The organism is Streptomyces sp. NPDC007205 (genome assembly GCF_040634095.1).
GTDB lineage: Bacteria > Actinomycetota > Actinomycetes > Streptomycetales > Streptomycetaceae > Streptomyces.
In genome coordinates this window covers 1-41,776 of the sequence record NZ_JBEYEW010000044.1, presented here as the reverse complement: position 1 = coordinate 41,776, position 41,776 = coordinate 1, and the positions used below count along the sequence as shown (strand labels likewise).

Genomic DNA, 41,776 nt, shown 5'->3' with positions numbered 1-41,776 from the left:
GCGATGGTGGCGGTCCAGGCCACCGAGGAGGAGGTATTGGGGCTGCTGCGGGACGACCGGGTGGCGATCGCGGCGGTCAACGGGCCCCGGGCTGTCGTCGTGTCGGGTGATGAGGATGCCGTCCTCGCGGTCGCCGAGCAGCTGGAGTTGCTGGGCCGCAAGACACGCCGCCTGAGCGTCTCGCACGCGTTCCACTCACCCCGGATGGACGGGATGCTGACGCAGTTCCGCCAGATCGCCGCCCAACTGACCTACCACACCCCCCGGATCCCCGTCGTCTCGAACGTCACCGGTGAACTCGCCGACGCCGCCCGGCTAGGCTCCGCCGACTACTGGGCTCGGCACGTCCGCGAGGCGGTCCGCTTCGCCGACGGCGTCCGGACCCTCGCCCGCGAAGGCGTGACGAACTTCGTCGAGCTCGGCCCCGACGGCGTACTGACCGCGCTCGTCGAGGACACACTCGACGGTGAGCAGGGCGAACACCTCGCGCTGCCTCTGCTGCGACGCGACCGGCCGGAGACCGGCACACTCGTAGCGGGTCTCGCGCAGCTGTACGCGACAGGCGTCCCGGTGGACTGGCCCGCCTTCTTCGCGGGCAGCGGAGCCCGTAGCGTCGATCTCCCCACCTACGCCTTCCGGCAGGAGCGTTATTGGCTCGATGCCGGTATCGGTGACGACGAGGCCGCGGGAGCGGGTGCGAGCCCGACCGGTCATCCGTTGCTGGGTGCCGCGCTGGACCTCGCCGGGGCCGATGAGGCGCTGTTCACGAGCAGGATCTCGGTGCGGAACCAGCCATCGCTCGTGGCCCACACCGTCTTCGGCAGTCCGGTGCTGTCCGCCGGCGCCTTCGTGGAGCTGGTGGCGCGTGCGGGCGAGGAGGTGGGGGCGTCCGGCGTGGACGAACTCCTGCTCCGTACGCCGCTCGTGCTGCCGGTCGAGGCGGCTGTACGGCTCCAGGTCAGGGTGGGCGCTCCGCAGCCGGAAGGCCCGGAAGGCCCGGAAGGCCCGGAAGGCGCCGGGCGGCGGGCGATCGCTGTGTACGCCCGACCCGATACGGCCGATGCCTCCTGGACCCTGCATGCCGAAGGGCACCTCGCAGCCGGTGACGGCGGCACCCATGCACTGGACCCGGCGGTGCTGGACTCCGCACTCCTGGACCACCCGTTCACGGCGGGCGCAGGGACCGTGCTCGTACCCGCCGAGTGGCGCGGTGTACGGATTCACTCCGCCGTTACGGAGTCGGCTCGGGCGCGCCTGACCGAGACAGGAGAGAACACCGTCGCCGTCCAACTGATCGGCGAGCAGGGGGAGTTGCTCGCAACGGTGGACTCGGTCCGCTACCGGGAGATTGCCGAGGAGGAGTTCGCGGACGCCTCGGGGGTGTACGGCGACGCGTTGTTCCGCGTCGAATGGACACCGGTCACCGCCACCGTTCCGCAATCCGGCGACGCGCTCCACTGGGCCCTGCTCGGAGCCGGCACCGGTACCGGCCCGGACACCGCCCACGACCTGGTACGTCACGAGGACGTGGCCGCGGTCGGCAAGGCCGTCGACGCCGGAGTGCCGCTCGACACCGTACTGACGTACTGGTCATCGGGTGCGGCCGAGAGCGGTACGGCGCTCCACGCGGCGACCGATCGTGTGCTGGCACTCGTCCAGGACTGGCTCGCCGACGAACGGCTCGGCGACACGCCGCTCGTCGTGGTCACCACCAGTGGCGCGGCGGTGGGCGCGCAGGACTCCGTCGACCTGGAGGCGGCGACGGTCCGCGGGCTGCTGCGCTCCGTCCAGGCGGAGCACCCGGCCAGGCTGATCCTCGTCGACATCGAGCCGGTCGGGACAGAGCCGGCCGACGGCGAGCCGGTCGGCACCGAGCCGCGCCACACCCCGCTCGCCACCCTTGCCGCGGCCCTCGCATCGGGCGAGCCCGAAACAGCGGTCCGCGGCGGACGGCTGCTGGCGCCGCGCCTCGGCCGGGTCCCGCGCGAGGGCGGACGCGCCCGGACCTTCGACCCCGAGGGCACCGTGCTGATCACCGGCGGCACCGGTGCGCTGGGCGGCCTGTTCGCCCGGCACCTGGCATCCCGCTACGGCGTGCGGCATCTGCTGCTCGTCGGCCGCAGAGGGCAGGAGGCCGACGGCGCCGAGGAGCTGGCGGCCGAGCTGGCCGCGCTCGGCGCCGATGTCACCTTCGCCGCGTGCGACGTCGCGGACCGCGAAGCGCTCGCGGCAGTCCTGGGCGCGATACCGGCCGAGCATCCGCTCACCGCGGTCGTCCACGCCGCGGGCACCTTGGACAACGGCGTCGTCCCGGCGCCGGACTCCGCCCGGCTCGGCTCCGTACTGCGTCCGAAGGCGGACGGGGCCTGGCATCTGCACGAACTCACCCGGGACATGGACCTGGCGGCCTTCGTGCTCTTCTCCGATGCGGCGGGGACCCTCGGCGGTGCGGGCCGGGCGAGCTACGCGGCGGCGAACGCCCGCCTCGACGCGCTGGCCGGCCACCGGGCGGCGCTCGGGCTGCCCGCCACCTCGCTGGCCTGGGGCCTGTGGGATCTCCCGGAGGGAGCAGGCGGCATCAACGCCGGCCTCGACGAGGCCAGTCGGGCGCGACTGGTCCGGGACGGCTTCCGGCCGCTGACGCCGCGCGTGGGGACGGCACTGTTCGACGCGGCACTCTCCGTGTCCGGGAGCGGCGCCCTCACCGACGCCGTCCTGCTCGCCGCGCCCGTGAACCTGTCGGCGATGCGCGCCCACAGCTCCGTACCCTCGCTGTTCCGGACGCTTGCCGGGGTCCCGGCGCACGCTGCCACCCACGCCGGCGCCGGGGCAGAGCCGTTGGCACGACGTCTCGCCGGACTCGACGACGAGGAACGGCACCGGCTCGTGCTCGACCTGGTGCGTGCGCAGGTGGCCGACACACTCAGGCGTGCAGATCCGGCCTCCGTGGGGGCCGAACGGCCCTTCCAGGACATGGGCTTCGACTCGCTCACCGCCGTCGACCTGCGCAACAGGCTGAAGGCCGAGACCGGGCTGCCGCTGCCCGCGACACTGATCTTCGACCACCCGTCGCCGGCCGCGCTCACGCGGTTCATCCTCGCGCAGGCGGCGGCCGACGAGCAGCCCGGCGCCACCTCGGTCCTGGCCGGACTGGACGGACTGGAGGCCGCGATCGCGTCGGCCGACCCCGACGGCCTGGACCGGACCGTGATCACCGAACGTCTGCGGGTGCTGCTGGCCAGGCTGGACTCCCACCGGACGGCGGACGAGCAGGCGCCCGACGCGGCGAGCAGGCTCGCCGACGCATCGGCCGACGAAATCTTCGACTTCATCGACAGCGAGCTGGGCCGCGGCACGAACTGACCGTCCCCGCACGCCGCTTCGACCCAGCGGTCCGTCCCTGTCCCTTCAGCTCCACCAACCCCTCAGCCATCCAAGGAGAAGCGGGTTCCCCATGCCGAACGAAGAGAAGCTGGTCGAGTACCTCAAGTGGGTGACCGCGGATCTCCAGAAGACGCGCCAACGGGTCGCCGAACTGGAGGCGGGACAGGACGAGCCCGTGGCGATCGTCGGCATGGCCTGCCGGTTCCCGGGTGTCACCTCGCCGGACGAGCTGTGGCAGCTCGTCATCGACGAGGGCGACGCGATCACGGACTTCCCCACCGACCGCGGCTGGGACCTGGACAGCCTCTACGACCCCGATCCGACCCGGCCCGGGAAGATCTACATCCGCCAGGGCGGCTTCCTCGACGGCGCGACCCGGTTCGACGCCGCCTTCTTCGGAATCTCGCCGCGCGAGGCCCTGGCCATGGACCCGCAGCAGCGGGTGCTGCTGGAGACCGCTTGGGAGGCCATCGAGCAGGCGGGCATCGACCCCACGACCCTCAAGGGGTCCAGGACCGGTGTCTTCGCGGGTCTTGTCGAACAGAGCTATCTGGACCTGGACAGCCCCGAGGAGTTCGAGGGCTACCAGATGACCAGCAAGCTCAGCTCGATGGCGTCGGGCCGCATCTCGTACACCCTGGGCCTGGAGGGCCCTTCGGTGTCGGTCGACACGGCCTGCTCGTCGTCGCTGGTCGCCCTGCATCTCGCGGTGCAGTCGCTGCGGTCGGGCGAGTCGACGCTGGCGCTCGCGGGCGCCTCGTACATCTCCGCGCACCCGGGTGGATACATCGACGGCTCCCGGCAGCGGGGACTCGCCGAGGACGGCCGGTGCAAGCCGTTTTCCGCCGCCGCCGACGGCATCGGCTGGTCCGAGGGCGTCGGCCTCCTCGTGGTCGAGAAGCTCGCGGACGCACGGCGCAACGGCCACCGGGTCCTCGCCGTCGTACGGGGGAGCGCCGTCAACCAGGACGGCGCGTCGAACGGCCTGACCGCGCCCAACGGTCCCTCGCAGGAGCGGGTGATCCGCCAGGCGCTGGCCAACGCCAAGCTGACGGCGGCCGATGTGGACGCGGTCGAGGCGCACGGCACAGGCACCCGGCTCGGCGACCCCATCGAGGCCCAGGCGCTGCTGGCCACCTACGGCAGGGCGAGGCCCGAAGGGCGACCGCTGCTCGTCGGCTCCTTCAAGTCCAACATCGGCCACGCACAAGCGGCTTCGGGCGTCGGCGGGCTGATCAAAATGATTCAGTCCATGCGCCACGGCGTGCTGCCGAGGATGCTGCACCTCGACGAACCCACGCCCTTCGTGGACTGGTCGGCGGGTGACGTCGAACTGCTCGGCGAGGCCCGGCCGTGGCCCGAGACGGGTGCGCCGCGCAGGGGCGCGGTCTCGGCGTTCGGAGCGAGCGGCACCAACGCGCACGTCATCCTGGAACAGGCGCCCGAGGACGAGCCCGAGCCGACGCCGGCCGTGGACCCGCCCGCCGCCGACCTGCCGGCCGTGCCATGGGTGCTGTCCGCCAAGACCCCCGACGCGCTGCGGGCGCAGGCCCGCAGGCTGCACACCTTCGCCACCCGTGACACCGGCCCCGGCACGCTGGACGTGGCGCTGTCGCTCGCCACCACCCGTACGGCGATGGACCAGCGAGCCCTGGTGGTCGGCCGCGACCGGGAACAACTGCTGACCGGTCTGGACGCCTTGGCGAACGGGACCGAGGCGGACAACGTCGTCACCGGCACCGCCGGCGAACGCGGCAAGACGGTGTTCGTCTTCCCCGGACAGGGCAGCCAGTGGCCCGAGATGGCCCGCGAGCTGCTCGATGCCTCCGACGTGTTCGCGGCACGGATCGCGGAGTGCGCCAAGGCGCTGGAGCCGTACGTCGACTGGTCGTTGGACGACGTGCTGCGCGGAGCCGAGGGCGCGGCGTCGCTGGAGCGGCTCGACGTCGTGCAGCCCACGCTGTTCGCGGTCATGGTGTCACTGGCCGAGCTGTGGCGTGCGCACGGCGTGGAGCCCGCGGCCGTCGTCGGGCACTCGCAGGGCGAGGTCGCCGCCGCGTGTGTCGCGGGAGCGCTGTCCCTTGACGACGCCGCCCGGGTGGTCGCCCTGCGCAGCCTCATCGCCCTCAAGCTCCAGGGCACCGGCGGCATGGGTGCCGTCGGGCTGCCGCGCGAGGACGTCGCCGCACGCCTGGAGCAGTGGGACGGCAGGCTGTCGATCGCGGTGGAGAACGGCCCCAGTTCGGTGCTGGTCGCCGGGGACCGCGACGCCCTCGACGAGCTCGTCGCCCAGTGCAAGGCGGACGGGGCGCGGACCAAGCGGTTCCCCACGGACTTCGCCTCGCACTCGGCGCAGGTGGAGGCCGTACGGGAGGAGCTGCTGGAGGCGCTCGCGCCGGTACGGCCGCAGCAGGGCACCGTTCCGTTCTTCTCGACGGTGACCTGCGACTGGGTGGACACCGACCGTCTGGACGCCGCGTACTGGTACTCGAACCTGCGCGGGACGGTCGAGTTCGCCCGTTCGGCCCTGGCCCTGGCCGAGCAGGGGTACGGGGCCTTCGTCGAGGTCAGCCCCCACCCGGTGCTGACCTCGCACCTTCAGGAGAACCTCGGCGACGAACCGGTCGTCACCGGCACTCTCCGGCGCGACGAGGGCGGCATCGACCGCTTCCTCGCCTCCCTGGGCGACTATCAGGTGCGCGGCGGGGAGGTCGACTGGCCGCGGCTGTTCGCGGGCACCGGCGCTCGTCGCGTGGAGCTGCCGACGTACGCCTTCCAGCACGAACGGTATTGGTACGAGTCCGGCTCCGACACGCTCGACGCCACCGGTCTCGGGATGAGCGCGACCGGCCATCCGCTGCTCGGCGCCGCGGTTGCCCTGGCCGGAACCGAGCAGACGCTGTTCACCTGCCGGCTCTCGCTGCACACGCATCCCTGGCTGGCCGACCACACCGTCGCGGGCACGGTCGTCCTGCCGTCGTCCGCCCTGGTGGAACTCGCCTTGCGCGCAGGTGACGAACTCGGCTGCACGGCCGTCGACGAACTGCGCGCCGGCACACCGCTCGTGCTGCCCGCGCACGGCGGCGTGCAGCTCCAGGTAGTGGTGGGCGCCGCGGACGAGGACGGCGTGCGGCATGTCACCGTGCACGCCCGTCCCGAGGACGGCGACGTCCAGTGGGCCGAGATCGCCCGGGCGCGGCTGAGCGTCCGCGGCGGAGGCGCTCCGTCCACCACAGCACAGTGGCCGCCCGCGGGGGCCAAGGCGATCGACCTGGAGGGGGCGTACGACGGGCTCGCCGCGGCGGGCCTGGCTTACGGCCCGCAGTTCCGGGCGCTGACCGCGCTCTGGCGTGCCGACGACTCCGTCGTGCACGCGGAGCTGGCGCTCCCGGAGCAGTCCGTCGGCGACGCCGCCCGGTTCGGTGTGCACCCTGCCCTGCTCGACGCGCTGACGCACGCCGCGCAGCTCGCGGACGCAGCGGCCGACGCCGCGGCACGGCCGCCGGCGTCCACTGCCGTCGGCTGGGGAGACGTCCAGCTGTACGCCACCGGCGCCACCGCGCTGCGCGCGCGGCTGACCCGTGCAGCCGACGGCAGCCTGTCCGCTCTGCTCACCGACCTGAGCGGGCAGCCGGTCGCCGCCGTCGGCTCACTCACGCTCGGACCCATGGCGGCCGGCCGGCTCGAGCGCGCCGGAGCCCGCGACAACGACGCGCTCTTCCACACCGACTGGACCCCGATCGCGCTCGCGCACCCCGACGAGCCGCTCCGTTTCGCCGAGTTGGGCGACACCGAGATCTCCCCGGCGCGGACGGGAGACGTCGACGCCGTCCTCGTACGCCTGAGGTCGCGGGACGCGGACGACCCCGTTCGCGCCGCCCACGCGGCCACCCACCGGGTGCTGTCCCTCATCCAGGCGTGGCTCGCCGATGACTCCCTCTCCGACACACCGCTGCTCGTACTGACCCGGGGAGCGGTGGCCGCCGCACCCGGTGAAGGGGTACGCGATCTGGGCGCGGCGGCCGTGTGGGGCCAGATCCGCTCGGCACAGTCGGAGAACCCGGGCCGGTTCGTGCTGGTGGACACCGCGGACGCCGACGGCGAACCCTCGCCGGAGACTCTTTCGGCGGTCGTCACCTCCGGTGAGTCCCAACTCGCCCTGCGGGCGGGCAAGGTGCTGCTCCCGCGGCTGCGCCGAGTGCCGGTGACTCCCACGGGATCGCCCTCCGGGTCCTGGAACCCCAGCGGAACCGTGCTCATCACCGGCGGCACCGGCACCCTGGGCGGCCTGTTCGCCCGTCATCTCGTCGTCGAGCACGGCGTGACCCGGCTGCTGCTCACCAGCCGCCGGGGCCCCGGCGCGCCGGGCGCCGCCGAGCTCGCGGCCGAGCTCACCGAACTCGGCGCCGAGGTCGACGTCTCCGCCTGCGACGCCGCCGACCGGGACGCGCTCGCCCGCGTACTGGCCGCGATTCCGCAGGACCGTCCGCTGACCGGCGTGGTGCATGCCGCCGGCACCCTGGACGACGGGCTGATCACCGCGATGACCCCGGAGCGCCTGGACGGCGTGCTGCGGCCGAAGGTCGACGCGGCGTGGCATCTGCACGAACTCACCCGCGACCTCGACCTGTCCGCGTTCGTACTGTTCTCGTCCCTCGCGGGCGTCATCGGCGGGGCCGGCCAGTCCAGTTACGCCGCAGCGAACACCTTCCTCGACGGCCTCGCCGAGTACCGGGCCCGTCTCGGCCTGCCCGCCACCTCGGTTGCCTGGGGCCTGTGGGCGCAGACCGGCACCACGGGTGACCTGTCGGCGGCCGACCTGGAACGCATCGCGCGCGCCGGCTATCCGCCCATCGCCTCCGAACGGGGCCCGGCGATGCTGGACCTCGCGCTGGGCCTCGAACGCGCCACCGCCGTGGCCACCCCGCTGAACATCGAGGCGCTGCGCGAACAGCCGCGGCAGGTGCCCGCGGTGCTCGGGTCCCTGGTGCGCGTACCCACGCGTCCCGCCGCCCGGAACAGCGATGTCCCCGTCGGCTCTCTGGCGCGCGACCTCAGCGGCCTGCCGGAGGAGGAGCAGCGAGGCCGGGTGCTCCATCTCGTGCGGGCCGAAGCAGGGGCGGTGCTCGGCCATGCCGCACCGGACAGCATCGGTGAGCACCAGCCCTTCACCGAGCTGGGCTTCGACTCACTGACCGCCGTCGAACTGCGCAACCGGCTCGGCTCGCTGACCGGGCTGCGCCTGCCGACCACGCTCGTTTTCGACCACCCCACCCTTGCCGGACTCACCGAGTACCTGTGGGGCGAACTGGTGGGGCAGACGGGCGCGGACGACGGATCGGCCGACCGTTCCGCGGTCGACTTCGCCGCGGAGATACGCCTCCCCGACGACATCCGCCCCGCTACTGAGGTACACCGCGTCGCCGAGAACCCCAAGGAGGTGTTCCTGACCGGCGCCACCGGGTTCCTGGGCGCGTACCTCCTGCGCGATCTGATGCGTACGACGGACGCGACCGTGCACTGCCTGGTGCGGGGCGCCGACGAGACGGTGGCGCTGGAGCGGCTGCGGGCGAACCTGCAGTGGTACGGAATCTGGGACCAGGTCGACAACGAGCGGCTGTCGGTCGTGGTCGGCGATCTCGGCCTGCCGGGCCTGGGGCTCGCTCCTGAGCGCTTCGACGAGCTGGCCCGGGCGGTCGACGCGGTCTATCACCCGGGGGCCATGGTCAACTGGGTCCAGCCGTATGCGACGGTCAAGGCGGCCAACGTGTCGGGCACCGAGGAGATCCTCCGGTTGGCCGCCCGCCACCGCACGGTCCCCGTCCACTACGTGTCCACCCTTGGCGTGTACGTCGGCCGGGACACCAGCGGTGCCGGCATCAAGGTCTCCGACCCGAGCGGCCCCGGCGAGACCCTGCCGACCGGCTACACCCAGAGCAAGTGGGTGGCGGAACAGATCATCGAGTTGGCCAGGGAGCGGGGCCTGCCGGTCTCCGTCTACCGGGTCGACCTGATCGCCGGGGACCACGAGAGCGGAGCCTGCCAGACCCGCGACTTCGTGTGGCTCAGCCTGAAGGGGCTGCTCCAGGCCGCGGCGGTGCCGGGTGACATCCCGGTGCGGTTCCGTCTGATGCCGGTCGACTATGCGAGCGCCGCGATTCTGCACATCTCCCGGCAAGCCGGGAGGGACGGCCGGACGTTCCACGTGTGCAGCCACACCGGACTGACCCTGGGCACCATGGTGGAGGAGTTGCGCGCGCACGGGTACACGCTCGATGAACTCGACTGGGACAGCTGGCGTGCACGCGTGACCGCCGACCCGGACAACGCGATGGTCCCGCTCTTCGACGCGTTCGAGGTGATGGCCGCCGCTCCGGACGCCTTCTACCCGCCGATCGACGACCGCGAGACGGTCGAGGCACTGGCGGGCAGCGGCATCCGCTGCCCGGAAGCGACCCGCGAACTGTTCGGCAAGCACGTCGAGTTCTTCGCCGAGAGGGGGTACTTCCCGGCGAAGTAGGAGCCGGGGAGCCGGGAGCTCGGAGGCGGGGTGATGTGTCAGGGAGTCGGGATCGCGGCCTGAGGTGGTGAGCCCCGACCGGTACACCGGCGCGACCGTGACCGTGACCGTGACCGTGCGGCAGGACGGTCCGGCGAGTGCTTGTCTCAGCCCGGTCGCCCGGTCGCCCCACGACCATGCGCAGGCGGTGACGTCACACGCGACCGTCTCGCATGCCGTGGCCGCCTTCGTACTGACGTGGTGGCTGCGGCGTGGCGAGGCCGCGCTGTGGTCGCTCCTGCGACGGGCCGTCGCGTTCATCCCCGGGCTCGCCGCCTGGTGGCAGGTGATCGGAGGGGCGCGGCGCATTCCTGGCGCACCCTTCGTCCGGCCGCCCGCCGCGGAGCCCTGGCGACCGAGGGCGGTGCTCCTGCGGTACGCCGTCCACCGGCGCGGGCCGCCTGCGGGGACGTGGTACGCGATCCGCCCCCGACGCAGCCGTCTCTCAGTACGGAGATCAATCCACTCATGTCCCCGAACCGCATCACCCTGCGCCGTGCCGGTGCCCTCACCGCCCTGACCGCCGCCGGACTTCTCGCTGCCGCGGGCGTCGCGTCCGCGCACGTCACCGTTCATCCCGACAGCTACGCCAAGGGAGCCACGGACGGTGTCCTGACCTTCCGAGTGCCGAGTGGCCTTCGGCCAGCTGTCCGACGACACCGACCAGCTGACCTTCAAGGCCCTCCAGAGCTACTCCGACGGCAAGGTCGTCCGGTGGATCGAGGAGGCCCAGGGCAACGACGAGCCGGAGAACCCCGCGCCGGTCCTCAAGCTGACCGCCAAGGGCGCCGCGGAAGGCGGTGCCACGTCGGCGGCCCCGTCCGCACCCGCGAAGGGCGCCGCGAGCTCCGCCTCCAGCGCGTCCGACGACTCGACCGCACGGGACCTCGGCATCGCCGGTCTGGTGGTAGGCGTACTGGGCCTGGCCGCGGCGGTGTTCGCCGTCGTGCGCACGCGTTCCACCGGGGGCGGGGACGCGTGGCACGGGTGTCGGCCATGTGGCGCACGTCATAACTCGATGTTGGAACTCGGCCTTCGATCCGTCCGACTCCTAGAGCGGTACGGCTGGACTGCTTGCCGCCGTACGACGGTTCGACGCGACCAGGAAAGGTCGAGCATGGCCGAGTCCCGACACCCGTCCCGCAGCGCGGACATGGGTCCCCGCACATGGATGCCCCCGCCCGCGCTCTGCGGCTTCCTGTTGCTGCTGGCGCTCGTCTTCACGGTGTCGTACGCCGTGGGATCAGCCGTCGGCCCTGTGGCGCCGGGCATACACGGCACCGGAGCCGACGGCGGCAGCGGCAGCGGCGGCGGCAGCGGGGGCGCTGGTGGCGGTGACACGGGTGGCATGCCCGGCATGCACGGGGGCGGTGAGTGATGGGAGTCGAACCGCCGGCACAACTCCTGGTCACCGACCTGACGGTCGGCGGCATGACGTGCGCGGCCTGCGTGCGACGGGTGGAGAGGAAGCTCGCCAAGCTCGACGGGGTCACCGCGACCGTCAATCTCGCCACCGGACTCGCCCGGGTCAGTCATCCGGCGGACATCCTTCCGGAGGACCTCGTCACGGCCGTCGAACAGGCAGGGTACGAGGCCGCGTTCCCCGAGCCCCCCGCGCCGGAGGGGCGTGACGAGACGGCCGGCGACGAGGACGGTTCCGAGGCCGCCACCCGGCAGGAACGCGAGCGGCTCCTTGTCACCGCGCTGCTGGCCGTCCCCGTCCTGGTGCTGTCGATGGTGCCGTCCCTGCAGTTCCGCGACTGGCAGTGGCTGTGCTTCATGCTGGCGGCACCGGTGGCGGTATGGAGTGCCTGGCCGTTTCATGTGCGGGCGGTGCGGGGGCTGCGGCACTCCACGGCCACCATGGACACCCTCGTCTCGCTGGGCGTGGTGGCCTCCTTCGCCTGGTCGGTGTACGCGCTGTTCCTCGGGGGAGCGGGCGACCCCGGCATGCGGATGCCGTTCAGTCTGCTGCCGTCCGCGTCGGACGGGTCGGCGCATGTCTACCTGGAGGCCGCGGTCGGTGTGCCGCTGTTCGTGCTGACCGGGCGGTTCCTGGAGGCGCGGGCCAGGCGGGGGACCGGGGCCGCCCTGCGGTCGCTGGCGGAGCTCGCCGCCAAGGAGGTGTCCGTTCGCGACGAACACGGCGAGCGTTCCGTCCCCATCGAGCAGTTGCGGGTGGGGCAGATCTTCGCCGTGCGTCCGGGCGAGCGGGTCGCCACCGACGGCCGGGTGGTGGAGGGCAGTTCCGCCGTGGACCTGTCCCTGGTCACCGGTGAGAGCGAGCCCGTAGAGGTGGGGCCCGACTCGGCCCTGGTCGGCGGAGCCGTGAACGCCGGCGGGTTGCTGCTCGTCCGTGCCACCGCGGTCGGGGCGGACACACAGCTGGCCCGCATCAGCCGACTGGTGACGGAGGCCCAGGCGGGCAAGGCGCGGGCACAGCGGCTGGCCGACGCGGTGGCCGGTGTGTTCGTGCCCGTCGTGCTGACCATCGCCGTCACGGTGCTCGGGTTCTGGCTCGGCGCCGGAGCCGACCCCCAGGCGGCGATCACCGCGTGCGTGGCCGTACTGGTCGTGGCCTGCCCCTGCGCGCTCGGCCTGGCCACGCCGACCGCCCTGATGGCCGCCACCGGCCGCGGGGCTCAGCTGGGCGTGCTGGTCAGCGGCCCACAGACGCTGGAGACACTCCAGCACATCGACACGGTCGTCCTGGACAAGACCGGCACTCTGACCAGTGGCCGCATGACCGTCGCCCGGGTCACGGCCGCCCCGGGCGGACTCGGGCAGGAAGCCGTGCTCCGCCTGGCCGGTGCCGTGGAACAGGGCTCGGAGCATCCCCTCGGCCGGGCCATCGCCGCATACGCACGGCGCTCGGCGGCCGAGGAGCCGCTGCCCGCCGTCAGCGACTTCGTGGCCACGCCGGGCCGGGGAGTACACGGTCGCGTGGACGGCTGCACGGTGGAAGTGCTGGCGCCCGACGACGGGTTGCCGGCCGCGCTGGCGGACGCCCTCGCCGCGGCGGAGACCGCCGCGCACACCCCGGTCCTCGTGCGGGTGGACGGGGCGGCCGAGGCGCTGATCGCGGTCGGCGACGTCGTGCGCCCCGGCAGTTACCGGGCCGTGGACCGGCTGCGCAGGCTCGGGATCCACCCCGTACTCGCCACCGGCGACCGGGAGGCACCCGCCCGGGCCGTGGCCGACGGGCTCGGCATCGACGAGGTCCACGCCCGCTGCACGCCCGAGGACAAGGCAACGCTGGTACGGCAGTTGCAGGAGGAGGGCCGCCGCGTCGCGGTCGTCGGCGACGGAGTGAACGACGCCGCAGCGCTCGCCGGCGCCGATCTGGGCATCGCCATGGGCAGCGGTACGGACGTGGCCATCGGCGCGGCCGACCTCACTCTCGTACGCGGGGACATCGAAGCCCTGGGAGACGCCGTCCTGCTCGCCCGGCGCACGCTCGGCACGATCCGGGCCAACCTGGTCTGGGCCTTCGGCTACAACGTCGTCACCGTGCCGCTCGCCATGGTCGGCCTGCTCAACCCCATGGTGGCCGCGGCCGCCATGTCGGCCAGCTCCGTACTGGTCGTGGGTAACAGCCTGCGCCTGCGCGCCTGGCAGCCGGCGCCCGCCCCGGCGCGCGAGCGACGCCAGAGGAGGGCCGGTCACCGGTGAACCGACGACTCGTCCGCCTGGCGGCCCGGCTCGGTGATCGTCGTCGGCTGACCGACACCCTCCTTGCCGTCCTTGTGCCCGTCGCCGCGTCCAGCCTGGCCCTCGCGTGCCTGACCACCTGGGTCGGTACGGGCAGTGCGGGCAGCCCGGCCCGCATACGCGTCACCGAAGGGCGCGTCCTTCTCCCGGTCACCGGTTCCTCCGAGACGGCGGCGTTCTTCCGCATCACCAATGAGGGCGGCTCGGCCGACCGTCTGGTGCGGGTCACCTCGCCCGACGCTCCCCGCGGAGTAAGTCTGGCCCGCCATCACATGGGGAGCGGAGCGACGGCCTACCGGACCTCGATCGAGTCGGTCGAGATACAGGCGGGGAAGAGCGTCGCCCTGTCGCCCTACGGGGTGGACCTCACGGTGACGGCCCCGACCGGCGAATGGCGACCGGGTGACCTCGTGTCCTTCACCCTCACGTTCAGCCGCAGCGGACAGGTGAAGCTCCCCGCGGTCGTCGTCCGACCTGGAACGGTCGCCTTCTAGCAGCGTCCGTCCTGGAACCCTCGCGATACAGAAGTCGTCTGCGATGCCCGCCGAGTTCCCGTCTTCTGAGTGTGGCGTGTGTCACCCTTCTCTGGTTGAGTCCGGGGGCAGGTCTTTCTGCGTACCCCCTGACGACGATCGGACCACGGGTGCGAAGATGGGCGCGTCATGACTGTCGGAGGGTGGTGCCGCACACTGCGGGCCGGTGTGTTCGCCGCCGCCTGCGTGCTGCTCGCTGCCCTCGGCCACGTGCTCATGTCCGCTGCCTCGGTGCCCTGGTGGGCCATGGCGGCGGGCGGCGCCGGGACAGGTGCGGCCGGTTGGTGCCTCGCCGGCCGTGAGCGTGGAACCGCGCTGATCGTGACTGTCGTGGTCGCGGCTCAGGCGGTGCTCCACGAGACCTTCTCCTTCGCCCAGTCCGCCGCATCCGGCCACACCGCTGCCTCGCACAGCATGGGCTCGATGGACATGGGCTCCATGCACGTGGCCGGGATGCACATGGCCGGCACGGGCCACATGGGGGCGGAATCCATGACCCACATGGGGGACGGCATGCACGGTTCCCACAGCATGGGCGGCACGGCCGGGTTCGGGATGTACGCCGCTCACCTGCTCGCCGCGGTCCTGTGCGGCCTGTGGCTGGCGTACGGCGAGCGCGCGGTCTTCCGCATCCTCCGGGCCGCGGCCACCCGCCTGGTGGCACCCCTGCGGATGCTGCTCGCCCTGCCCGTGCCGCCACGCAGGCCGTCCGTGCGAAGGCGCCGGCACACCGGTCATCGCGTCCTGGCACGACTCCTTCTCTGTTACGCCATCATCTCCCGAGGGCCGCCCGCACGGACCGCTGTCGTCTGAGACAGCTGGATCCACCGGGGCTCTCCCTTCTTTTCTCTCCGCAGGTCTCCTGAGCCTTCCTCGGAAGCCTCTGCGAGCCGTGCCGTGAGCGGTTCCTGAGGAACCGGCGCGCACCGGCCGCGCCCACACGAGCCTGCGCGGGCCCCGGGCACCGCCGTACCAACCCCTACGGCTGCACCCCACTCACCGGAGAGCCGTGGCCTCACCATGGCCGGGCCCCGGATGACTTGAGAAGGACTCCTCGTGATCACTTCTGCCCTGCCTGCTTCCCGAACGCAGAGGGTCTCGGCGGACGCGTCGGCGACCGCCTGGGCGCTGGCCGCCCGGAGCGGTGACCCGGACGCGGCCGAACGCTTCGTGCGGGCCTTGCACTCCGACGTGCTGCGCTACGTCGCGTACCTGGGGGCGGACCCCCAGAACATCGACGATCTGACACAGGACACGTTCGTGCGGGCGCTCGACAGCCTGCACCGGTTCGAGGGGCGCGCCTCGGCCCGTACCTGGCTGCTGTCCATCGCCCGCTGCGCGGTCATCGACAGCTTCCGCCGTGCGGCCGTCCGCCCTCGGACGGCGGACACCCACGACTGGCAGTCGGTCGTGGAATGGGCCCAGCCGCACGGTCTGCCGGGCTTCGACGACGGCATCGCGCTTCTCGACCTGCTGGAGGCGCTCCCCGACGAACGCCGTGAGGCATTCGTTCTCACCCAGGTGGTGGGGCTGTCCTATGAGGAGGCCGCCCGGCTCTGCGGCTGCCCTCTCGGCACGGTGCGGTCCCGCGTGGCCCGCGCACGGATGACCCTCATGCGGTTGCTCGACGAGGCCGACAGACCCGGCGCGGAGACCGGCGCGGGGGAGCCCGCTCGTCGGACGACCGCTCCGGCCGCCACGGCGGCCTGAGAGGGACGGTTCCGGCGTCACCCGCGGACGGGCGTGCGAGGTGGCGCCGGCGCTCGACGCCCGCGGGCCTGTCATTTCGTGTCCGCGACCACCGGCGTCCGTACGGCAACCCTGCCCGCGTAGCGGAACCAGAGGTTGTAGTCGACCGTCGCCCCGGGGGCCAGAGGCGGCGGATCCAGGATGACCACGCCGAGACCTCCCGGGGCCATCCGTAGACGGCCGCCGGCCGGGACCGGGACGGACCGCACCCGGTCGGCCCGTCCCGGCCCGGTTGAGCGGATCATGCTGATCCCCGCATCCGGGGAGTCGGCGTACAACAGCGTGTCGCCGACGGCACCGGTGTTCCGGATCTCGAAGTACGCGACGGCGGTGGCGGCTCCGGTCGGGGCGACGAGTCGCGCGTCCACGACGGCGATTTTCGGCGGGGGGCCACCGGCTGCCCCGGCAGCCGTGTAGGCGACCAGCAGAGCCAGTGCTCCGCCGCACGCGGCCAGGGGAGCAAGAACCGGACCGGCGGCTCTTCGGACGAGAGTGGCGAAGCATGTCGTGTTCCAGGTCACACAGAAGTAGTCGGAAGCCGGTGGCCTTGAGTTCCCGGCCCGATTCCCGTGAAGGCGGGAACTCGGTGGGGCAGCCGCACGACTACTGGGTCGTGGGACAGATCAGGCGACGGTCACGTCGCGCCGAGCAGCGGCTCTCCTGGCACTCGGACGATCCGGTCGCGCTGGACGTGCGGCTGGTTGACGTCCGTTGCCGGGTGGACGCGACGACCGAGATTCGGGGCGTACCACTCCACGCACGCGCGGGCGAATGCGTCGCACTGAACGGCCTGGCAGCGTCGGCCGGTACGGCGCTGCTGCGCGCGGTGGTGGGGCTCCACCAGGTGAGCCGCGGTCGGATCACCGTGGGAGGGCGGGACAACCGGAACCCCGCGGAACGTGCGTGGCGCAACAGGGCATGTGCATGGGTTCCGCGCGTGACCGACACGGCCGGCCCAGCGGTGCGCGCCGCCATGACGCCGGCGCGCACCGCAGGACCGGCGGCGGCTCTGTCGTACGCCGCGGACAGGTCGGGAGCCGGTGGACTGTTGGACGGTCCGCCGAGCGCTCTCACGCGCCAGTGGCTGCATCTCACCCGCGCGATCAGTTGCGTGACAGCGGGAGCAGGCGAGGCCGTCCGGCGCGAAGTGTCCACCCAGCCGGCCCCTGGATCGACGGGGTGAGCGGAAGCATCAATTCCCCTGAACGCATGGCAATTGACCGAAAGTCGCGGGAACTCACTCGGTCACCTGTCCGACTACTGATGCGACGGCGCGGCACAGCGCGCGGTCGCGGCAGTAGCCAGGAGGGCCTCATGACACCCGAGATAGAGAACGCGTTCGCGGCGATCAGAAGCGACCATGGTGCGGAATCCCTCGGCCGGGTGGAGCGGATGCTGGAACCCGGAGGGGGAGGGGCGCGGCACCCGCTCCAGAAGGGAGCCAAGTGGATCCTGCCGGGCCTGTCTCCCACCCCGTGGCACGATCCCCGCGCGCACCCGGAACTGATCTCTGTCGTCGAGGCACTGGAATCCGCTCATCCGGTCATCAAGGACGAACTGAAATCGGCCTGGGAAGTGCGTCGGGAGGCGTTTTCCGACTACGACCACTATCTGACCCGGCAGGAGAACTGGCAGGCTCTCTACCTTTACCGCAACGGGGCAATGGTCGAGGAAGCGGCCGCGACCGTACCCACCGCCTACAAGGTGCTCAAAGAGTCCGCCGTCGACACCGAGAAGATCTGCCCGCTCCTGGAAAGTCACTTCTCCACTCTGCTGCCCGGGGCGTCCATAGCCCCGCATTGCGACCTGTGGAACTTCAGCATCAACCTGCATCTCGCCGTGGACATCCCCGCCGGGTGCAGTCTCACCGTCGCCGGTGCGACCCGCACCTGGCAGGAAGGCCACTGTCTGCTCTTCGACTACTCCTTCGAGCATGCGGCGCGCAACGACGGTGATCGTCCACGCACCTGCCTCCTTGTGGACCTCTGGCACCCGGAAACAACCATTCCGGAACGGCGGGCGCTGGAAGCGCTCATCTCGGAAATCAGGCGACTGATGGGGGAGAACTGACCGCCTGAAACTCCTGGAAAGAAAACCGGCAGTTATGCGCTGTCGGTTTTCAGTGCTGCCGAAAATCTCATATCCAGCCCTGGGGAATCCCGCAGGGTGGCCATTCTCAAGTCCTCTTCGGGGGTGCTATCGTGACCGAAAATGATCGACGGATTCGATATTCGTTGCTTTTTCCTTTCTGCTGGTGAGGGGGACCGGACAATGTCGGCACGGCTGCCCCTTCTCGTCCTGGCGTTGGCTCAACTGGTCATCGCCCTCGACTACAACATCGTGTACGTCGCGCTTCCCGACATAGGTGCCGGCCTCGGTTTCTCGGACCATGACCTGCAGTGGGTGGTGAGTGCCTACGTCGTGACGACGGGCGGCTTCCTGCTGCTGGGCGGCCGGGCCGTGGACCTGCTCGGCCGGCGCCGGATGTTCGTCGCCGCGGCACTGATCTACGCGGGTTCCTCGCTGGTGGGAGGGCTCACGGAGGCGCCGGGAGCACTGGTGGCCATGCGGGCGCTCCAGGGCATCGGCGGATCCCTGCTGTTCCCGGCCACCCTGTCCCTGATCAACACGATCTACGCCGAAGGACCGGAGCGGAACCGGGCGTTGGCGGTGTGGGGCGCTGCGGGGGCCGGCGGCCTCTGCTTCGGCTCCCTCCTCGGCGGTGTCCTGGTGGACGCGCTCGGCTGGCCGTCGGTGTTCTTCGTCAACGTTCCCGTGGCGGGAGCCATGGCCTGGGCGGGCCGGGTACTGTTCCCGGCGGACGTCCCGCCCCCGGGTGCGCGGAGATTCGACCTGACGGGCGCCCTGGCCGGGACCGCGGGCATCACCCTCCTGGTGTTCCTGTTGGTGCACGCACCGGCGGCCGGCTGGAGCAGCCCGTCCGCCTTCGCGAGCGCGGTGCTGTCGTTGGCTCTGCTCACGCTCTTCGCCGTCGTCGAGACGCGTTCGCGCAACCCGCTGGTGCCGAGCCGGCTGTTCAGGAACCGCGGGCTCGTCGCGGCGATGGCGGTGACCGCTGTGTACAGCGCCACGTTCAGTTCCCTGCCGTACTTCCTGACCCTGTACTTCCAAACGGTGCGCGGCTACAGCGCGTTCACGACCGGCCTCGCCTTCCTCGTCCCGGCGCTGGTGGTCGCCGCCGGTACTCAGGCCGGGGAACGGGCCGTCGCGGCCGTCGGCGTACGCCGCATGCTGGTCGGCGGCATGGCACTCGGCGCGGTGGGCGCCGCTGCTCTCGGCCTTGCGCTCACCCGGCACGGTTCGTACCCGATGCTGTTGCCGGGCATCGTGCTGCTGGGCCTGGGCCAGGGTGCCGCCTGGACCGGCATGTGGATCACCGCTGCCGCCGGTGTCGCTCCCGATGACCAGGGCGTGGCCTCGGGGCTCGCCTCGACCAGCCTCCAAGTCGGCGGCGCGGTGGGCCTCGCGGTGCTGGTGGCGCTGGCCGGTGCTGCCGGGCAGCACCCGGCAGACGGCACCTCGCTGACTGGCATAAGGACCGCCGTGTTCGCGATAGCGGCCGGAATCGCCTGCGCCGTGCCGCTGACCCTCGCCGTACGCAGAACGACCACCGGTCCATAGACCACCACTGTCGTCCCCGTCCCCTCCGGGTGCCCCCGGAACTCCCACACTTGGAGAACAGCCGTGCCCAGTAACGCTCCCAGTCCACCCGCCGCCGTCCTGTGCGGACTGGCCGGATGGGTGCCGCCCCGCGTGGTCACCAACGAGGAGCTGGCCGACCGGCTCGACACCGACGACGCCTGGATACGCACCCGCACCGGAATCCTGCGCCGCCACGTCATCGAGCCCGGCCAGGCGACCTCGGACCTGGCCGTCGAGGCCGGGCGCAGGGCCCTGCGCAGTGCCGGAGTCGATTCCGTCGACGCGGTGATCGTCACCACGACCACACCGGACCGGCCCTGTCCGGCCACGGCGCCCGCGGTGGCCGCCCGGCTCGGCCTCGTCGGAGCGGCCGCCTTCGACGTCGGTGCGGTGTGCACGGGCTTCGTGTACGGCCTCGCCACCGCCGCCGGGCTGATCACCTCCGGCGTGGCCGGACGGGTCCTGCTCATCGGCGCGGACACCTACTCCACGATCGTGGATCCGCTGGACCGGGCCAACGCCATCATCTTCGGTGACGGCGCCGGCGCCGTCGTCCTGCGCGCCGGACGCGTCGACGAACCCGGGGCCGTCGGCCGGTTCGACCTTGGCAGTGACGGCACGCACGAGGATCTCATCACGGTCGCCGCGGGCGGCTCCCGCCAGCGCGCCGGCGGAGACGAAGTACCGCCCCGCGACCGGCACTTCGCCATGCGCGGCAACGAGGTCTACCGCCACGCGGTGACCCGGATGGCCGAGTCCGCGCGCACCGTCCTGCGTACGGCCGGCTGGAAGATCGACGATATCGACCGCTTCGTCCCGCACCAGGCCAACCTGCGCATCCTCCACGCGGTCGCCGACGACCTGGGCCTGCCGCCGGAGCGCTGCGTGGCCAACGTCGACTCGGTCGGCAACACCGGCGCGGCGTCCATCCCACTCGCTCTCGCCGACGCGGTCGCCGATCAGGTGGTCCGCCCTGGCGACCGGCTCCTGCTCACCGCCTTCGGCGGCGGACTCACCTGGGGCTCCTGCCTGCTGACCTGGCCCGAACTGCCGCTGCCCGCCCACCCGTACGACCGAGGAGAAGAAACCGCCCCATGAGCGCCACCTACGACCGGCTGGTCGAGATCCTGACGAAACTGCACGACGCCCCGGCCGAGCGCTTCACCCCCGAGGCCACCTTCGCCGACCTCCACGTCGACTCGCTGACGATGGTCGACCTCAGCATCCGCATCGAACGCGACCTCGGCGTGACCGTGCACGACAGCGAGCTGCGACCCACCCTCACCCTCGGCGGCACCGCGGCACTGATCGACGCCAAGCGGGCCGGCTGACCCCCTCACAGAGGACGACACTCATGAAAATCACCGAACAGCTCGGCTCGGCCCTCGGCGCCACGGTCGAGGACTTCGACCACGCCGGCGCCTCTGACACGGACATCGAGACGCTCAAGCAGACCGTCTACACGAAGAAGATCGCCGTCCTGAAGGGACAGAACCTCTCCCCCCAGCAGTTCCTGGACCTCGGCAGGCGCCTCGGGCGTCCGGAGACGTACTACGAGCCGATGTACCACCACCCCGGACTCCGGGAGATCTTCGTCTCCTCCAACGTCCCGGAGAACGGCAAGCAGATAGGTGTGCCGAAGACCGGCACGTTCTGGCACGCCGACTACCAGTTCATGCCCGACCCCTTCGGCATCACCCTGATCTACCCACAGGTCATTCCGCAGAAGAACCGCGGCACCTACTTCATCGACATGGGCAGGGCCTACGAGAAGCTGCCCGAGGAACTCAGGAAGCAGGTCGCCGGCACCTGCTGCCGGCACTCGGTCCGCAAGTACTTCAAGATCCGCCCGCAGGACGTCTACCGCCCGCTCTCCGAGATCATCGAGGAGGTCGAGCGCAAGACCCCGGCCGTCCGCCAGCCCACCACGTTCACCCACCCCCTCACCGGCGAGACGGTCCTGTACATCAGCGAGGGCTTCACCGTCGGCATCGAGGACGCGGACGGCACACCGCTCGACGACGACCTGCTGCAGCGCCTCTTCGAGGCCACGGGCCAGCTCGACGACACCTTCGAGCACGACAACATCCACCTCCAGAGCTTCGAGCAGGGCGACCTGTTGATCTGGGACAACCGCAGCCTCATCCACCGCGCCCGGCACAGCGCCACGCCCGAGCCGACGGTCTCCTACCGCGTCACCGTCCACGACGAGCGCAAGCTGCACGACGGGATACCAGCGGCATGACCACAGCTTCCGTCGAGCGCTCGTACGCCACCGACACCGACTTGCTGGAGCGCGTCCTGGCGCCGTACAAGGCGCACTGCAAGTACCTGAGGTCAGCCGTCGTCACCGCCGGATCCGAACGCGCCGCCACACGCTGTGAGTTCGCCATCCCCGAGTCCTGCTACATCGACGACACCGGCCATCTGAACTCGGTCGAGGTCAACATCGCCTACAACCAGATGATGTACTACCTCGTCGCCAAGTCCGTGCAGGAAGGACTCCTGGCCGGGTTCGAGAACTGGACCCTGGACGACTTCTGGCGCCATCAGCTCCCGGACATCCTCATCGCCCGCTTCACGGGCAACTTCCGGCGTCCCGTCAACCCACGTGCGTTCTCGGGCGAGATGGAGTTCCTGTCCGTCACCCGGCGCGCGCCCGCCGGCGGCAAGCCGTTCCTCCATGCCGAGACGTCCTACCGCTACTGGGACGCCGACGGCGGCCGGTGCGGCGGCGAGGCGACTCTCGCATTCGTCAACGTGCCCTGAACCAACGAAGGGATCGCCCATGGAGACGCTCGTCCAGACCGTCCGCTTCCACGCCGAACGCCGGCCCGACACCCCGGCCGTGCTGTGCGAGGGCCGCAGCCTGTCGTACGGCGACCTGCACCGCGAGAGCAACCGCATCGCCCACGCCATCCGGGCCGCAGGACTCACCGAGGGCGACCGCGTGGCGTACCTGGGCAAGGAGTCCGAGCACTACTACGAGATCCTGTTCGGCTGTGCCAAGAGCGGCACCGTCCTGGTCCCGGTCAACTGGCGGCTCACCGCGCCCGAGGTGAGCCATGTCCTCCAGGATTCCGGCACCAGACTCCTGTTCCTGGAGCCGGAGTTCGCGCCGATCGTGGAGCGGATGCCGAGCGCACCGCCCGAGCGGGTCGTCGCCCTCGGCCCCGACTTCGCGGCGTGGACGGCTGAGCACCCGGACACCGACACGAAGGTCGAAGCCGGCGCCGACACCCCCGTCGCCCAGCTCTACACCAGCGGTACCACCGGCCTGCCCAAGGGCGTCGTCCTCGCCCACCGCAGCTTCTTCGCCATCCGCGAGGCCCTGCAGAGCGAGGGGCTGGACTGGATCGACTGGCGGGACGGTGACATCGCCCTCGTCGGCATACCCGGCTTCCACATCGGCGGTCTGTGGTGGGCCACCCAGAACCTCAACGCGGGGACGACCATCGTGGCCATGCGTGCCTTCGCCGCCCGCCATGCCGTCGACCTGATCCGCGATCTCGGCATCACCACGGCCTGCGTGGTACCGGCGATGCTCCGCATGATGCTCACCGAACCAGGTGTCAGCGCCAAGGACTTCACCACACTCCGCAAGACCGTCTACGGCGGCTCCCCGATCTCCGAGAGCCTGCTGGAGGAGAGCCTCGCCGTACTGGACTGCGACTTCGCGCAGATCTACGGGCTCACCGAGACCGGCAACACCGCCGTGTGCCTGCCGCCGGCCGACCATGTCCCCGGCGGATCACGCATGCAGGCCGCCGGCCACCCCTATCCGGGCGTCCGCGCCAAGGTGATCGACGACGACGGCAACGAACTGCCGCCAGGTGAGATCGGCGAGGTCTGCCTGCACACCCCGGCCCGGATGGTGGAGTACTGGGGTCTGCCCGACAAGACCGCGGAGACCCTGGTCGACGGCTGGATCCACACCGGCGACGCCGGGTACCTCGACCCGGACGGCTACATCTTCATCCGCGACCGGATCAAGGACGCCATCCTCGTCGCGGGCGAGAACGTGTACCCGGCCGAGATCGAGAACGTGCTGGAGCACCACCCGGGCGTGGCCGAGGCGGTCGTCGTCGGAGCCCCCGACGAGCGCTGGGGCGAACGGGTCCACGCCTTCGTCGTCCCCGCCCCGGGGCCGCAGCCGAGCCCACGGGACCTGCACACCTTCCTCGTTCCGCGTCTCGCCGCCTTCAAGCTCCCGTCGCGCTACGAGTTCATCGACCGGATACCGCGCAACCCCAGCGGCAAGATCCTCCGCCGCGAACTGCGCGACCGCTTCTGGGGCGGCTCCGCCCGCAAGGTCAACTGACGCCGTCGACACCGTCGTAGAGAGAGCCCATGCCTGAACCCCTCACCCCTGAGAGCTTCCGCGCCGACCTCTCGGAGTTCCTGTACCTGCAGCCCGACGAAGTCGATCTGGCAGAGAGCCCGCTGGACGCGGGACTGGACTCGCTGCGCATCGTCACCCTGCTCGAACGGTGGCAGGCGGCCGGTGCGGACGTCAGCTTCGTGGACCTCGCCGAGTGCACGTCCTTCGCGCAGTGGTGGCAGCTGCTGGCCGGACGCCAGGGAGGTGCGGCACATGCCGACACCTGAGCCCACGCATCGACACCCGCTGTTGGCGGCCCAGGAAGGTATCTGGACCGGCCAGCAGCTCGACCCGGAAAGCCCCGCCTACAACACGGCCGAGTACGTGTGCGTGGACGGCCCGGTGGACCAGGGTGTCTTCGACGCCGCGCTCCACCACGTCGTCGCCGAGACCGAAGCCCTCAACGTCACCTTCGCAGTGGATGGGCAAAGGCGCCCCTGGCAGGTTGAGGCTCCGGTCCGCGACTGGCAGTTGCATACCGCCGACCTCACCGGGGAAGCAGACCCGCACTCCGCCGCCCTCGCGTGGATGGCCACCGACATGGCCCGCCCCGTGGACCTGGCCTGCGACCCGGTGTTCGGACACGCTCTGCTGAAGACCGGGCGCGACCAGTACCTCTGGTACCACCGTGTGCACCACATCGCCCTCGACGGCTTCGGACTTTCCCTGGTCGCCCGCCGCGTGGCCCAGGTCTACACGGCCCTCATGGCGGGCCAGCCCGTACCCGGGAGCGGCTTCGGCACGTTGGAGTCCGTGCGTGCCGAGGAACGTGCTTACCGGGAGGGCGCCCGTCACGCCAAGGACCGCGCCTACTGGACCGGCCGGTACGCCGACCGCCCCCCGGTGGCCACGCCTGCGGGTCGCTCGGCCCTGCCCGCCCGCACCTTCCATCGCCGCGTCACCGATCTCGACGCGACCCGGGCCGACTCCCTCCGCACGGTCGCCCGTGAGCTTTCGGTGACCTGGTCCGAGGTGCTGCTCGCGGCGACCGTCGTCCATCTGCACCGGGTCACCGGAGCGCCGGAGATCGTCCTGAGCCTGCCGGCCATGGGCCGTCTCGGCTCCGTGTCGCTGCGCGTGCCGGCGATGGTGCGCAACATCCTGCCGCTGCGGGTCGCCGTCTCCGCCGACGACAGCCTGCGCGACCTCGCGGCCCGCGTCTCGCGCGAACTGCGCGCCGGTCTGCCGCACCAGCGCTACCGCTACGAACAACTGCGGCGCGACCTGAAGCTGGTCGGCGGACAGCGCAGGCTCTCTGGGCCCGGCGTCAACATCATGCCGTTCGCGTACGATCTGCGGTTCGCCGGACACCGCAGCACCGTCCACAACGTCTCCGCCGGTCCCGTCGACGACCTGGCGGTCAACGTCTACGACCGCTCCGACGGCACCGGTCTGCGGATCGCGGTGGACGCCAATCCCGACCTGTACGAGGAGGCAGAGGTCCTCTCGTTCCAGGAGGGGCTGCTCGCGGTGCTCGACGAGGCGGTGGCCGCCCCTGACCGGCCCCTGCACCCGGCGTCCATACCGGTCCTGGACGGCGGGCCGCTGCCCCGTCCGTCCCGGCCGGTGCTGAGCCTGATCGCCGAGCATGCCGAGCGCCGGGGCGGAGCCGTCGCCGTGGAGCACGCCGGAGACAGCGTCACCTATGCTCGGCTGTACGGCACGGCACACGACGTGGCCCGCCGTCTGACAGCCCGTGGCATCGGGCGGGGCGACCTGGTGGCCGTGGCGCTGCCCCGGGGGATCGACGCCGCCACCGCCATCCTCGGCGTGCTGCTGTCGGGCGCGGCCTACTGCCCCCTCGACCCGGCCGCCCCCGCCGACCGGACGGCACAGCTGCTGAGCGAGGCCGTACCCGCCCTGGTACTGACGACGGCCACCCGTGCGAACACCTTTGCGGGCATGGTGCCCGTACTCACCTTCGGTGAGACGGATTCGGCTCTCGGCCCAGCTCCCAAGCCGCCGTCACCCCAGGACCCCGCCTACGTCATCCACACCTCCGGCTCCACCGGCCGCCCCAAGGGCGTCGAGATCAGCCACGGCGCCCTGGCGAACTTCGTGGCGGGTGCCACGTACCGCTACGGTCTGCGCCGCGAGGACCGGGTCCTGCAGTTCGCGCCGCTCCACTTCGACGCCAGCGTGGAGGAAATCCTCCTCACACTGTGCGCCGGCGGCACCCTCGTCGTCCGCACCGACGACATGACCGAGTCGATACCACGGTTCCTGGACGAGTGCGCACGCCTGCGGGTCAGCGTGCTGGACCTGCCCACCGCGTACTGGCACGAACTCGCCTACGCACTCTCGACGGGCACGACCGCCCTGCCCGCAGGAGTTCGGGCTGTGGTCATCGGCGGCGAGGCTGCGCTCCCCGAACGGGTGGAGCGCTGGCGCAAGGCCGTGGGCACGTCGGTCCACCTGTTCAACACCTACGGCCCGACCGAGGCGACCGTGGTCGCCACCGTCACCGACCTGCACGACCCCGCGCTCGCCCCCGGCGACGTTCCGATCGGGCTGCCGCTGCCGGGTACCAAGGCTGCCGTCGTCGGCGGGGAGCTGTACCTCCTGGGCGACAACCTGGCCCTCGGCTACCGAGGGGCAGGCACACCGGACGCTGCCCGGTTCGCCCCTCTCGCCGCGCTCCCCGGCAGTCCCCGCGCCTACCGCACGGGAGACCTGGTGCACATCGGCGAGGACGGGCAACTGCGGTTCCACGGCCGGGCGGACGAGGAGTTCAAGATCAGCGGTCATCGTGTGCACCCTGCCGAGGTGGAGAGCGCCCTGCTGACCCATCCACGGATCCGGGAGGCGGCGGTCGTCGGACAGACATTGCCGGACGGCACCCGACGCCTCGCGGCCCACCTGGTCGCGGAACCTCCGGCTCCCTCCCGCTCCGAGGTCAGGGACTACCTGCGGGCGAGGCTGCCCGCGGCGATGATCCCCTCCGCCGTCGAACTCCACGACCGCCTGCCCCGCACCGGATCCGGCAAGATCGACCGATCCGCGCTGAGCACGCCGTCCGCGCCCCAGGCCCCCACCGCCGGCAGCCCCCTGAAGCGGACCGTCATCGGCATCTGGCAGCAGATCCTGGGCACGGACGACATCACCGCTGGAGACGACGTCTTCGACCTGGGCGCCCAGTCCCTGCAAGCCATCCAGGCCGCGAACCGGCTGGGTGTGGAACTCGGCCGAGACGTACGAGTCGCCTGGCTCTTCCAGTACCCCACCCCTGCCGAACTCGCTCGCTTCCTCGACGACCGGCCGCCCCCCGCCACCGGCCTCCCGTCGGCCTTTCACACCGACACCGTCCTCGACCCGGACATCCGGCCCGGTACCGGCCACCGTCCGGACACGCTCCGGCGCGTCCTGCTGACCGGCGCCACCGGCTTCGTCGGGGCGCACCTCCTGGCAGAACTCCTGGCCACCACCGACGGCGACATCGTCTGCACCGTCCGCGCGCGCACCAGCGGTGAAGCCGTGAACCGCATCCACCAGGCCCTGGAGCACCACCGCCTCACGCTCCCCGAAGCCGCGAAGAACCGCATCACGGCTGTCCCCGCCGACCTCGCCCGCCCCGACCTCGGTCTCACACCCGACCTCCTCGGCGAACTGGCCGAGAACTGCGACGCGATCTTCCACAATGCCGCGACGGTCAGCATCATGCGCGAGTACGGCACCCTGCGCGCCGTCAACACCGAGTCCACCCGGCACCTGCTGCGGCTGGCCGCTGCACGGTCGATCCCGCTGCACTACGTCTCCACGCTGTCCGTGGCCCCGCCGGCGAGCCTGAGCTCCGAGGTGCCGGAGGCGTTCCTGCCGCCCCACGCCGGTCTGCGCTACGGCTATCAGCAGTCGAAATGGGCCTCCGAACGACTGCTTGAACAAGCGGCCGAGCGTGGTCTGCCGGTCACCGTGCACCGTCTGGGCCGAGTGGTAGGACGGGCCGGGACCGGATACGTCAACACACGCGACTTCCTGTGGAGCGTGCTACGGGCGGGAATCCCCGCCGGGATCCTCCCGCAGTTGTTCGAGGACGAGATCTGGACACCGGTCGACCACGTCGCCAAGTCCGTCGTGCACCTCGCCCTCACCGCCACCGGTCCCGTCTTCAACCACGCGGTTGGACCGAGGGTACGGCTGAGCGACCTTTATGACTGGGTCGAGCAGTACGGATACGCCGTGCGACGTCTGCCGCTGACCGAATGGCGTGATCAGCTGCCGCGCTCGGCCGGCGTGGCCGCCACCACGCTCGCCTTCTTCGATTCGAACGAGACCACCGGGAGCGATGCCCCCGACCTGCGCCTCGGAGACGTCCACGCCGACAACGTCCGCCAAGGACTGCGCGGCAGCAGCGTCACGCACCCGCCCATCAGCCAAGACCTGGTCTTCCGGTACCTCGACCACTGTGTGGCTGCCGGGGAACTTCCCGCACCGGCCGCAAAGGAACCCCACCCGGTGCACTCCACAAAGTAGTTGGACCTGGCCGGGAACTCACGGCCACCGCGCCACGACTACTGCTACGGAACACCACCGCCTGTAAGCAAGGAGCCAGCATGTCCATCAAACGGCCGGTCGCCACAGCCCTGGCCGCGGCCCTGTGTCTGGTCACGGCGGCATGCGCCAACTCCTCCACGGACCGGAAATCGAGCGGCAAGCAGGCCGATGTCGCCGCCTCGAAGGCCGGATATCCCGTGACCATCGAGAACTGCGGCCGGAGTGAGACCTTCAAGCAGACCCCCAGCCGAGTGGTCGTCATGAACGGCGCCTCGGTCGCCGAGGTCTCGACCCTGCTCGCCCTCGGCCTCGGCGACAAGATCGTCGCCAACGAGCAGAGCTACGGTTCGAGCGAGGTCCCCGGCCGGGCCAAGGCCATCAAGTCCCTGCCCACCAGGAACATCAAGCTCAACGACGCCTACGACATCCCCCGCGAGGCCATGCTCGGGCTGCGCCCGGACCTGGTGCTGTCCACGACGTCGTACGGCTTCGACGAGAAGAACGGCTTCGCCACCCGCGACCAGCTGCAGCAGGTGGCAGCCAACACCTACGTCTCCCCGCAGGGCTGCGACCAGGACACCTCCAAGATGACCGTCGCAGACAGCTACACGCTGCTGCGCGACATGGGGAAGATCTTCAACGTCAGCGCTCGGGCGGAAAAGCTGATCGCCGCCTCCCAGAAGCACATCGACGAGGTGGCCGCCAAGGTCAAGGGCAAGAAGGCCCCCAAGGTGATGGTGCTCTTCTCCAACATGTCCATGGGAGGCAACGCCTTCAGCTCGGTCGTCGCCCACGGCATCTACAACGACATCCTCACCAGGGCCGGCGGCGCCAACGCCTTCGAGTCGGCCTCCAAGACCTCCTTCGCCGACCTGAGCAAGGAGAAAGTGGCCGCCACCGATGTCGACGCGCTCGTCGTCATCGGCTACAACGACCCCAACCCGGCGGCCTACGCCAAGAAACTGCTGAAGGAGTTCCCCCAGTGGCCGGCCGCCAAGAACAACAAGTACGTCGTCCTGTCCGACTCGATGTACCTCGGCCCGAGCAACGACCTGGCCGTGCAGAAGATCGCGCGGATGCTGCACCCGGACGCGTTCTGAGCCGGCCGACCCGACTGAGGGTCGGCCTGGCCTTCACCCTCCTGCCCGTCGCGCTGGTGGTCACCATGATCGTGGCGATCAGCATCGGAGCGGTCAACGTTCCCGTCGCCGACGTGTGGGGGACCGTCTGGCACCACGTCACAGGGCAGGGCGCGACCGGCGACCTCGCCACGGATCAGATCGTCTGGAACTTCCGCACCCCCCGGGTCGTCCTCGCCGCCCTGGTCGGCGCGGGCCTGGCCGTCTCCGGAGCAGTGCTGCAGACGGTGGTGTCCAACCCGCTCGCCGACCCCATCGTCCTCGGCTTCTCCTACGGCGCCACGCTCGGCGCGGTGCTGGTCATCACCCTGGGCGGCGGCGTGGCCCTCGCCGGGCTCGGGGTGTCGGCGGCGGCATTCCTCGGCGCGGTGGCGGCGGGCGCACTTGTCTTCGCGCTCGGGCAACGGCGGGGCCGTATTGCACCCACTCGATTGGTGCTGGCCGGGGTCGCGGTCGGCTACGTCTTCCTCTCGGCGACGAGTTACGTGCAGTTGCAGGCGACACCGACCGAGCTGCGCACGGTGATGTTCTGGATGCTCGGCAGCGTGGCCGGCGCCCAGTGGGACCAACTCCCCGCGGTCACCGTGGTCGTCCTGGCCGGCACCGCCCTCCTCACACTCTTCGGCCGGCGGCTCGACGTTCTGCTGGCCGGTGACGAGTCCGCCACGGCGCTCGGCGTCGACGTCAACCGCCTGCGCGCCGTGCTGCTGGTGCTCAGCGCACTCCTGACCGGAACGGTCATCGCCGTCGCCGGCAGCATCGGCTTCGTCGGCCTGATGATCCCGCACCTGGTCCGTCTCACCCTCGGCGCCGACCACCGCCGCCTGCTGCCCCTCACCGCCTTGCTGGGCGCCCTCTACCTGGTCCTCGTCGACCTGCTCTCCCGCACCCTCAACCGCCCCAACGAACTACCGCTGGGCATCCTCACCGCCCTGCTCGGCGCACCCTTCTTCCTGTGGCTGCTGCGCCGCAACAAGGGCCTGGACTAACGCATGAAACTCACCGTCGACCAGCTCCACATCACCCTGGACCGCCGGCCGATCCTGCACGCCGTGAGCCTGGAGGCCGGAAAAGGCGACATCGTCGGCCTCGTCGGCCCCAACGGCAGCGGAAAATCAACCCTGTTGCGCGCCGTCTACCGCTCGCTGCGCCCGGCGGGCGGCGTGGTCAGGGTCGGTGACGACAGCGTGTGGGCCCTGTCCGCCCGTACCGCGGCCCGCCGCACAGCCGCCGTCCTCCAGGACGCCACAGGCAACACCACCGGCCTGACGGTCACCGAGATCGTCGCCCTCGGCCGCGCCCCGCACCACGGGCTTCTCGGGCGCGACGGCGCCGAGGACCACCGCGCCGTGGAGGACGCCATCGACCGGTGCGGCGTACGTCCCTACGCGGACCGGGACTACGCCTCCCTGTCCGGAGGTGAACGTCAACGAGTCCTCCTGGCAAGGGCTTTGGCACAGGACCCACAGCTCCTCGTGCTCGATGAGCTGACCAACCACCTCGACATCCGCGCCAGGTTCGAGCTGCTGGACCTGATCCGCGCCACCGGTGTCACCACGCTGGCGGTCCTGCACGACCTCGACCTGGCGGCCCGGCTCTGCGACCACCTGGTCGTCCTGTGCGAGGGAGCAGTGGTCGCGGCGGGACCGGTCCTGGAGGTGCTCACCCCGCAGACCCTGGCCGACGTCTTCGGCGTGCGGGCGTCCGCGGAACGACACACTGACGGCGTCGTCCGCATCACCTACGCGGCCCAGCCGCTCACCGGCGTGGAGGGCAGGGAGGAGGACGCGAAGCCACACGTGCCGGAATCCGGTACGAGGCTTCTGAGCCCTCCGCCGGACAAGGAACCCCTGCGCTGATGACGATGTCGCCGTCGTCGACGTAACGGTCCCCAAGGGTCCCGAACGGTCCCGAGCGCGTACGTCGATCGTGCCGTCGATCTTCGTGAGCTTGTCGACCAGCCGGGCTGGGGAAGTTGCCGGATGCGGCTGCCCATTCCCTCGATCGGAGGCCGGTGTCGATGGCTTCGGGTTCGGCCGGCTACAGGGTTCGGGCGGCCAGGGTTCGGGCGGGATGGCGGGGGCCGAGGAAGACGGCGACGCCGTGGCCGCCGGGTGCCGGGTGGGTGGCCTGGGTCCAGCTGCACGTCCGTTGGGGGCGTCCTCGGTCACCGACGCCAGCAGGCCGGCGCCGATGCCGGTGCCCCGGGCGCTGAGCCGGATCGCTTGTGGATGGCAACGGTCAACCGGAAAGGGGGTGGGCGTGGCCCAACCGGTGGCGAAACCGACGACGTCCCCTCCGTCGAAGGCGAGTGCGGCGGTGAACCCCGGACGCCGGACGTCCGAGCCGAGCCGTGCAACGAACGCGTCCGCCCTCTCCTCGTCCTCGTTCCAGGGCGGTGCGCGGAACGTGTCGGCGTAGACGGAGCGCAGGGCTGCGCTGTGCGGCAGGAGAGCGTCGTATGTGACAGGGGCCGGCTCCGCCCCGGCCCGTACGAGGAGGTCGCCGACGGCGGCGATCATCGCGCCGTTGTCCGTGCCACAGCCTCGGCGGCGGTACCCGCAGTGCGATGCCGGCTGCCCTGCAGCGCTCCTCGGCCAGTGACCGTCCCGCGAGTTCGCGGTGACTCCGCCGACGACGACCAGCGTGCCGACCTCGTGCTCCCCGCAGGCGGCCACGGCTTTGCGGGTCAGGACGTCGGCGACCGCCTCCTGCAGCGAGCGGCCCCGTCGTGGACGGGCAGTTCGCGCCCGGCGTGGGTTTCGGCCCAGCGGGCCGCCGCCGTCTTCAGCCCCGAGAAGGAGAAGTCGTACGACCCCGGAAGCGGGCGCGGGAAGGGGACAGCGCGTGGATCGCCCTCGCGTGCGGCACGGTCGATGGCCGGACCGCCGGGATACGGCAGGCCGAAGACCCGCGCGACCTTGTCGAAGCACTCCCCGGCGGCGTCGTCGAGGATGTCGCCGAGGTGGGCGATCCGGTCGCGGGCCAGGTCGCGCACGAGGAGCAGCGAGGTGTGGCCGCCGGAGACGATCAGCACCATGCAGGGGTCGGGCAGCGGGCCGTGCTCCAGGGTGTCGGCGGTGACGTGACCGGCCAGGTGGTGCACGCCGTAGAGCGGGACGCCCAGCGCGTAGGCGATGCCCTTTGCCCCCGCGAGGCCCACTTGTAGCGCGCCGGACAGGCCCGGGCCCGTGGTCACGGCGACCGCCCCGACGTCCGAGAGCCGCAGCCCGGCCTGGTCCAGTGCCCGACGCACCACCGGGCGCAGGGCTTGCACGTGGGCACGGGACGCGATCTCGGGCACCATTCCGCCGAAGCGGGCGTGCTCGTCCAGCTGGCGCGGCCTCCCGATGAGGACGGTACGACCGCAGAGATCGCAGTGATCACTGCCGACGACTGGGCGCGAACACAGCAGTCCGGCGATCCGATCAATATCGTGCCCGTCGAATGCCGCCGGGCACCGGACGCCTTGCGACCGGGTGCGGCGCCGGGGCTGCCGGACGAGGCGCACGAGCACGACGGACAGCTCACCAAGAAGCACATCCGGGCCGTCACCGTCGAACGTGAGCCGGTACGTGCCGCACGCATCCTCCGCAGCGCAGAGCGCCTCGCCGTACCCGGACTTCGGGTCGTCGCCGGTGCCGCTCCTGCTGCGTTGGCCGAACTCCCCAGGCCCGAAGCCGTGTTCGTCGGCGGCGGGCTCACCGCCCCGGCCTCCTCGACGCCTGCTGGCCAGCCTGATCGCAAGATGCCGTTCTTGCTGCTAGTGTGCAGCTGCATGTGATTCGCAATAACGTCGGAGGATGTTGGACATGGCGCTTTACACGCTCCCGGAACTTCCGTACGACTACTCGGCGCTCGCCCCGGTCATCAGTCCGGAGATCATCGAGCTGCACCACGACAAGCACCACGCGGCGTACGTGAAGGGTGCGAACGACACCCTGGAGCAGCTGGCCGAGGCGCGGGACAAGGAGTCGTGGGGCTCGATCAACGGCCTGGAGAAGAACCTGGCCTTCCATCTGTCCGGCCACATCCTGCACAGCATCTACTGGCAGAACATGAGCGGCCCGAAGGACGGCGGCGGCGAGCCCCTCGCCCAGGACGGCGTCGGTGACCTGGCCGACGCGATCACCGAGTCCTTCGGCTCCTTCGCCGGCTTCAAGGCCCAGCTGACCAAGGCCGCCGCCACCACGCAGGGGTCCGGCTGGGGCGTGCTCGCCTACGAGCCGCTGAGCGGCCGCCTGATCGTGGAGCAGGTCTACGACCACCAGGGCAACGTCGGCCAGGGCTCGACCCCGGTCCTGGTCTTCGACGCCTGGGAGCACGCCTTCTACCTGCAGTACAAGAACCAGAAGGTGGACTTCATCGAGGCGATGTGGGCCGTCGTCAACTGGCAGGACGTGGCGAAGCGCTACGCCGCAGCCAAGGAGCGCGGCGACAGCCTGCTCCTCAAGCCGTGACGCCGTAGCCACGCAGATGTCCTGCTCGTGATCGTCTTCTCACCCTTCACCGGCAGGCAGCACAAAGGAAGGCTCCCGCGAGGCAGATCCTCGCGGGAGCCTTTCGGCTGTCATGCCGGGGCGGGAGACTCCCGCGGGCCCAACTTGCCGTCAGATCCTCCGCGTTCGGCCCCATACTCGGCGGCAGCAGGGATCTGCAGGCCAAGACCTTGGGCAAGCTGGAGGTCTTCATCCGGGAACGCCCGCCGCGAGCAACGGCCTCACGGCCTGGGCATTGACGACCCGGCTGATGGACCGGCTGAGACAGGCGAAGACGGAGGCGCAGGCCAGGTTTCCCCAGCTGCCCTCGGGCCGCGTCTGTGTGTGTCCGAGTCCGTGGGCAAGGAATCCGAGCGTCGGGTGGCCTGCCGGGGCCTTCGAACCCGCCCCCTGTACCGTCAACCAGTCTCTGTGGTGCGAGCGTTCCAGCGCTCCTCGACCCTGGCCAGGCGCCAGTAGCCGATGGCCACGGCCCAGACGACCACGAACAGGCCGGCGATGACGTAGCCGACGTTGTCCAGGTTCAAGCCCGCGATCCAGCCGGTGACGTCGTCGCTCAGACCGAGCTTGTCGTGCAGGACGCCGACCAGTTCGATGGTGCCGACGAAGAAGGCCACGGCGATGGACAGGCCGGTGATGGTGAGGTTGTAGAAGACCTTGCGGACGGGGTTGGAAAACGCCCACTGGTAGGCGAAGTTCATGAACGTTCCGTCGAGGGTGTCGAAGAGGCTCATGCCGGCCGCGAAGAGCAGAGGCAGGCACAGGACCGCATACCAGGGCAGCCCGGCGGCGGCGCCGTTGCCGGCCAGGGCGAGGAGCAGGACTTCGGTCGTGGTGTCGAAGCCGACCCCGAACAGGAAACCGAGCGGGAACATCTGGCCGGGCCTGCGGATGGATTTGGTCAGCCGTCCCAGGAGGCGGTTCATGAAGCCGCGCGAGTCGAGGTGCGCTTCCAGCTCCGCCTCGTCGTAACGTCCGGCCCGCATCGCCTTGAAGACGCGCATGATACCGAACAGCGCCACGAGGTTGAGAGCGGCGATGAGGTACAGGAAGCTGCCGGAGACCGTCGTGCCCACGGTGCCGAGCACCTGGTGGGTTCGCGAGTTGTCGTTCATCAGGGTGCCGGCGAGCTTGGCGCCTCCGGCCACCAGTGCCGCCATGGCGACCACCACGCTGGAGTGGCCGAGCGCGAACCAGAAGCCCACCGACACCGGCCGCTGACCGTCGGCCATCAGCTTGCGGGTGGTGTTGTCGATCGCGGCGATGTGATCGGCGTCGAAGGCGTGCCGCATGCCGAGGGTGTAGGCCGTGATGCCCAGGCCGATCCCGAACGCTTTGGAACCGACCTCGTAGTGACGCGGGATCACCAGCGCGAAGAGAATCCCGAAGGCCACCACATGCAGAGCGACGATCACGGCCAGCAGGCCGACGGTTCGGACGGTGTCCTCGCGTCGCCAGCGGAAGGAAGGGGCGGCGGCTTCGGGCACGCCTGAGGACACGGTCATACGGTCACGCTCCAGCACCTCGTGGATCAGCTTCGTGCTGCCGTGGCCGGTCTCCTGGCTGACGGGTCGACGCGCCCGCCCCTGCCTTCCCGGCCGCGAGACCAGTGGCAATGCATGAGGCGAGAACTCCCCGATCACAGTGGCGAGGGCCGCTCCGGACTGAGCCCTTGAGAGGCTTTCACCGGTCTTCCCGAACACCACGGCCCGCCCACCCTAGATGGCCGGAGACAATCACTGCAAGGCTGCACAACTGATCAGGTATAGGGGGGAGCGCGGTGGCTGCGATGATGAGCCCATTCCCTCACGACGAGGTCGAGGACCGCCCCGGCTCCTCCTCCTTCCCCTCCCGGCACACCGCCGCCGTGGCCTTTACCGCCGCCGTGGCACCCACGTGGCCGGCGGCCGGCGCAGCGTGTGCCCGGCCGGCCACCATGGTGGCGCTCGAGCGGTCGCACGTACGAAGGGGCCGGACGTGCTGGGCGCCGGACAGCCCGGCGACATCGGCCCGTTCAGCCGCTGACCCGACGGTACCGAGGACCACGGCCAGGACGAGGACGGCGAGCAACGTCCGACCGGTAACCGGTGCTGACCCGACCGCCTGTACGTCCCAGAGGGCGGGCCCCGGTGACCGGCAGGAACCGGAGGCTCGCCCCGCATGGGTGCCGCGGGGGACGTGCATGTGCTTCCCGTTCAACGCGTCTGCGGCCGAGAAGGTCACGCCACCGACGTGGTGAGTGCAGGCTGTGGCAGTTCGTATCGGTGGGCCACGGCTCACGCCCTGCCGTTGATGTGCAGCTCAGCGTCGATCACCACCAGCACCGGGGTGCGAGGGGATAGCCATCGCGCCGACCGGCCTCGACGACCTTTCCCTTGCGCACCAGCACCTCGGTTGCTGCCCTTCCCTTGGCCGGCCCCGCCCTTCAGCCCGGGGCCGGCAACCTGACTGTTCTCGTTGGAACGTCACCGTTTGCCCAGCAAGGGCATCTTGCGCCGGAGCTGTTCGGCGAATGACGGGCTTGGCGTCCGGCGTCGCAAGCGGGCGGCGCCGTGTGCCCTGAACTCGCCTGTTCGGGGTACTCGCGCGCTCATCGGATGGTCGGGCGCACGGCGCAGCCCGGCTGCAGAAACTCAGAGGGACGGGAGGTGACCGCCGTGTCGAGCACGCAACCGCACCATGCCGGAACCGGCACGGACCGCTCCGGCCAGGAGCCGGTGAGCGAACTGGTGCAGCGGGCCTCGCAGCAACTGACCGAGCTGGTGCGCGGCGAGCTGAGGCTGGCGCAAGCGGAGATGAAGGAGAAGGGTAAGCACTACGGCAAGGGCGGTGGACTGTTCGGCGGAGCCGGAGTCGTCGGCTTCCTGATGCTCCAGGCGCTGGTCGCCACCGCGATTGCCGCGCTGGCCGTGCTGTTGCCGGTATGGGCGGCCGGGCTGATCGTGACCGCGGTGCTGGGTGTGATCGCCGCGGTGATGGCCGTGAGTGGAAAGAAGCAGGTCGACCAAGCCGCGCCGCCCACGCCCGAGCAGACGGTAGAGAACGTGAAGGCCGACGTGGCCGAGATCAAGGAGAGTGCCAAGCGATGACTCAGCCTCCTCACGACCAGCCCACCGCCTCCAGCCCCGACGAACTGCGCGAGCAGGTCGAGCAGACCCGCGAAGAACTCGGACAGACGGTCGAGGCGCTGGCGGCCAAGACGGACGTCAAGGCGCGCGCTCAGGAGAAAGCCGCCGAGATCAAGGAACAGGCTGCCGCGAGGGCCGGCGAGCTGAAGGACCACGCCGCGGCGAAGGCCGGGGAACTGAAGGCGAAGGCCGCCGACCTGGCCCACCAGGCGCAGGACAGGCTGCCCGACCCGGTCAAGGACAAGGCCGCCCAGGGCGCCGAGCAGGCCCGGGCGAAGGCGGCCCAGGCCGGTCAGATCTGGGAGGAGAGGGCACCCGAGCCCGTGCGGCAGAAGACGGCTCAGGGAGCGCAGCTGGCGCGGGACAACCGGAAGGTCCTGCTGGCGGCAGCGGGCGTGGCTGTCGGGGTGTGGCTGGCCTTCCGTCGCCGGAAGGGGTGAGCCGGGTGAAAGCATCCAAGATCGCCTACAAGCCGGTCGGTCTGGCACTCGGTGCCGTCAGCGGCATGGCCGCGGCAGCGCTGTCCAAGCAGGCGTGGAAGATGCTGGGCCACGATGAGGACGCCCCGGACGCCACCGACGAAGAGCGTTCCTGGCGCGAGGTGCTGCTCGCCGCCACTCTGCAAGGCGCGATCTTCGCCGGGGTCAAAGCGGCCGTCGACCGCGCCGGCGCCACCGCCACCCGCCGCCTGACCGGTACCTGGCCCGGCTGACGCATATAGGGATCCGGGAGGGCCGGTACGACACGGATACCGGCCCTCCCTCCCCCCGACCAGTACCCACGCGAAGGACCCCCACCGCCATGTCCGACTGGCACGCCGCCGCCGCGCTGACCGCTGCAGCAGTCATCGCCACGATCATCGCCACGATCTTGGTTGCCCGGGCAGTTGTCCTCCACGAGAGCGGCCGAGTCGCCTGTCCTACCCACCGGGCGCGCGGTCGCGCCACATCCGGTCCCGACAAGGCCGCGCTCTGTGCAGTCGCGCTCTCGGACGACGCTGCAGCCTTCGCCGTGCGCGAGGCCGAACAGCACGTCCACCACTGCTGGCAGCAGCTCCAGACGCGGGTCGACCCGCCCGAGTGACCAGCTCGACGAGATGCGAACCCACCGCTGGCGCTCCCGCACGAACGAGTCCCGTACGGAGCAGCTACAGGGGGCTTGCGGGTGCTGAACCGACCCCCGACTGGCATCAGCCGGTCGTACCGCCTGGTCTCGCCGGATCGGGCCACCGCTGACGGCTCGGACGTCACCCCAGGCGCCGGGTGAGGCCGGCCTCAATGTGGAACCTCAGCCCGTGGCGCTGCTGCCCCGCCCCGCCCCGTACGGCGACTGTGTGAGCGGGACGGCTGGGACGGGCTGTGGTTCTTGTCCATCGAGGTGGGCTGTCCGGTCAGCCGGCCGCCCGTGCGGTCGGTGCGCCGTACCACCTCGGGCACCTGACGCTGTCGCGCGGCGGTGATGTGCTGACTACGCCGGGGTGCGGGGGTGCGGCGGGCCGTCGTACCGCGTGGTTGTCCGTCCGTGCGAGCCGGTTAGCCCGACCCGTCGGGACGTGTGGCTGACGTCGGGGTGGCGGCCTTCACCCGGGGCTGCGGCGTGCTCTGGCAGACGCCCGTCGAGCACGAGCCGCGGCCGCTCCGTGCGGCGCTTCTGGAAGACCTCGAGGAGACCTCGCTCAGGCGGCCGCGTTGCCGCCGGCCGCGCAGGAGCCGCTCGTGCACTGGTTCAAGCTGGTCGGCGGCGGCTGGCCGCTGCTGACCGTCTGTGGTTGCCAGCGGCGTATCGGCTCCAGATCCCTCCAGCCTCGGACGCGAGGCGGGTCCTGATCACGGCGTACGTCCGATGAGCGTACGCAGCGTCCCCCGGTGCCCACGAGCGGGCTCGGCGGGCGCGGGAGCTGGACCTTTCGTAGATTGAAGAGCGAGCGACTGGCAGGAAACGCGTGTGACACCGAAGATCGACTACCCTGGGGTGTTCGCCGCCCTTCCGAGCCCGTGCCTGGTGCTCGGCACGGACCTGGTGATCGCCGACGCCAACCCGGCCTTCTGCGAGGTGACCGGACGGAGCCGGGCCGAGTTGGTCGGGCAGTACCTCTTCGACACCTTCCGGGACAACCCCGCCGACCCGGAGGCCGACGGGATGGAGACGCTGAAAGCCTCACTGCACCGTGTCCTGGCCTCCGGCCAGACCGATCACATGGCGTTGCAGAAGTACGACATCTCGATCCCCGGCAATCCCGAGGTGTTCAAGGAGCGGTGGTGGACCGCGATCAACGTGCCCGTCCTCGGCCCGGACGCAAAGGTCGCCTGGATCATCCACCGGTCCGAGGACATGACCGACGTCGTCCGCGCCCGCCGCACGGCGCACCTGCCATCGGTCAGCCCCGGCCGGGAAGCGGCCATGGAAGCCGAGCTGTACGCCCGGGCGCGGCAACTGCAGCAGCTGAACGAGGAACTGCGGCAGGCCCACGCCCGTGAACGGCACATCGCCGTCGCCCTCCAAGAAGCCATGCTCCACTCCCCGGACCTGGCCCAGCACCCGAACATAGCCGTGCGCTACCTGCCCGCGACCGGATCACTGAACGTGTGCGGCGACTGGTACGACGCGGTCGACCTGCCCGCGGACCGCTTCACCGTCACGGTCGGCGACGTGGTCGGCCACGGGCTGATGGCCGCCACCGTCATGGGCAGGCTCCGCAGCGCGCTGAGCGCTGCCACCCGCACCGTCCACGGCCCCGCCCAAGCACTGGAGGTCCTGGGGCTGTACGCCCGCTCGGTCGAAGGAGCACTGGCCGCCACCGCCGTCCAGGTCCTCGTCGACTGCCACAGCCAACTACTCATCTACAGCAGCGCCGGCCACCCCCCGCCCGTCCTACTGCACCCGGACGGCTCCTGCGAGCTGCTCGACCAGGCCACCGACCCACCGCTGGGTGCCCGCCCCGAACACGTCCCCCGCCCCCAGGCCAACGTGACCTACACACCCGGCGACACCCTCATCCTCTACACCGACGGCCTGATCGAACGCCGCGACGAGGACATCGACGCCGGCCTGACCCGCCTGACCTCAACACTCGCCACCTGCACCGAGTTCGGCGCGGAACACCTCGCCGACGCCCTCCTCGCCCGTCTGGGGGTCGCCAGCGGCGCCGTCGACGACATCGCCATCGTCGTCGTCCGCCTGGACCGAACGACCCGACCGTACTGATCAGTCGATGTCGTCGTCGGTGAACATGCAGCCGTGGGGATAGACGGCCGGCTTGGCGCGGTCGTAGCGCGGCACGTCCGGCAGGACGGTGCGCAAGGTCTTCTCGGCCTCTCCTCCACGCTGTAGCCGCCGGTGCGGGCGAGCACGGCGCTCAACGGCGCTGGGCAGGTGTTCCAGTCGTCGGCGGGCTGGTGGGAAGCGGGGTTCCGGGTGAAGGCTGCCGCCCACGGCGGTACCGGGCGGCCTTGTGGATGTCGCAGGCTCGGCGGCCTCGCACCGCGGTAATTCGATGGCGCGCGCGAAGCAGTGTGCCCACCCTGGTCCCGTGGCAGAACCCAAATACCAGATTCGAGCCGTGCACACGGACTCCACGGTCACCGTCTACCAGGCGTACGCCCGGGAGATTGGCCTGCCGGCGGCCCGGGAGGGCCGATTCCCGGCCCTGTGGCAGCGGGACCGGATGACATGGATCAAGCCGTCGTTCCTGTGGATGATGTACCGCTGCGGGTGGGGCACCAAAGAACGACAGGAGACCGTCCTCGCCATCGAGATCTCGCGTGAAGGCTTCGAGTGGGCCCTGAGACACGCTTGCCTGTCCCACTACGAGCACGGGCTCCATGCCGACCGCGCCACGTGGAAGCGCCAATTGAAGCGGGCGCCGGCCCGCGTGCAATGGGACCCCGAACGCGACCTGCACCTTCAGCCGCTTGCCCACCGGTCGCTCCAGCTCGGCCTCGCCGGCGAAGCCGCACGTCTCTACGCCGATGAGTGGACCTTCTCCATCACCGACGTCACATCGCTCGCCCACACCATCCACGCGCATGTACAGGACGGAGACCTGGACGCCGCACGGCAACTCCTGCCCCATGAACGTCCCTACACTGTGAACGAAGGGGTCCTGTCTCATCTCCACCAATGAGCCTGTCTGCCCATTGAGATGATCCCTTACAGCCCCGGCGTAACCACCGACGTGGGACCCGGCGGCGGCCCCGTCTGACCGGACCCGGTCGCCGTCCGCATCAGGCGGAGTTGGTCGCGCGCCTGAAGGCGCTCGGTGCGACGCCCGCCAACGTGGGCCAGGGCAATGTGCCGTGGACGGTCCTCGCCGACCCCGAGGGCCATGCGCACGAGGTGACCGGCGAACGTGCGGTGATGCGCTCCGCGACGACAAAGCGGCGGAGGTGGCCCGGCTGCGGGCCCTCGTTCAGGGGCGGAGTTACTCCGCGACGAGCCGGCTAGCTGTATTGACCTGAAGCGTTGTTCACACGGCTGATCGGTGGGTGGCCGCCGAGTGCGGTGTGGCAGCGGTGGTGGTTGTAGGTGTGCAGGAAGTCT

27 protein-coding genes, 6 pseudogenes and 1 riboswitch are annotated in these 41,776 nt (G+C 70.9%); of the genes and pseudogenes, 28 read left to right on the top strand and 5 right to left on the bottom strand.

The annotated features are described in order from the left end of the window. From ABZ624_RS37155 to ABZ624_RS37125, 7 genes and pseudogenes are all read left to right on the top strand, one after another. A partial coding sequence (locus ABZ624_RS37155) for a type I polyketide synthase (RefSeq protein ID WP_360099097.1) occupies positions 1-3,363 on the top strand: 3,363 nt, incomplete at its 5' end. A gap of 91 nt (positions 3,364-3,454) precedes the next feature. Beyond that, the gene (locus ABZ624_RS37150; RefSeq protein ID WP_360099095.1) at positions 3,455-9,904 is read left to right on the top strand and encodes a thioester reductase domain-containing protein; all 6,450 of its coding nucleotides are present in this window, start codon (positions 3,455-3,457) and stop codon (positions 9,902-9,904) included. Positions 9,905-10,411: 507 nt separating this feature from the next. Then, positions 10,412-10,904 (top strand): annotated as a pseudogene (locus ABZ624_RS37145) (DUF1775 domain-containing protein); the annotation flags it as partial. A 416-nt stretch (positions 10,905-11,320) separates the two neighbouring features. Continuing rightward, positions 11,321-13,615 carry a heavy metal translocating P-type ATPase gene (locus ABZ624_RS37140; protein ID WP_360099093.1) on the top strand — a complete coding sequence of 765 codons (2,295 nt, stop codon included), beginning with the start codon at positions 11,321-11,323 and terminating at the stop codon, positions 13,613-13,615. Then, a complete protein-coding gene (locus tag ABZ624_RS37135; RefSeq protein ID WP_360099092.1) occupies positions 13,612-14,148 on the top strand; it encodes a copper chaperone PCu(A)C in 537 nt (178 codons plus the stop codon). Before ABZ624_RS37140 ends, ABZ624_RS37135 begins: the two co-directional genes overlap by 4 nt. Positions 14,149-14,316: 168 nt before the next feature. After that, positions 14,317-15,000: a hypothetical protein gene (locus tag ABZ624_RS37130; RefSeq protein WP_360099090.1), complete on the top strand. Its 684-nt coding sequence runs from the start codon at positions 14,317-14,319 to the stop codon at positions 14,998-15,000. Between the two features lie 243 nt (positions 15,001-15,243). Next, positions 15,244-15,897 (top strand): sigma-70 family RNA polymerase sigma factor, encoded by a 654-nt coding sequence (locus ABZ624_RS37125; protein ID WP_360099088.1) that lies wholly within the window; start codon positions 15,244-15,246, stop codon positions 15,895-15,897. Between the two features lie 71 nt (positions 15,898-15,968). Here the strand turns inward: ABZ624_RS37125 and ABZ624_RS37120 are convergent, their stop codons facing one another. Further along, positions 15,969-16,304: a copper chaperone PCu(A)C gene (locus ABZ624_RS37120; protein ID WP_360099086.1), complete on the bottom strand. Its 336-nt coding sequence runs from the start codon at positions 16,302-16,304 to the stop codon at positions 15,969-15,971. A gap of 946 nt (positions 16,305-17,250) precedes the next feature. Between ABZ624_RS37120 and ABZ624_RS37115 the strand changes: the two genes are divergently transcribed. From ABZ624_RS37115 to ABZ624_RS37060, 12 genes are all read left to right on the top strand, one after another. After that, positions 17,251-18,006 carry an aspartyl/asparaginyl beta-hydroxylase domain-containing protein gene (locus ABZ624_RS37115; protein WP_360099084.1) on the top strand — a complete coding sequence of 252 codons (756 nt, stop codon included), beginning with the start codon at positions 17,251-17,253 and terminating at the stop codon, positions 18,004-18,006. A gap of 201 nt (positions 18,007-18,207) precedes the next feature. After that, complete coding sequence (locus ABZ624_RS37110) at positions 18,208-19,578, top strand: MFS transporter (protein ID WP_360099082.1); 1,371 nt, start codon at positions 18,208-18,210, stop codon at positions 19,576-19,578. Positions 19,579-19,641: 63 nt separating this feature from the next. Then, complete coding sequence (locus ABZ624_RS37105; RefSeq protein ID WP_360099080.1) at positions 19,642-20,697, top strand: beta-ketoacyl-ACP synthase III; 1,056 nt, start codon at positions 19,642-19,644, stop codon at positions 20,695-20,697. Next, positions 20,694-20,930, top strand: a complete 237-nt coding sequence (locus ABZ624_RS37100; RefSeq protein WP_360099078.1) for an acyl carrier protein — start codon at positions 20,694-20,696, stop codon at positions 20,928-20,930. The genes ABZ624_RS37105 and ABZ624_RS37100 overlap by 4 nt, the downstream gene beginning before the upstream one ends. Before the next feature lie 23 nt (positions 20,931-20,953). Continuing rightward, positions 20,954-21,844 (top strand): TauD/TfdA family dioxygenase, encoded by an 891-nt coding sequence (locus ABZ624_RS37095; protein ID WP_360099076.1) that lies wholly within the window; start codon positions 20,954-20,956, stop codon positions 21,842-21,844. Next, a complete protein-coding gene (locus ABZ624_RS37090) occupies positions 21,841-22,368 on the top strand; it encodes an FcoT family thioesterase (RefSeq protein ID WP_360099074.1) in 528 nt (175 codons plus the stop codon). Before ABZ624_RS37095 ends, ABZ624_RS37090 begins: the two co-directional genes overlap by 4 nt. A 19-nt stretch (positions 22,369-22,387) precedes the next feature. Then, on the top strand, positions 22,388-23,920 hold the full coding sequence (locus tag ABZ624_RS37085) for a fatty acid--CoA ligase (RefSeq protein WP_360099072.1): 1,533 nt from the start codon (positions 22,388-22,390) through the stop codon (positions 23,918-23,920). 29 nt (positions 23,921-23,949) lie between these two features. Then, complete coding sequence (locus ABZ624_RS37080) at positions 23,950-24,207, top strand: phosphopantetheine-binding protein (RefSeq protein ID WP_360099070.1); 258 nt, start codon at positions 23,950-23,952, stop codon at positions 24,205-24,207. Further along, positions 24,194-28,450: an amino acid adenylation domain-containing protein gene (locus ABZ624_RS37075; RefSeq protein ID WP_360099068.1), complete on the top strand. Its 4,257-nt coding sequence runs from the start codon at positions 24,194-24,196 to the stop codon at positions 28,448-28,450. The genes ABZ624_RS37080 and ABZ624_RS37075 overlap by 14 nt, the downstream gene beginning before the upstream one ends. A gap of 80 nt (positions 28,451-28,530) precedes the next feature. Continuing rightward, entirely contained in the window at positions 28,531-29,571 is a 1,041-nt protein-coding gene (locus tag ABZ624_RS37070) for an ABC transporter substrate-binding protein (protein ID WP_360099066.1), read from the top strand. 65 nt (positions 29,572-29,636) lie between these two features. Further along, positions 29,637-30,599 (top strand): iron ABC transporter permease, encoded by a 963-nt coding sequence (locus ABZ624_RS37065; RefSeq protein ID WP_360099064.1) that lies wholly within the window; start codon positions 29,637-29,639, stop codon positions 30,597-30,599. 3 nt (positions 30,600-30,602) lie between these two features. Next, entirely contained in the window at positions 30,603-31,469 is an 867-nt protein-coding gene (locus ABZ624_RS37060) for an ABC transporter ATP-binding protein (RefSeq protein ID WP_360099062.1), read from the top strand. Between the two features lie 181 nt (positions 31,470-31,650). Here ABZ624_RS37060 and ABZ624_RS37055 read toward each other — a convergent pair. Then, positions 31,651-32,042 (bottom strand): annotated as a pseudogene (locus ABZ624_RS37055) (GNAT family N-acetyltransferase). Positions 32,043-32,078: 36 nt separating this feature from the next. Further along, positions 32,079-32,944 (bottom strand): annotated as a pseudogene (gene tsaD / locus ABZ624_RS37050) (tRNA (adenosine(37)-N6)-threonylcarbamoyltransferase complex transferase subunit TsaD); the annotation flags it as partial. An 84-nt stretch (positions 32,945-33,028) separates the two neighbouring features. Here tsaD and ABZ624_RS37045 point away from each other — a divergent pair. Further along, positions 33,029-33,348 (top strand): annotated as a pseudogene (locus ABZ624_RS37045) (cobalamin biosynthesis bifunctional protein CbiET); the annotation flags it as partial. Between the two features lie 74 nt (positions 33,349-33,422). Continuing rightward, positions 33,423-34,070, top strand: a complete 648-nt coding sequence (locus ABZ624_RS37040) for a superoxide dismutase (protein WP_360099060.1) — start codon at positions 33,423-33,425, stop codon at positions 34,068-34,070. 437 nt (positions 34,071-34,507) lie between these two features. Here ABZ624_RS37040 and ABZ624_RS37035 read toward each other — a convergent pair whose 3' ends face one another. After that, complete coding sequence (locus ABZ624_RS37035; RefSeq protein ID WP_360099058.1) at positions 34,508-35,614, bottom strand: HoxN/HupN/NixA family nickel/cobalt transporter; 1,107 nt, start codon at positions 35,612-35,614, stop codon at positions 34,508-34,510. A gap of 26 nt (positions 35,615-35,640) precedes the next feature. Then, positions 35,641-35,831: riboswitch (cobalamin riboswitch) on the bottom strand. A gap of 995 nt (positions 35,832-36,826) precedes the next feature. On the opposite strand from ABZ624_RS37035, the gene ABZ624_RS37030 reads away from it, so the two are divergent. The 7 genes and pseudogenes from ABZ624_RS37030 to ABZ624_RS37000 form a co-directional block, all read left to right on the top strand. Beyond that, positions 36,827-37,198: a phage holin family protein gene (locus ABZ624_RS37030; protein WP_360099099.1), complete on the top strand. Its 372-nt coding sequence runs from the start codon at positions 36,827-36,829 to the stop codon at positions 37,196-37,198. Then, positions 37,195-37,677 (top strand): DUF3618 domain-containing protein, encoded by a 483-nt coding sequence (locus tag ABZ624_RS37025; RefSeq protein WP_360099056.1) that lies wholly within the window; start codon positions 37,195-37,197, stop codon positions 37,675-37,677. Before ABZ624_RS37030 ends, ABZ624_RS37025 begins: the two co-directional genes overlap by 4 nt. Before the next feature lie 5 nt (positions 37,678-37,682). After that, the gene (locus tag ABZ624_RS37020; protein WP_360099054.1) at positions 37,683-37,949 is read left to right on the top strand and encodes a DUF4235 domain-containing protein; all 267 of its coding nucleotides are present in this window, start codon (positions 37,683-37,685) and stop codon (positions 37,947-37,949) included. Positions 37,950-38,038: 89 nt separating this feature from the next. Then, the gene (locus ABZ624_RS37015; RefSeq protein ID WP_360099052.1) at positions 38,039-38,320 is read left to right on the top strand and encodes a hypothetical protein; all 282 of its coding nucleotides are present in this window, start codon (positions 38,039-38,041) and stop codon (positions 38,318-38,320) included. 861 nt (positions 38,321-39,181) lie between these two features. Then, entirely contained in the window at positions 39,182-40,441 is a 1,260-nt protein-coding gene (locus tag ABZ624_RS37010) for a SpoIIE family protein phosphatase (protein ID WP_360099050.1), read from the top strand. Positions 40,442-40,766: 325 nt separating this feature from the next. Next, positions 40,767-41,360: a DUF4291 domain-containing protein gene (locus ABZ624_RS37005; RefSeq protein ID WP_360099048.1), complete on the top strand. Its 594-nt coding sequence runs from the start codon at positions 40,767-40,769 to the stop codon at positions 41,358-41,360. Between the two features lie 27 nt (positions 41,361-41,387). Further along, positions 41,388-41,563: pseudogene (locus ABZ624_RS37000) on the top strand (VOC family protein); the annotation flags it as partial. A 113-nt stretch (positions 41,564-41,676) separates the two neighbouring features. Here the strand turns inward: ABZ624_RS37000 and ABZ624_RS36995 are convergent. Further along, a pseudogene (locus ABZ624_RS36995) lies at positions 41,677-41,776 on the bottom strand (IS481 family transposase); the annotation flags it as partial.

Coding starts and splice junctions, on each gene's coding strand:
- ABZ624_RS37150 (WP_360099095.1), top strand. CDS start 3,455: ATGCCGAACGAAGAGAAGCTGGTCGAGTACCTCAAGTGGGTGACCGCG.
- ABZ624_RS37140 (WP_360099093.1), top strand. CDS start 11,321: ATGGGAGTCGAACCGCCGGCACAACTCCTGGTCACCGACCTGACGGTC.
- ABZ624_RS37130 (WP_360099090.1), top strand. CDS start 14,317: ATGACTGTCGGAGGGTGGTGCCGCACACTGCGGGCCGGTGTGTTCGCC.
- ABZ624_RS37115 (WP_360099084.1), top strand. CDS start 17,251: ATGACACCCGAGATAGAGAACGCGTTCGCGGCGATCAGAAGCGACCAT.
- ABZ624_RS37110 (WP_360099082.1), top strand. CDS start 18,208: ATGTCGGCACGGCTGCCCCTTCTCGTCCTGGCGTTGGCTCAACTGGTC.
- ABZ624_RS37100 (WP_360099078.1), top strand. CDS start 20,694: ATGAGCGCCACCTACGACCGGCTGGTCGAGATCCTGACGAAACTGCAC.
- ABZ624_RS37095 (WP_360099076.1), top strand. CDS start 20,954: ATGAAAATCACCGAACAGCTCGGCTCGGCCCTCGGCGCCACGGTCGAG.
- ABZ624_RS37090 (WP_360099074.1), top strand. CDS start 21,841: ATGACCACAGCTTCCGTCGAGCGCTCGTACGCCACCGACACCGACTTG.
- ABZ624_RS37085 (WP_360099072.1), top strand. CDS start 22,388: ATGGAGACGCTCGTCCAGACCGTCCGCTTCCACGCCGAACGCCGGCCC.
- ABZ624_RS37080 (WP_360099070.1), top strand. CDS start 23,950: ATGCCTGAACCCCTCACCCCTGAGAGCTTCCGCGCCGACCTCTCGGAG.
- ABZ624_RS37075 (WP_360099068.1), top strand. CDS start 24,194: ATGCCGACACCTGAGCCCACGCATCGACACCCGCTGTTGGCGGCCCAG.
- ABZ624_RS37070 (WP_360099066.1), top strand. CDS start 28,531: ATGTCCATCAAACGGCCGGTCGCCACAGCCCTGGCCGCGGCCCTGTGT.
- ABZ624_RS37065 (WP_360099064.1), top strand. CDS start 29,637: ATGATCGTGGCGATCAGCATCGGAGCGGTCAACGTTCCCGTCGCCGAC.
- ABZ624_RS37060 (WP_360099062.1), top strand. CDS start 30,603: ATGAAACTCACCGTCGACCAGCTCCACATCACCCTGGACCGCCGGCCG.
- ABZ624_RS37040 (WP_360099060.1), top strand. CDS start 33,423: ATGGCGCTTTACACGCTCCCGGAACTTCCGTACGACTACTCGGCGCTC.
- ABZ624_RS37035 (WP_360099058.1), bottom strand. CDS start 35,614: ATGACCGTGTCCTCAGGCGTGCCCGAAGCCGCCGCCCCTTCCTTCCGC.
- ABZ624_RS37025 (WP_360099056.1), top strand. CDS start 37,195: ATGACTCAGCCTCCTCACGACCAGCCCACCGCCTCCAGCCCCGACGAA.
- ABZ624_RS37015 (WP_360099052.1), top strand. CDS start 38,039: ATGTCCGACTGGCACGCCGCCGCCGCGCTGACCGCTGCAGCAGTCATC.